Annotated in this window: 44 protein-coding genes and 1 riboswitch (1 of these 45 only partly in view); of the genes, 19 read left to right on the forward strand and 25 right to left on the reverse strand. The window is 70.3% G+C overall.

Going from position 1 to position 57,671, the window contains the following annotated elements; genetic code table 11:
* The 5 genes from ACFXMF_RS06265 to ACFXMF_RS06285 all read right to left on the reverse strand — a co-directional run.
* Nucleotides 1–1,130 carry the 5' portion of an ABC transporter substrate-binding protein gene (locus ACFXMF_RS06265; protein ID WP_360317298.1) on the reverse strand. It extends 640 nt beyond the left edge of the window, so 1,130 of the gene's 1,770 nt are visible here — the first part of the coding sequence; its start codon is at nucleotides 1,128–1,130; the stop codon falls past the left edge of the window.
* Nucleotides 1,131–1,167: 37 nt separating this feature from the next.
* The gene (locus tag ACFXMF_RS06270) at nucleotides 1,168–2,163 is read right to left on the reverse strand and encodes an ABC transporter permease (RefSeq protein WP_360317296.1); all 996 of its coding nucleotides are present in this window, start codon (nucleotides 2,161–2,163) and stop codon (nucleotides 1,168–1,170) included.
* Nucleotides 2,164–2,471: 308 nt separating this feature from the next.
* Nucleotides 2,472–3,200 carry an enhanced serine sensitivity protein SseB C-terminal domain-containing protein gene (locus ACFXMF_RS06275; protein WP_360317294.1) on the reverse strand — a complete coding sequence of 243 codons (729 nt, stop codon included), beginning with the start codon at nucleotides 3,198–3,200 and terminating at the stop codon, nucleotides 2,472–2,474.
* 78 nt (nucleotides 3,201–3,278) lie between these two features.
* Nucleotides 3,279–3,995, reverse strand: coding sequence for an enhanced serine sensitivity protein SseB (locus ACFXMF_RS06280; protein WP_360317292.1), 717 nt, complete (start codon nucleotides 3,993–3,995; stop codon nucleotides 3,279–3,281).
* Nucleotides 3,996–4,024: 29 nt separating this feature from the next.
* A complete protein-coding gene (locus ACFXMF_RS06285; protein WP_379988366.1) occupies nucleotides 4,025–4,756 on the reverse strand; it encodes an AAA family ATPase in 732 nt (243 codons plus the stop codon).
* Between the two features lie 225 nt (nucleotides 4,757–4,981).
* Nucleotides 4,982–5,075: riboswitch (glycine riboswitch) on the forward strand.
* Between the two features lie 358 nt (nucleotides 5,076–5,433).
* On the opposite strand from ACFXMF_RS06285, the gene gcvT reads away from it, so the two are divergent.
* The 3 genes from gcvT (at nucleotide 5,434) to glyA (ending at nucleotide 8,319) form a co-directional block, all read left to right on the forward strand.
* A complete protein-coding gene (gcvT, locus tag ACFXMF_RS06290; RefSeq protein WP_360317287.1) occupies nucleotides 5,434–6,534 on the forward strand; it encodes a glycine cleavage system aminomethyltransferase GcvT in 1,101 nt (366 codons plus the stop codon).
* Between the two features lie 109 nt (nucleotides 6,535–6,643).
* Nucleotides 6,644–7,018 (forward strand): glycine cleavage system protein GcvH, encoded by a 375-nt coding sequence (gene gcvH, locus ACFXMF_RS06295; RefSeq protein WP_360317285.1) that lies wholly within the window; start codon nucleotides 6,644–6,646, stop codon nucleotides 7,016–7,018.
* Entirely contained in the window at nucleotides 7,015–8,319 is a 1,305-nt protein-coding gene (gene glyA / locus ACFXMF_RS06300) for a serine hydroxymethyltransferase (protein ID WP_379988365.1), read from the forward strand. The genes gcvH and glyA overlap by 4 nt, the downstream gene beginning before the upstream one ends.
* A 96-nt stretch (nucleotides 8,320–8,415) precedes the next feature.
* Here the strand turns inward: glyA and ACFXMF_RS06305 are convergent, their stop codons facing one another.
* From ACFXMF_RS06305 to ACFXMF_RS06315, 3 genes are all read right to left on the reverse strand, one after another.
* Nucleotides 8,416–9,189: an enoyl-CoA hydratase-related protein gene (locus ACFXMF_RS06305; RefSeq protein WP_360317283.1), complete on the reverse strand. Its 774-nt coding sequence runs from the start codon at nucleotides 9,187–9,189 to the stop codon at nucleotides 8,416–8,418.
* A 109-nt stretch (nucleotides 9,190–9,298) separates the two neighbouring features.
* A complete protein-coding gene (locus tag ACFXMF_RS06310) occupies nucleotides 9,299–10,576 on the reverse strand; it encodes an Ig-like domain-containing protein (RefSeq protein WP_360317281.1) in 1,278 nt (425 codons plus the stop codon).
* Nucleotides 10,577–10,772: 196 nt separating this feature from the next.
* Entirely contained in the window at nucleotides 10,773–11,237 is a 465-nt protein-coding gene (locus ACFXMF_RS06315) for an NAD(P)H-binding protein (RefSeq protein WP_379988364.1), read from the reverse strand.
* A 434-nt stretch (nucleotides 11,238–11,671) separates the two neighbouring features.
* Here ACFXMF_RS06315 and ACFXMF_RS06320 point away from each other — a divergent pair, with 434 nt between their 5' ends.
* From ACFXMF_RS06320 to ACFXMF_RS06330, 3 genes are all read left to right on the forward strand, one after another.
* Nucleotides 11,672–12,001 (forward strand): hypothetical protein, encoded by a 330-nt coding sequence (locus ACFXMF_RS06320; RefSeq protein WP_379988363.1) that lies wholly within the window; start codon nucleotides 11,672–11,674, stop codon nucleotides 11,999–12,001.
* Nucleotides 12,002–12,179: 178 nt separating this feature from the next.
* Nucleotides 12,180–14,411, forward strand: coding sequence for a glycogen debranching protein GlgX (gene glgX, locus ACFXMF_RS06325; RefSeq protein WP_379988362.1), 2,232 nt, complete (start codon nucleotides 12,180–12,182; stop codon nucleotides 14,409–14,411).
* Between the two features lie 218 nt (nucleotides 14,412–14,629).
* Entirely contained in the window at nucleotides 14,630–15,409 is a 780-nt protein-coding gene (locus tag ACFXMF_RS06330) for a tyrosine-protein phosphatase (protein ID WP_360317275.1), read from the forward strand.
* 67 nt (nucleotides 15,410–15,476) lie between these two features.
* On the opposite strand, the gene ACFXMF_RS06335 is transcribed toward ACFXMF_RS06330, so the two are convergent.
* The 6 genes from ACFXMF_RS06335 to ACFXMF_RS06360 form a co-directional block, all read right to left on the reverse strand.
* Nucleotides 15,477–16,484, reverse strand: a complete 1,008-nt coding sequence (locus ACFXMF_RS06335) for a hypothetical protein (protein ID WP_360317273.1) — start codon at nucleotides 16,482–16,484, stop codon at nucleotides 15,477–15,479.
* 54 nt (nucleotides 16,485–16,538) lie between these two features.
* Nucleotides 16,539–16,943 carry a type II toxin-antitoxin system death-on-curing family toxin gene (locus tag ACFXMF_RS06340; RefSeq protein ID WP_360317271.1) on the reverse strand — a complete coding sequence of 135 codons (405 nt, stop codon included), beginning with the start codon at nucleotides 16,941–16,943 and terminating at the stop codon, nucleotides 16,539–16,541.
* A gap of 185 nt (nucleotides 16,944–17,128) precedes the next feature.
* Nucleotides 17,129–17,731: a hypothetical protein gene (locus ACFXMF_RS06345; RefSeq protein ID WP_379988360.1), complete on the reverse strand. Its 603-nt coding sequence runs from the start codon at nucleotides 17,729–17,731 to the stop codon at nucleotides 17,129–17,131.
* A gap of 93 nt (nucleotides 17,732–17,824) precedes the next feature.
* Nucleotides 17,825–18,241, reverse strand: coding sequence for a hypothetical protein (locus tag ACFXMF_RS06350; protein ID WP_379988359.1), 417 nt, complete (start codon nucleotides 18,239–18,241; stop codon nucleotides 17,825–17,827).
* Between the two features lie 246 nt (nucleotides 18,242–18,487).
* Nucleotides 18,488–19,168, reverse strand: a complete 681-nt coding sequence (locus ACFXMF_RS06355; RefSeq protein WP_360317262.1) for a response regulator transcription factor — start codon at nucleotides 19,166–19,168, stop codon at nucleotides 18,488–18,490.
* A complete protein-coding gene (locus tag ACFXMF_RS06360; RefSeq protein WP_379988358.1) occupies nucleotides 19,125–20,339 on the reverse strand; it encodes a sensor histidine kinase in 1,215 nt (404 codons plus the stop codon). Before ACFXMF_RS06360 ends, ACFXMF_RS06355 begins: the two co-directional genes overlap by 44 nt.
* Before the next feature lie 298 nt (nucleotides 20,340–20,637).
* Between ACFXMF_RS06360 and ACFXMF_RS06365 the strand changes: the two genes are divergently transcribed.
* Nucleotides 20,638–22,947: an MMPL family transporter gene (locus ACFXMF_RS06365; protein ID WP_379988357.1), complete on the forward strand. Its 2,310-nt coding sequence runs from the start codon at nucleotides 20,638–20,640 to the stop codon at nucleotides 22,945–22,947.
* 124 nt (nucleotides 22,948–23,071) lie between these two features.
* On the opposite strand, the gene ACFXMF_RS06370 is transcribed toward ACFXMF_RS06365, so the two are convergent.
* Together ACFXMF_RS06370 and glgP are read right to left on the reverse strand one after the other, a co-directional pair.
* On the reverse strand, nucleotides 23,072–24,271 hold the full coding sequence (locus ACFXMF_RS06370; RefSeq protein ID WP_360317256.1) for an Ig-like domain-containing protein: 1,200 nt from the start codon (nucleotides 24,269–24,271) through the stop codon (nucleotides 23,072–23,074).
* Nucleotides 24,272–24,639: 368 nt separating this feature from the next.
* Nucleotides 24,640–27,252 (reverse strand): alpha-glucan family phosphorylase, encoded by a 2,613-nt coding sequence (glgP, locus tag ACFXMF_RS06375; RefSeq protein WP_360317253.1) that lies wholly within the window; start codon nucleotides 27,250–27,252, stop codon nucleotides 24,640–24,642.
* 419 nt (nucleotides 27,253–27,671) lie between these two features.
* On the opposite strand from glgP, the gene ACFXMF_RS06380 reads away from it, so the two are divergent.
* From ACFXMF_RS06380 to ACFXMF_RS06425, 10 genes are all read left to right on the forward strand, one after another.
* The gene (locus tag ACFXMF_RS06380) at nucleotides 27,672–29,948 is read left to right on the forward strand and encodes an alpha-1,4-glucan--maltose-1-phosphate maltosyltransferase (RefSeq protein ID WP_360317250.1); all 2,277 of its coding nucleotides are present in this window, start codon (nucleotides 27,672–27,674) and stop codon (nucleotides 29,946–29,948) included.
* Nucleotides 29,945–31,639, forward strand: coding sequence for a maltose alpha-D-glucosyltransferase (treS, locus tag ACFXMF_RS06385; RefSeq protein ID WP_360317247.1), 1,695 nt, complete (start codon nucleotides 29,945–29,947; stop codon nucleotides 31,637–31,639). The genes ACFXMF_RS06380 and treS overlap by 4 nt, the downstream gene beginning before the upstream one ends.
* Nucleotides 31,636–33,087, forward strand: a complete 1,452-nt coding sequence (locus tag ACFXMF_RS06390; protein WP_379988696.1) for a maltokinase — start codon at nucleotides 31,636–31,638, stop codon at nucleotides 33,085–33,087. The genes treS and ACFXMF_RS06390 overlap by 4 nt, the downstream gene beginning before the upstream one ends.
* A 48-nt stretch (nucleotides 33,088–33,135) precedes the next feature.
* Nucleotides 33,136–35,415: a 1,4-alpha-glucan branching protein GlgB gene (gene glgB / locus ACFXMF_RS06395; protein ID WP_379988695.1), complete on the forward strand. Its 2,280-nt coding sequence runs from the start codon at nucleotides 33,136–33,138 to the stop codon at nucleotides 35,413–35,415.
* Nucleotides 35,416–35,594: 179 nt separating this feature from the next.
* Nucleotides 35,595–35,921, forward strand: a complete 327-nt coding sequence (locus ACFXMF_RS06400; RefSeq protein ID WP_360317238.1) for a hypothetical protein — start codon at nucleotides 35,595–35,597, stop codon at nucleotides 35,919–35,921.
* Nucleotides 35,921–43,516: a toxin glutamine deamidase domain-containing protein gene (locus ACFXMF_RS06405; RefSeq protein ID WP_379988694.1), complete on the forward strand. Its 7,596-nt coding sequence runs from the start codon at nucleotides 35,921–35,923 to the stop codon at nucleotides 43,514–43,516. The genes ACFXMF_RS06400 and ACFXMF_RS06405 overlap by 1 nt, the downstream gene beginning before the upstream one ends.
* Nucleotides 43,513–44,001 carry an SMI1/KNR4 family protein gene (locus ACFXMF_RS06410; RefSeq protein ID WP_360317234.1) on the forward strand — a complete coding sequence of 163 codons (489 nt, stop codon included), beginning with the start codon at nucleotides 43,513–43,515 and terminating at the stop codon, nucleotides 43,999–44,001. Before ACFXMF_RS06405 ends, ACFXMF_RS06410 begins: the two co-directional genes overlap by 4 nt.
* Nucleotides 44,002–44,070: 69 nt before the next feature.
* Entirely contained in the window at nucleotides 44,071–45,078 is a 1,008-nt protein-coding gene (locus ACFXMF_RS06415) for an SMI1/KNR4 family protein (RefSeq protein ID WP_379988693.1), read from the forward strand.
* 32 nt (nucleotides 45,079–45,110) lie between these two features.
* A complete protein-coding gene (locus tag ACFXMF_RS06420) occupies nucleotides 45,111–45,533 on the forward strand; it encodes a YwqJ-related putative deaminase (RefSeq protein ID WP_360317228.1) in 423 nt (140 codons plus the stop codon).
* Nucleotides 45,530–46,273, forward strand: a complete 744-nt coding sequence (locus ACFXMF_RS06425) for an SUKH-3 domain-containing protein (RefSeq protein ID WP_360317226.1) — start codon at nucleotides 45,530–45,532, stop codon at nucleotides 46,271–46,273. Before ACFXMF_RS06420 ends, ACFXMF_RS06425 begins: the two co-directional genes overlap by 4 nt.
* A 79-nt stretch (nucleotides 46,274–46,352) precedes the next feature.
* Here the strand turns inward: ACFXMF_RS06425 and ACFXMF_RS06430 are convergent, their stop codons facing one another.
* The 3 genes from ACFXMF_RS06430 to ACFXMF_RS06440 all read right to left on the reverse strand — a co-directional run bounded on the left by ACFXMF_RS06430 (nucleotide 46,353) and on the right by ACFXMF_RS06440 (nucleotide 50,218).
* The gene (locus ACFXMF_RS06430; protein WP_379988692.1) at nucleotides 46,353–48,104 is read right to left on the reverse strand and encodes a DUF6114 domain-containing protein; all 1,752 of its coding nucleotides are present in this window, start codon (nucleotides 48,102–48,104) and stop codon (nucleotides 46,353–46,355) included.
* A 76-nt stretch (nucleotides 48,105–48,180) separates the two neighbouring features.
* Complete coding sequence (locus tag ACFXMF_RS06435) at nucleotides 48,181–48,807, reverse strand: DUF6230 family protein (protein ID WP_360317220.1); 627 nt, start codon at nucleotides 48,805–48,807, stop codon at nucleotides 48,181–48,183.
* Between the two features lie 457 nt (nucleotides 48,808–49,264).
* A complete protein-coding gene (locus tag ACFXMF_RS06440) occupies nucleotides 49,265–50,218 on the reverse strand; it encodes a tetratricopeptide repeat protein (RefSeq protein WP_360317218.1) in 954 nt (317 codons plus the stop codon).
* 294 nt (nucleotides 50,219–50,512) lie between these two features.
* Here ACFXMF_RS06440 and ACFXMF_RS06445 point away from each other — a divergent pair, with 294 nt between their 5' ends.
* Complete coding sequence (locus tag ACFXMF_RS06445) at nucleotides 50,513–51,160, forward strand: TetR/AcrR family transcriptional regulator (RefSeq protein ID WP_360317215.1); 648 nt, start codon at nucleotides 50,513–50,515, stop codon at nucleotides 51,158–51,160.
* Between the two features lie 99 nt (nucleotides 51,161–51,259).
* On the opposite strand, the gene ACFXMF_RS06450 is transcribed toward ACFXMF_RS06445, so the two are convergent.
* The 4 genes from ACFXMF_RS06450 to ACFXMF_RS06465 form a co-directional block, all read right to left on the reverse strand.
* The gene (locus ACFXMF_RS06450; RefSeq protein WP_380020545.1) at nucleotides 51,260–52,876 is read right to left on the reverse strand and encodes a methylmalonyl-CoA mutase; all 1,617 of its coding nucleotides are present in this window, start codon (nucleotides 52,874–52,876) and stop codon (nucleotides 51,260–51,262) included.
* Nucleotides 52,877–53,150: 274 nt separating this feature from the next.
* The gene (locus ACFXMF_RS06455; protein WP_360317211.1) at nucleotides 53,151–53,468 is read right to left on the reverse strand and encodes a DUF3817 domain-containing protein; all 318 of its coding nucleotides are present in this window, start codon (nucleotides 53,466–53,468) and stop codon (nucleotides 53,151–53,153) included.
* 54 nt (nucleotides 53,469–53,522) lie between these two features.
* Nucleotides 53,523–53,849: a DUF3817 domain-containing protein gene (locus ACFXMF_RS06460; RefSeq protein ID WP_360317208.1), complete on the reverse strand. Its 327-nt coding sequence runs from the start codon at nucleotides 53,847–53,849 to the stop codon at nucleotides 53,523–53,525.
* Nucleotides 53,850–53,919: 70 nt separating this feature from the next.
* A complete protein-coding gene (locus tag ACFXMF_RS06465; protein ID WP_360317205.1) occupies nucleotides 53,920–54,504 on the reverse strand; it encodes a MarR family transcriptional regulator in 585 nt (194 codons plus the stop codon).
* A gap of 171 nt (nucleotides 54,505–54,675) precedes the next feature.
* On the opposite strand from ACFXMF_RS06465, the gene ACFXMF_RS06470 reads away from it, so the two are divergent.
* Complete coding sequence (locus ACFXMF_RS06470; RefSeq protein ID WP_360317203.1) at nucleotides 54,676–55,194, forward strand: MarR family transcriptional regulator; 519 nt, start codon at nucleotides 54,676–54,678, stop codon at nucleotides 55,192–55,194.
* A 54-nt stretch (nucleotides 55,195–55,248) separates the two neighbouring features.
* Here ACFXMF_RS06470 and meaB read toward each other — a convergent pair whose 3' ends face one another.
* Both meaB and ACFXMF_RS06480 read right to left on the reverse strand, forming a co-directional pair.
* Nucleotides 55,249–56,208 (reverse strand): methylmalonyl Co-A mutase-associated GTPase MeaB, encoded by a 960-nt coding sequence (gene meaB / locus ACFXMF_RS06475; RefSeq protein ID WP_360317201.1) that lies wholly within the window; start codon nucleotides 56,206–56,208, stop codon nucleotides 55,249–55,251.
* Nucleotides 56,209–56,409: 201 nt separating this feature from the next.
* Nucleotides 56,410–57,597 (reverse strand): acetyl-CoA C-acetyltransferase, encoded by a 1,188-nt coding sequence (locus tag ACFXMF_RS06480; protein WP_360317199.1) that lies wholly within the window; start codon nucleotides 57,595–57,597, stop codon nucleotides 56,410–56,412.
* Between the last annotated feature and the right edge of the window lie 74 nt (nucleotides 57,598–57,671).

Genomic DNA, 57,671 nt, shown 5'->3' on the forward strand with positions numbered 1-57,671 from the left:
GTCGCGATGTCGGCGCCGACCTCACCGCCGACCGCGCGCTGCATCTGCGCCTTGTTCACCGCGTACTGCACGGCGCGCCGGCAGTGCACGTTGTCGAACGGCGGGGTCTTCGAGCTGATCGCGAGGTACGCGAGCGCTCCGGAGACCGCGTCGTCCGAGTTCCCGGCCAGCTTCTCGTCGGTCAGGATCTTGTTCTGGGCGGCGGCCTGGACCCCGGTGCCGACCACGTCGAGCTGCGCCGTGCCGGCGAAGAGCCGGTTGTCGACGTCGTTCGCGTCCTGCTTCTCCAGGAGTTCGATCCGGTCCGGCAGCGCCTTGCGCAGCGGGTCGGTGCTCGGGTCCCAGTGCGGGTTGCGGACCAGGTTGACCGCCTTGCCGGGCTCGTACTGGCCGTCGACCATGTACGCGCCGGTGGCGAGGGGGTGCTTGACGTACTCCTTGCCGGTGTCCTTGGCGGGCGGGACCGGCGCGGTCTGCGGGAGCGCGGCGAGGTAGTTGAAGTCCGCGAACGGTTCCTTCATCTTGAAGACGATGGTGTAGTCGTCCGGCGTCTCGATCGCCTTCAGGCCCAGCTTGTCCGGCGCGGAGTCCTTGTACGGGCCCTTGTAGGTGCTGTCCGGGTCGAGGTACTGGGCGAAGTAGCCCGGGCCGTTGGGCAGGATCTCCTTGTCGAAGGTCCGCTCGACCGCGTACTTGACGTCCGAGGCCTTGACCTCGGTGCCGTCCTCGTACTTGACGCCCTTGCGCAGGTGGTACGTCCAGGTCTTGCCGCCGTCGTCGGTCTTGCCCACGTCGGTGGCCAGGTCCGGCGCGAACTCGTAGCTCGCGTTGCCCGGTGCGGGCTTGAACGTCAGCAGCGGACGGGCCATCAGCCGGGAGAAGTTCCAGGCCGAGGCGTAGTACATGTCGCCCGGGTCGAGCGAGTCGAACTTGTCCGAGCTGACCAGCTTGAGCGTCCCGCCCTTCTTGGACGACTGGTTGACGACCTCGGTGATGGCCTTGTTGCTCGGCGAGTACTTCTTCTTCGAGCCGCCGCTGCCACCGCCACACGCGGTTGCGGTCAGCGCGGTGACCGCAACGATGCCGATCAGCGCCTGGGCCCTGCGCCTGCGAGTTACCGGGTGTTTCATCGCTGGTCGTGCCTCCTCGTGGGGACTTGCGGGATATTCAGCGGCTGCGTGGGTCGAGGGCGTCTCGAAGGCCGTCGCCGAGCAGGTTGAACGCGAGCACGGTGATGAAGATGGTGACTCCGGGGACGACCATGAACATCGGTGCGTCCTCGTACCGGGGAGTGGCGCGCGCGAGCATGCCACCCCACGAGGCGGTGGGTTCCTGCACGCCGACGCCCAGGTAGGAAAGGGCGGCCTCGAACAGGATGTTGGTCGGGATCAGCAGCGTGGAATACACCAGGATCGGACCGACCAGGTTGGGCAGCAGCTCCTTGAAGATGATGTGCCGATCGGTGGCCCCGAGGCTGCGGGCGGCGTCCACGAACTCCCGCTCGCGCAGCGACAATGTCTGGCCGCGCACGATGCGGGCTATGTAGGGCCAACTGAAGAAGCCGATCACGAAGATCAGCACGGTGACCCGGAGCGTGTCGCCCTTGAGGCCGAACGCCTCGCCCTGCAGGCTGCTGCCGATCGCGATCGCGAACAGGAGCAGCGGGAAGGCCAGGAAGACGTCCATCGCGCGGCTGATCAGCGCGTCGATCCAGCCGCCGAAGTAGCCCGCCACGGTGCCCAGTACGACGCCGAGGACCACCGACAGCAGGGTGGCGAGGAAGGCCACGAGCATCGAGATGCGGGCGCCGTAGACGATGCGCGAGAAGATGTCCCGGCCGTTGACCGGCTCCAGACCCAGTGGATGGTCCCAACTGGCGCCGCCGAAGCTGCCGTTGGGGATGTTCAACACCGGGTCGAGCAGATCGTCGTGGTACTCGGTGGGATCGCCGCCGATGAAGGAGGTGATCACCGGGGCGAAGATCGCCACGAGTACCATGAAGATGATCACCACGCCACCGGCCATCGCGACCTTGTCGCGACGGAATCGGGCCCACGCGATCTGGCCGAGGGAACGACCCTCGATGCGGACGCCGGCGGACTCGGCGATCGCTTCGGGGTGCGCCTCTCGGGCCACACCGGTGGTCTCGATCGGTGCCGTCATGGATCGACCCTCCCCGCTCACGGATGCGACGGCGGCTCGGGATCGCCGATCCCGTCGCCATACCCGGCATTGCGATCCCGATGATCTTCGGGATCTGTCGTCCGGGTGAGACTCCTCCGTGACGGGGGTCACCAACAGGGGTCGCGGAATACCTTTACTGAACCGTGATTACGAAGCGCCGATTCGCTGGTTGATCCGCGTAGATCGGTCACGAAATCACAACAAGGCAGCGTTTGATGACGTGACGTCAGTTTTTTGGGGGCATCAGTGTCTGTTGCCCGATGTCGCCACTGTGTGCCGATCTTCGCTCACTGCGTGTTGCGGGCCGCCTCGTCGAGCATGTCGATGCCGATGAACGGCCGGGTGTGTTCGCGCATCCACGCGGCCACCGGGTCGAACGGGTCGTCCAGGGCGACCGAGGACAACGTCAGGCCGGCCGGCGCGGCGGCCGAGGCACGTTCCATCGCATCCCGCATGCGCTGCATCGTCGCGGGCTGATTGTCCGTCAGGCGCAGGCCGATGACGAGGCGTTCGGGTCCGACGGTGGGTCGCACCCAGGCCCGGTGCGCGGCTCGCACCACCTGGGTCTGGAACAGTTGGCCGCCGAGCACGGCATAGAACGCCGGGTCCCACAGGGTCGGTTCGCCCACCTCCAGGGGGCCCGCCAGCAACCGGTCCAGGCCGCCGACGATCCGCCGCAGGTCCAGGTGGGGCACGCCGACGCCGCCGCCCTGGACGTGCGGATTCAGCCACAGGCCCCAGTGGTCGGTGTACAGCGAGGAGGCGATCTCGGTGACCGGACAGATTTCGAACGAGCGATCCCAGCCACTGAGACGAAGCTGTTCCTCGGACGTGAACGCCGGGGCGTAGCGCCACCCGGCCACGTCCATGTTCCCGTACTGCGCGTCGGGACTGCCCGGTTGCCCCTGCCACAACAGCATCCACACCCGGGCGCCGGTGAGCGCTTCGAGCAACCGCTCGTAGGCGTCGTAGCGCCCGGGCGCCACCTGGCTCAAGGCCTGCTCGACCTGGTTCACGACGTCCTCCCCGAACCCGAATGATGTACCGATGAGCGGATCTCGACGAATGGGCGCACGGCGGTGCCGGACGCCGGCTCAGCGCTGGTCGGCCCGCAGGTAGAACGGCTCGGTCCGCTCCAGCATCCAGTCCCCCACAGGATCCTGCGCAACGTCCAGAAGCACCACGTTCACCGGCCACGGGCAGGCGGCCCGGCCGAGCGCGCGCTCCAGGGCGCCGACCGCGATCAGGCGGTCCTCCTCCTGCCAGCGGTCCAGTTCGACCCCGATGAACAGGCACGGCGGGTCCGACTCGATCTCGCCCAGGCCGCGTCGCGCGCTCAGGATCACCGGCGCGTGGGTGAACTCGGCGGCGGCGGCGATCAGGAACTCCATCGGCTCCTCGTCCGGCTCGTACAGCCGCACTCGCGCGCCGCGCGGGCCCCCGCCGGGCAGCCGGGCCAGCTCCAGTACGCCCGGCGGCGGAATCGGGATGCCCACCTCGCCGCCCGGGTTGATCGCGATGCCCACGTGCGGCGGCAGCCCGCGGGCGAACTCGCGCAGCGGCGCGACCGTGCACGCCATCGGGCCCGCGACCCGCCGGAACTCCTCCTCCGAGGAGAACACCGGCACATACGGCCGGCCGTCGATCTCGGTGGTCGGCAGCGTCAGTTCGCTGTCGGCCGGGTTGCCGCCCTCGGGCAGCGGCACCCACACGTCCGCCTCGGCCAGGGCCTCGAAGAGAGCCTCGGCCCGGGACGGGTCGTGCATCGCCGCGACGAGCGCGCTCTCCACGGGATTGGCCGGGAACGGCATGGTGGTGCTCCTCTGGTGTCCGCCGCAGTTTACGACTCGGTCGACAGCCGCCGTCGGGACTGTCCGGGTACGGGGTCTGCGAAAACGATCCGGCTGAGTGTTCGGGCGGCCGGGCGGTCGAGCAATACGCACGAGGTGAAGCCGCCCGGGGCGGACGCCAGGGCGGGGCCCGCGTCCAGCCACGGCGTCAGTCGGGCGAGCAGTTCGCGCCACTCGCGGTGATGTCGGGCGAACACCGGTGTGGAGACCCCGCGCCCGCGCGCGCGTTGGCCGGAAAGCGCCTGATGGGCGGTCACGTCCAACAACAGGGCGTGCGCCGAACTGCCGCGCCGACGGGCGGCGAACACCAACACCCGACGCAGGATCGGATTTCGGCCACTGTCGTGCACGACCACCGCGCCGGGCCCGCGCAACGCCCGGGCCACCTCGCCGTAGTGCGAGAGCCGCACCAGCGGCCGATAGGCCCGGTACGGAATGCGCCCGGCGCGCACCGCCCAGCGAGCCCGGACCAGGTCGGCGTCCAGCACGGCCACGGTCGGCCCCGGGGTGACCACCCGGGCGAGCAACGTGCTCTTGCCGGCCCCGGGCAGGCCGGTCACCACGAGCACGCACGAGGCCGGATAGGCCAGTACGTCCACCACCCGGTCGCCGATCCGCTCCCCCGGGCGATCGCGCTCCTCCCGGAGGTCGTGCACGGACCGGGGCATCAACACGCCGCCCTTCGCGGCGCCGGTATGCGCCCCCGCCGAGTCCGTCTCCACGAGCCCTCCCTTGTCCCGAACCGTCCTGCCCTGCGCATGGTGTCGCACCCGCGCGCGCGAGCGCGTCGTGGCCATCCCTCGAAAACGGCGGCCCGCGAAGCCGGCAGTCCTCGAAATCGGCGGCCCCGAAGTCGCGACCCGCGGACTCGACGGGTCCCGGCCCCGGCCCCGGCGGGGGATTGACGACACGCGCTAGCATGCCGGGCACAACCTCATATCGGCCGTCGACCCCACGCGGAAGAGTCCTCGCCCACGAGCGGGGCGCCGAAGGAGCAACTCCTCCCCGGAATCTCTCAGGCACCGATACCGCATGGGTCAGGCACTTCTGGAAAGCAATCGCACCGCTGGTGCGGTTCACCCACGGTGCAAATCACTGTTTCGCGCGGATGCGCTCGGCAGCGATGAAGCTCTCAGGTTCCGATGACAGAAGGGGAGGGCACCCCACTTTTCGACCGATCTTGGTCGAAAAGGGCTGTAAGCCATGGCAGGGAGCCCCCTTTGTTGTCGTATTCGCCGCACCGCTCGACCCCTTTCGCCGCCCTCCGCGCCGACACCCGCCTCCGGCCCGCGCGCCGCGCCTCGTGCGCGCCGACCGGACCCGCGGCCGTTCGCCATGCCCCCGACCGGCCCGCGCCCCTCGGGTGTTCCCGCCGGCGCCCCCTCGAAGGAGCCCTCGCATGACCACCGACCGCCGGACCCCGCTCGACGCCGTGCACGACGCGCTCGGGGCCACGATGACCGACTTCGCCGGTTGGCGGATGCCGCTCCGGTACGGAAGCGAGCGCGACGAGCACGCCGCGGTGCGCACCACGGCCGGCCTGTTCGACCTCACCCACATGGGCGAGATCGAGGTCACCGGCCCGGACGCCGCCCGTGCGCTGGACCACGCCCTGGTCGGTTTCGTCTCGAAGATCGGGATCGACCGCGCCCGGTACACGATGATCTGCACCGAAGAGGGCGGCATCGTCGACGACCTGATCGTCTACCGGCTGGGCGACGAGCACTTCGTGGTGGTGGCCAACGCGTCCAACGCGGACGTGGTCGCGGGCAGCCTGAAGTACCGCTCGGAGAACTTCGACGCCGCCGTGCGCGACGCCTCCGAGGAGTACACGCTGCTCGCCGTGCAGGGTCCCGCGTCCACCGCGATCGTCGGCTCGCTCACCGACGCCGACCTGCCCGCGCTCAAGTACTACGCGATCCTGCGCACCGAGGTCGCCGGCGTCCCGGTGCTGCTCGCCCGCACCGGCTACACCGGCGAGGACGGCTTCGAGTTGTTCGCCGCGCCCGGCGACGCGGTCGCGCTGTGGGAGGCGCTGCTCGCGGCCGGCAAGCCGCACGGCCTGGTGCCGGCCGGGCTGTCCTGCCGGGACACGCTGCGCCTGGAGGCGGGCATGCCGCTGTACGGCCACGAGCTGACCCGGGAGACCACGCCGTACGAGGCCAACCTGGGTCGGGTGGTCCGGTTGGACAAGCCCGAGGACTTCGTAGGCCGCGACGCGCTGGCCGCCGCGCAGGAGGATGTGCGCCGCACGCTGGTCGGGCTGACCTCGCCGGGCAAGCGGGTCCCGCGCGCGGGCTACCCGGTGGTGGACGCGGAGACCGGCGAGCGGGTCGGCGAGGTCACCTCCGGCGCGCCCTCGCCGACGCTGGGCGTGCCGATCGCGATGGCGTACGTGGCCGTCGAGCGGGCCGAACCGGGCACCCGTCTGGCCGTGGACATCCGCGGCAAGGCGGAGCCGGTCGAGGTGGTCGCACTGCCGTTCTACAAGCGGGCCTGACCCTCGACCGACGGCGCCCTCCACCCACACGGGCGCACGGCCGGCGGCACAAACCATTACAAACCCACCTGCGGAACAGACTCACCTCATTCGAATGGAGAATGGACCCGTGCACGCACCCCAGCACCTGCGCTACAGCAAGGAACACGAGTGGCTCGACGAGGCGGCCTCCCCCGCCCTCGTGGGCATCACCCAGCACGCGGCCGACGCGCTCGGCGACGTGGTGTTCGTCCAGCTTCCCGAGGTCGGCCAACAGGTCGTCGCCGGCGAGCCGTGCGGCGAGTTGGAGTCCACCAAGTCGGTCAGCGACATGTACGCGCCCGTCTCCGGCGAGATCGTCGAGATAAACGACGCGGTCGCCGAGGACCCCGCTCTGGTGAACTCCGACCCCTTCGGGACGGGCTGGCTGTTCAAGGTGCGCATCGACGGCGAGGCCGAGGGCCTGCTGTCGGCCGACGAGTACGCCGCGTTCTGCGGCGAATGATCGAGATCGACCCGATCGAGGAGCTGACAACCGTGACGATCCTGGACCGTCCGCTGAGCGAGGTGGACCCGCAGGTCGCCGCCGCCCTCACCGACGAGCTGCACCGCCAGCAGAACACCCTGGAGATGATCGCCTCCGAGAACTTCGCCCCCGTGGCGGTGTTGGAGGCGCAGGGTTCCGTCCTGACCAACAAGTACGCCGAGGGCTACCCGGGCCGGCGCTACTACGGCGGCTGCGAGCACGTCGACGTGGTCGAGCAGCTCGCCATCGACCGGGTCAAGGACCTGTTCGGCGCCGAGGCCGCCAACGTGCAGCCGCACTCGGGCGCGTCCGCGAACGCCGCCGCGATGTTCGCGCTGCTCACGCCCGGCGACACGATCCTCGGCCTGGACCTGGCCCACGGTGGCCACCTCACCCACGGCATGAAGATCAACTTCTCCGGCAAGCTCTACAACGTGGTCGCCTACCACGTCGACGAGAAGACCCACCGGGTCGACATGGAGGAGGTCGAGCGCCTGGCCAAGGAGCACCGGCCCAAGCTGATCATCGCCGGCTGGTCGGCCTACCCGCGGCAGCTCGACTTCGCCGAGTTCCGCCGGATCGCCGACGAGGTCGGCGCGTACTTCATGGTGGACATGGCGCACTTCGCGGGCCTGGTCGCCGCGGGTCTGCACCCCAGCCCCGTGCCGTACGCGGACGTGGTCACCACCACGACGCACAAGACCCTGGGCGGCCCGCGCGGCGGCGTCATCCTGTCCAAGGCGGAGTACGCCAAGAAGATCAACTCGGCGGTCTTCCCGGGCCAGCAGGGTGGCCCCCTGGAGCACGTGATCGCGGCCAAGGCGGTGGCCTTCAAGGTCGCCGCGTCCGACGACTTCAAGGACCGCCAGCGGCGCACCCTGGAGGGCTCGGTCGTCCTGGCCGAGCGGCTCACCCGCAAGGACGTCACCGACGCGGGCATCACCGTGCTCACCGGCGGCACCGACGTGCACCTGGTCCTGGTCGACCTGCGCGACTCGGAGCTCAACGGTCAGCAGGGCGAGGACCGGCTGCACGAGATCGGCATCACGGTCAACCGCAACGCGGTCCCGTTCGACCCGCGCCCGGCCATGGTCACCTCCGGCCTGCGGATCGGCACGCCGGCGCTGGCCACCCGCGGCTTCGACAAGGCCGACTTCGAGGAGGTCTCCGACATCATCGCCGAGGCCCTCCTCCCCGGCTTCGACGACGCCCGCAAGGCGGCCCTGGCCACGCGCGTCACGGCTCTGGCGCAGAAGCACCCGCTGTACCCGAACATCTGATCCCATCGCGCGGATCCACGTTCACACCGACGGCCGCGGGGCACTCGCCCCGCGGCCCCGCGGCCGTTTCGCGCCGGCCGCGCCGGGCGCCCGGGATCAGCGACCGGTGAACTTCGGCTTCTCCTTGGCCACGAAGGCGCGCATGCCGGTGGAGCGGTCCTCGGTCGCGAACAGCGCGGTGAACTGCAGGCGTTCGATCTCCAGGCCGGTGTCCAGGTCGACGTCGAGGCCGCGGTCGATCGCCTCCTTGGCCGCCCGCAGTGCGTAGACCGGGCCGTTGGCGAACTGCGTGGCCCACTTCACCGCCTCGGCGTAGACCTCCTCGGCCGGCACCACCCGGTCCACCAGGCCGATCGCGAGCGCCTCGGCGGCGGCCACGAAGCGGCCGGTGAAGATCAGGTCCTTGGCCTTGGCGGGGCCGATCAGCCGGGGCAGCCGCTGGGTGCCGCCGGCGCCCGGGATGATGCCCAGGGTGATCTCCGGCTGGCCCAGCTTCGCGGTGTCGGCGCACACCCGTACGTCCGCGCACAGCGCGAGTTCGCAACCGCCGCCGAGCGCGAAGCCGGTGATCGCGGCAACGACCGGCTTGGGGATCTCGGCGACCGCGGTGAACGCGGACTGCAGCGCGGCCCCCCGGTCGACCATGTCGACGTAGGTCATGTCGGCCATCTCCTTGATGTCCGCACCCGCCGCGAACACCTTCTCACCGCCGTAGAGCACGACCGCGCGCACGTCGGCCCGCTCGCCCGCCTCGTGCGCCGCCGCCCGCAACTCCTCCTGGAGTTGCCGGTTCAGCGCGTTCATCGGCGGCCGGCTCAGCCGGATGGTGCCGACGCCGTCGGCCACTTCCAGGTTGACGAATTCGCCCATGACGCTCTCCTTTGGTCAGCCCTGATGTACCGGATCCGACCTTAGGCGCCGGCCCCCCGCGCAGCCGAGACGGGGCCGCGGTGCGTCGGCGCGTCAGGACGTCGATGCGTCAGTGCGTGGGTGTCGTGGTCGTCGGCGCGCCGCCGCCCGGCGTACCGCTCGCGATCCACTTGTCCCACGGCACGTTCCAGTCGCCGAAGCCGTTGTCCGGGTCCACGGTGCGCTCGTCGGAGCCGGAGATGTCCACGACGTCGCCCGGAATCACCCGGTCGTACAGCCACTTGGCGTTCTCCTTCGTCATCGAGACGCAGCCGTGGCTGGTGTTCTCGCTGCCGAAGACACTCGGATCGGCCCAGTAGTTGCCGTGCACGAAGGTGCCCGACGTGGTGATCCGCATCGCGAACGGCACGTCGTCGATGTCGTACTCGCTGCCCAGGCCCACGGTCTGCGAGTTCATCCGGGTCTTCTCGAACTTCTCGGTGATCGCCATCTTGCCGTTCCAGGTGCTGTACTTCGGCGACTTGCCGGCCGTGATCGGGATGGTCTTGATCAATTGGTCGTTCTCGTAGACCTTCATCGTGTGCGCCTGCACGTCCACCATGGCGATGCGCTTGGTGGCGGCCACCTTGAAGCTGTAACTCTTGAACTGGTTGGCGATCGCGCCGTCGCCGACGTCGACGCCGCGCAGGTTCAGGTTGACCTTCACGTTCGTGCCGGGCGCCCAGTAGTCCCTGGGCCGGTAGTCCACCCGGGTGTTGTCGAACCAGTGCCAGGCACCCTCGACCTTGGGCTCCACCTCGACGGACAACGCCTTCTCCACCGCGGCCCGATTGCGGACCGGGTAGTCGAAGGTCAGCGACACCGGGAAGCCGACACCGACGGTCGCGCCGTCCTCGGGGCTGAACCTCGCGGTGACCTTCTTGTCGCCGGACACGGTGCCGAACGTCGCGCGGGCGGTGGTGGGCGTGTTGTCGGCGTTGGTCGCGGTCGCGCTGACCGTGTACCTGCCGCCGAGGGTGAAGGCGACCTTGGGCTTCCAGGTCTTGCCGTCCGGGTCGAGTGCGCCGTCGACGGGTTCGTTCTGCGCGTTGACGACCTTGACCTCGCCGAGCTTTCCGCCGTTGACCGCGATGGTGATCGGCGCCTGCGGATCGATCGCGGTCGCGCCGTCCGCCGGGGTCAGCGTGATCGCGGCCGGATCGGCGCCCTTCTTCCGATCACCCTTGGCCGTGGAGGTGTTCCCTCCCTCGGCCTTCCGGCCCGAGTCCTTGCCGTCGTCGGAGCTGCAACCCGACACGAGCAGGAGCGCGCCGAGCATCAGTGCGGGCACCACACGCCATCGGGCCGGCGACCGCTTCGACGAGAGCGACTTCGATCCTGCTGACATGAACGGGTAGTCCCTTCATCCGGAGCCGAGCCGTGACCCGGCCTGGGCCGAGAACCACATCTCACATCCCATGTGACGAATCGAACATCCAACGCGGTTCCGAAGTCCCGGGCACTCGCGGGCAAATGCGGTGATCCGTGCCATCCTCTGGGACAACGGGCGTTCGTTCACCGCGAGCGCGCCGCGCACACGCGCCTCACCGGGCCCGCCGATCGGCCGCCACCAGTTCGTGGACCAGCGCCGGATCCGGGTATCCCGGCCGATCGGCCCCGCCGGGGGGCAACTGACGGATGATCAATTCGTACTCCCGTTCGCCCGCTCGGGGCAGGGGAAGGGTCGGGGGCTGTGGCAGGACCGTGATGATCCGCTGGAGATCCGTACCCTCCGCGGCCTCCAGCAACCACTCCCACGTGTCACCCGGCGAACCGTCCCCGCCGGCGCCGCGATCGAGGTGCAACACGGTGTGCGCGCCTTCGAGTACCGCGCCCAGTCGTCCCGGGTCGCACAGGTCGCTCACCGCGACCCGAATGCCGGCCGCGCGCAACGCGCCGACCGCGCCGCGATCGCGGACGGTGGCCCGCACCTCCCCCGCCGAGTCCGCGAGTTCGAGCGCGACGGCACGACCGAGGGGCTGATCGGCTCCGGTGACCACGACGGGCATGACGGCAACCTAACCCAAACCCGGCCTTCGCAAAGCTCGCGTGCGGACGGAAGCAGGCGCCGTCCGACGGGGGCTCGCGAAGCGACTTGAGGCGCTTGCCCGCGCTCCGCCGGCAGGGAACACGGCCATGGTCACTCACCGTTCATCGATAAAGCCATGAAATCCGGCCACAATGGCCGAAACCATTGAGCCGGTAGGCGGAAATCCGACCTCGGCCACAACCCTGCGTATCGGCGCTCGTTGGATGTTCAGGGCTCCCATGTCACTCTCCCGGGGGAAGCCGGGCCGGACGACTGGATTTGTTGTCACTGTTTGCGACAGCTTGTTCACACGAAGTCGCCTCGGGGTCCGGATCGTTCGCCCCCCGCGGTGACCCGTGCACCTGATGGGATGCCCCGGGCCCCGCCCGGATCCGCAACACACGGAGGATCCAGATGAACCGCAAGCTCGGTACCCTCGCCGTCGCCCCCCTGGCCGCCGGCCTGCTCTTCCTGGGCGCCGGCGCCGCCTCCGCCGACGGCGGCAACGGAACCGTGGGCGACAACGGCTCGACCGCCTCGACCACGACCTCCACCACCAGCAACAGTGGCAGCGGGAACGTGCTCGGCGGCGTGGACGGCAACTACAACGCCACCCAGCAGAGCGCGACCGGCGCGGGTGCCTCGAATCAGAACAACACCGCGGGCGTCAACGGCAACTCGGGCGTAGTGGTGATCGACCAGGGCAACGCCGGCGGCGCCCACCACTGGCACCCCTGGTTCTGAGCAGACCCGATCGGCCGCACCGACCCGGCCGATCGTCACTCCGCTGCGGCGGCCTCCCCCGGGGGATGCCGCCGCAGCGGCGTATCGGGGCGGGGCCGGCGCGGGCGGATCCGGGCGCGGGCGTGTAGGCGTGGGGCCCCGGCGGGAACATCCTGGGGACCGGGACGGGAGGCGGGCCTTGACGCTCGAGTGGGAATCGACGGACCCCGAGGTCGACACGCGTGGCGTGCTCGGCCGATCGGCCGCGGCCAACGGCCATGTGCCGCCGCCCTGGCCGGGCCGCCGACTGCCGCTAGGTGCGCGCTTCGACGGCGCGGGCACCAACTTCGCGCTGTGGGCCGGCGACGCGGAGGCGGTCGACCTGTGCCTGTTCGAGGACGGGCCCGACGGGACGCTGCGGGAGAGCCGGTTGCCGCTGCGCGAGCAGACCTTTCGGGTCTGGCACGGCTACGTGCCGGGCGTACGACCCGGGCAGCGATACGGCTACCGCGTGCACGGGCGCTGGGATCCGGCGCGCGGTGCCCGCTGGAACCCGGCCAAGCTGCTGCTGGACCCCTACGCGCGGGCCGTGGACGGCGATTTCGTGCTGCACGACGCGGTGTTCGGGCACGTGCGCGGCCGGGACGACACGGTGCGCGACGATCGCGACTCGGCGGCGTACGTGCCCAAGTCGGTGGTCGTGGCGGACGACGCCGACTGGTCGCAGGACCGGCGGCCGAAGATCCCGTGGGCCGAGAGCGTCATCTACGAGTTGCACGTCAAGGGCTTCACCGCACGCCACCCGCGCATCCCGGACCACCTGCGCGGCACCTACGCGGGCCTGGCCCATCCGGCGGCGATCGACCATCTGGTCCGGCTCGGGGTGACCGCGGTCGAGTTGCTGCCGGTGCATCAGTTCGTGTCCGAGGAACACCTGTTGCGCGGCGCCCGGACCAACCACTGGGGCTACAACACGGTCGGCTTCTTCGCGCCGCACGCCGGCTACAGTTCGGCGGGCGGGCGCGGCGCCCAGGTGCACGAATTCCGGGACATGGTGCACACGCTGCACGCGGCCGGGCTGGAAGTGATCCTGGACGTGGTCTACAACCACACCGGCGAGGGCGGCCCGGCCGGACCGACGTTGTGCTTTCGCGGCATCGACAACGGCGGCTACTACCGCCTGGCCGACGGGGGTCGGCACTACACCGACTTCACCGGCTGCGGGAACACGCTCAACGTGGTCCAGCCGCACGTGCTCCGGTTGATCACCGACTCGCTGCGCTACTGGGTGATCGAGATGGGCGTGGACGGCTTCCGGTTCGACCTGGCGGCGGCGCTGACCCGGTCGACGCACGACGTGGACAAGCTGTCCTCGTTCCTGACCGTGATCGCGCAGGATCCGGTGCTGTCCCGGGTCAAGCTGATCGCCGAGCCGTGGGACCTGGGCGCCGACGGTTATCAGGTGGGCGCGTTCCCGCCGCTGTGGACCGAGTGGAACGACCAGTATCGGGACGCGGTCCGCGACTTCTGGCGCGGTGCCCGCCCGGACGTGCGCGGGCTGGCCTACCGGCTGTCCGGCTCGTCCGACCTGTACCAGCGCGACGGGCGCAACCCGTACGCCTCGATCAACTTCGTCACCGCGCACGACGGCTTCACCATGCGCGACCTGGTCACCTACGAGCGCAAGCGCAACGAGGCGAACGGCGAGGACAACCGGGACGGCACCGACAACAACCGGTCGTGGAACCACGGGTACGAGGGCGAGACGTCGGATTCCAACGTGGTCTCGCTGCGCAAGCGGCAGATCCGCAATCTGATGACCACCCTGCTGCTGTCCACGGGGGTCCCGATGATCACTTCGGGCGACGAGATGGGCCGCACCCAGGCGGGCAACAACAACGCCTACTGCCAGGACAACGAGCTGTCCTGGCTGGACTGGTCGGCGCTGGACTCGCCGCAGTGGCGACCGCTGCTCGATCTGACCGCGCGGCTGATCCGACTGCGGCGGGCGCATCCGGTGTTGTGCCGACGGGCGTTCTACTCGGGCCGCCCGGTGGCACCGGACGGGTTGCGCGATCTGGCCTGGTTCACACCCGGCGGGCGCGAGATGACCCGCAAGGACTGGTTCGCACCGACCGCGACGCTGGGCATGTACCTGTCCGGCCTGGACATCGACCGCCGGGGCCCGCGCGGCGAGCGCATCGTGGACGACAGCTTTCTGTTCATCCTGCACGCGTCCTCGCAGCCGATGCGCTTCACGCTGCCGGACGAGCCGTGGGCGCACAGCTACGAGGTGGTCCTGGACACGGCGCTGGAGGGCGACCCGATGGCGCGGTACAGCGAGCCGGTCGCGGGTGGCAGCGGACTGCGGCTGGCCGGGCGCTCGGCGATGTTGTTACGGGTCGAGCACGCGGTGTGGGCGCCCACCTAGCTTTTCGGCCCGGTCCCGCGGCGGTGCGCGGTCGGTGTGGGGCGCCGGGATGGCCGGGAACGAACGTCCCGATGACCGGGTGTGAACGCCGGGATCGACGCGCGCGGGCAGCGCCGACCCGGGCCGTACGCTCGCGTAGGGTGGAGGTATTCACCCCGGCAGCCGCCCGTCCGGCATCCGCTCGCCCGGCATCTCCTCGCAGCGAAGGACCGCGCACCATGACGTCCCCGACGCCGATCCTGGTCACCGCCCCGAACTTCCGTGACGCGGGTGGGCACGCCACCGCCGACGGCCGCAAGGTGCGCACCGGCCTCGTGTACCGCTCCGACGGCCTGGGCGAGGTGGATGCCGCGGACGCCGCGACGCTGCTGCGGCTGGGTATCGGCCTGGTGATCGACCTGCGTTCGGACACCGAGCGCGACCGCGAGCCGGACCGGGTGCCGGCGGGCGCCGAGCTGTTGATCGCGGACGTGATGGGGCGGCAGAACGACGAGCTGTTCGGCGAGGTGTTCGCCGACCCCGACCGGGCGGGCGAACTGCTCGGCGGCACCGCCGGGCGCGACCTGATGTGCGAGGTGTACCGGCGCTTCGTGACCACCGAGGGCGCCCGGGCCGCCTACCGCGAGGTGTTCGCGCGGATGGCGGCCGTCGAAGTGCCGACGGTCTTCCACTGTTCGCAGGGCAAGGACCGGACCGGGTGGACCTCGGCGGTGCTGCTGACCCTGCTCGGGGTGCCGCGGGCGACCATCGTCGAGGACTACCTGGCCAGCGCGAAGCACCTGGAGGGCAAGAACGGCGAGATCCTCCGGCACATCGCCGAGCGCGGCTTCGACCCGGCGCACCTCAAGCCGGTCTTCGACGTGCACGAGGACTACCTGAACACGGCGTTCGCGGCGGCGGAGGAACGGTACGGGTCGGTCGAGGGCTATGTGCGCGAGGGCCTGGGGCTGACCGACGCGGAGGTCGCACGGTTGCGGGACCGGTTGTCGACGCACTGACACGCTCGTCGCCGTGCGCCGGGGGTGGGCCGGATCGGGCCGGTGCCCCCGGCGGTGCGCGATTGCATCAGCCGCGCGGCGGGCCCCAGGGCGGCGGGGGCCGGTGGTGGCCGGACGGTGGCCGCTGCCAGGCCGGGTGTTGTTGCGGATCGGGCGCCCGGTACGGCGGAGCCGGCGCGCCGGGCAAGCCGGGCGGGAAGAATCCCTGCGGGGGCTGCGGCTGCCACGGGGCGGCCTGGTTCGGGAACAGCGGCATCGGCGGCGGGACCGGCTCCGGCCGGCGGGTCGGATGCGGTCCGCCGCGGAAGGTGACGCCGTAGCGGCTGCGCACCCGGCGGATCTCCCACAGCGACATCACGGTGATGGTGACCGGGCCGCCGAGCGTGCCGATCAGCCGTACCCCGGTCGGCAACGCGCCCTTGCCGCCGCCGTCGCCGAGGTCGACCAGCGCGCCGCACCAGGAGAGCCAGGGCGCGATCACCGCGGGCAACAACGGGTGTCCGTCCACGGCGCGGAACAGGTGCTGCGGAATCGCCCGGACCGCGAGGAACCAGAAGCGCAACACCCACACGGACACGGCCAGGCCGAGCACCGTCAGGAAGAACGAACCCACGTCGGCACCCGCGTTGATCTGTTGGGAGCCGTACGCCAGCGCGGTCAGGCCGCCGAGCGTGGCCACCGAGACGACCACGAACAGGCCGAGCGAACGCAGCGGCAACATCAGGCTCTTGCGCGTCTGGGCCCGCACGTCCGAGCGGGTCAGCCCGACGATGATCGCCACCGCGATCGGGCACGCGATGATCGCCACGAACACGGACGCGACGAAACTCGCCATCCAGCCCTGGGCGGCGTCCTCGCCGCCACCGTAGGTCACCGCGATCCAGACCAGTACGCCGAGACCCAGCCAGGACCGGATCGCGCGCACCCGCTCCAGGGTCACGTCCCGCCCGATCAGCCGATAGTCCGGCACGAAGTAACGCTCGGCGACTCGCTTCGGCAGCGGAATCCAGCCGAAGGCGAACATCGCCTTGCGTTCGACTCCGGCGGATCCGGGCGGATGGAACGACTGCGTCACAAGCACGCCTTCCTCGACGACGCGCCCCCGTACAGGCGCCGACTCGCCCCGATGCTAGGGGGTGTCGTCGTCGGCTCGGCCGCCGAGCGCGACCCGCAACGCGTCCGCGATCGGCCGGATTTCGCTCAGCGAACCATCCGCCACGGCGATGATCAGGTCGAACACCGCGTCCTCGTCGAGGAGTCCGACCTCGACGCCGTTGTATTCGAGGAACACCGCGGCGGCCACCAACCCGGTGCGCTTGTTGCCGTCCAGGAACGGGTGATTGGCCACGATCGAGTGCAACAACGCGGCGGCCTTGGCCCACGGATCGGGATAGGCATCGACCCCGAACGCACTCGCCCCGGGCCGGGCCACCCCCGACTCGATCAACCCGACGTCACGAATCCCGGGATTCCCGGTCGTCTCCTCGGCCACGGCGATCGCATCGGCGGCAGTCAGCAAATACACGTCGCTCACGCCTCCTTCAGCCGGCGCAACAACTCCGGATGCCGCTCGGCGAACCGCCGAGCCAAGTCGCGAACCCGCGCGGCCGCCTGCGACTGCTGCTCCTGCTCACCCATGCGCGCACCCTACGACCCCACCACCCGCCGCACGAAGCCGTTTTCCGCACGCCGGGCGTGCCGGGGACGCGCCGGGGGTCCTCACTTCTTCGACCACTTCCGCTGCGGGAGTTCGGTACGGCCCTGCGGGGTGTCGGGGTTGGCGCGGAGCAGGATCGCGATGGGGAAGACGTCCTTGGGGATGTCGAACCACAGGTCTTCGACCAGGGTGTCGGAGGCACCGAGGGTGAACTCGCGGAGTTGGCGCTTGATCTCCATCGACTCCAGGTCCATGCCCGGGCGGCTGCCGTCCGGCAGGACCAGGCGCTGCTCCAGGTTGGCGATCTGCACGGTGGCCAGCGAGCGGTTGGCGATGGAAACCTTGACCCGGCACAGGCGGCCCTGGGCGAAGTGCTCGGCGTGAGTGCCGGTGATCCACTCGATACCGCAGGTCAGGCCCTGCACGGTGAACGTCGCGGGCCCACTGAGCACGTCCGGGGCCTTGACCGGTATCTCCCACTCGCGCATGGTCATCTTCAGCGGCTTGTCCTTCTCCGGCCAGTACAGCGCCGCAGCGCCCGCGGCCAGCCCCGCGCCGATCAGCAGCCCGAGCACGAACCCGATCGCGATCCACTGCCGAATCCGCCGCCGGCACCGGAGTTGCCCGACCACCTCGCCGCGTAACTCCCCTACCTTGCGCCCCACCACGCCCATCCGTCGCCCCCGTCCGCGCGTCCAGGGCCGCATCGTATGGGCGCGCTCCCACCCTTGACGAGAGATATCCGCGCCGAGCCCGATTCACTCCTTCGGGGCGCGGCCGTGCTCGATCAGGGTGGCCGCCGCGCGGATGATGGCGGTGTCGAGCGGGGCGAGCGGGGTGGGAATCGCGTTTTCGGTGGGCGGGACGAACCAGACCAGGGACCCGGTCTCACCGCACGGCGGCGGGAAGGTGACCCACGCCCCCAGGCCGTGCCGACTGGGGCCGCGGTGGTCGCGCTGACGCGTGCGGGCAGGCGAGGTGACCGGGACCAGGAAGCCCATCTTGGCGCAGCGCCGGTCGTGGATCACCGGCCCGACCCGAACTCCCGCGGCCCGCAGGTGCTTCACCACCTCCCGCCCCAACCGCGCATCGATCTCGATCACGTCGAAGGTCTGCCCGGCTGCGACCAGGCGCGGAGCGTACGGATTGCCGGCCGAGCCGGCGGAGTCGGTCATGGCACTGCACACCTTCATCGGGTCGTGGCGGACCCCCGCGAACTCCATCCCAACCCGTCGGACCCGACCGTGGGTGCCACACTCACGAGTTGATGCACTTGCGTCACCTGTTCGGCCCATCCGAAACCGCAAGGCCCACCGAGACCCGTCGGTTCGGGTACGGCTCGCGGTAGGGATCGACCCGGTTCCGCCGACGAAGCGCACGCGGGCGACCGGGAGTCGTCGGCGGGCCGGCGATGGGCCGGGCTACGGCGTGCGGCCTGCCTGGACCAGGCCCGATTCGTAGGCGAAGACGACCGCCTGGGCCCGGTCGCGGACGCCGAGTTTGGCGAAGAGGCCGGTGGCGTGGTTCTTGACGGTCTGCACGCCGATGCTCATCGCCTGGGCGATCTCGGCGTTGTCCAGGCCCGCCGCGATCGACCGCAGCACCTCCACCTCGCGCGGGGTCAGGTCGCGCAACGCGGTCGTCGAGGGTTGCGGGGCCGAAGGGGCCTTGACGAAGGACTCGATCAGCCGGGTCAACAACCTCGGCGCGACCGCGGCCTCGCCCAGGTGCACGGTGTAGACCGCCGCGATCAGGTCCTCGGGCGAGACGTCCTTGGGCAGGAAGCCGATCGCGCCCGCACGCAGCGCGCCGATCACGTACTCGTCCATGTCGAACGTGCTCAGCGCGAGCACCCGGCACTCGGGCAGTTCCTCGGTCAGCCGCGCGGTGGCCTTGACGCCGTCCAGCACCGGCATCCGGATGTCCATCAGGATCACGTTCGGGCGCAGCCGGTGCGCCTCCTCGATCGCCTGGGCGCCGTCGCCCACCTCGCCGATCACCTCGATGCCGGGGTCGGAGCGCAGGATCAGGGCCAGCCCCCGACGTACGAGCGGTTGATCATCCGCGAGCAGCACGGTGATCGGGGATGCGTCCACGCTCATCTGGGTTCCGGTCCTCTCCTGGTTCCATCGGCGGCAGCGGCACGAGCGCGACCACGCGGTACCCGCCGCCGGGTCGCCTGCCCGCCTCCAGCGTGCCGCCATGTACGGCGACGCGCTCGCGCATACCCAGGAGACCGTACCCGCCGCCGGGCATCGTCGGCGCACCGCCGTCGCCGTCGTCGCAGATCTCCGCCACGACCCGGTCCGATCCGTACTCCAGCCGCACGAAGGCGCGCGCGTCGCCCGCGTGTTTGCGCGCGTTGGTCAGCGCCTCCTGCACGATCCGGTACAACGTGAGCGCGGTGGCCGGCGGCAGCGCCCGCGGCTCGCCGAGTTCCTCGTACTCGACGGGCAGACCGGCCGCGCGCGACTCGGTGATCAACCGGTCGATCTGTTCGATGCCGGGCTGCGGCTCCGCGGGCGCCTCCTCGGCGACGTCCGTGCCGCGCAGCACGCACAACAACTGGCGCATCTCGTGCAGCGCCGTGCGGCCGGACGACTCCAGCGTGACCAGCGCACCCCGGGCGGTCTGCGGATCGTGGGCCAGGGTGGCCCGCGCGCCGCCGGAGAGCAGATACATCGTGGTGATGTGGTGCGCCACGATGTCGTGCAGTTCGCGGGCGATCCGCCGGCGCTCCTCGGTCACCGCCCGGTCCGCCAACAGTTGTCGGTTCTGCTCCACCTGGTCCCGCCACCGGCGCACGCCGATACCGGCCGCGCTCGCGACACAGATCGCGAGCAGATAGGTGAGCATCGCCGTCGGCAGCGACCAGCCGATCCGAACGCTGCCCGCCACCTGACTCGCCCACGTCGCCGCACCGGCGACGGCGACCACCCGCGGGGGTCGGTAGCGGGCCACCGAGTACAGCCCGACCGTGATCGACAGGCCGAAGTTGTACGTGGTCGGCGGGACCGTGACGACCAGCGCCAGGTACGACGCGGCCACCGCGAGCAGCACCTGCACCGGATACCGGCGGCGCCCGATCGTCGCCGCGCCGCCCGCCACGAGCAGCAGCAGCGCGAGCACGATCGCCCGCGGCCCGCGGTCGTGATCGGCCGCCAGGAACGAGGCGACGTCGGCCGCGGCGCAGCCGAGCGCGATCAGCAGGTCGTCGCGCCGCCGCGGGAAGACCCGGCGCCCGTCCGCCGCACCGCGATGGTCGACGCCCATCCGCAGACCTCCTTCGTGGTTCCGCATGGTTCGTATCGACCCATTCCATCCTCTGCGCCCCCTTTCCTGAACCTCATCGAAGACGATCCCCGGCCCCGGACCCCAGTCCTGGTTGCGCGGTACTCCCGGACCGAGGTCCCGGTCCACAGCCGTTCCCGCGGTCGATGTCCGCAGGGGGGTGCGCGTGATGACCTTGAGTCAATCCGGAGTTCCCGTATCGAGCTCCCGCGTTTCGACCCGCCGGCGGAGAAGGAAAATGATCCGTAGAACAACCGCGTTCGCCACTCGTCATCGATGGATGACCATTATCGTCTGGGCGGTATTCGGTCTCGCCCTGACCGCCGTCGGGCAACCATTGATGAACAGCGTCACCGATTCTTCGACCGGCGACTTCCTGCCGAAGAAATACGACTCGGCAGCGGCTCTCCAGATCGCCGAGAAGAAGTTCGACGAAAAGCCGGACCCGAATATGGTGACCGTGCTGGTGGCCCGTGCGGACGGCGCCAAGATCGGCCCGGCGGACCAGAAGAAGGTCGCCGACACCGCGGCGGCGCTGGCCGGGAAGAAGATCGAGGCGGAGCCGGAGCAGTTCGCCAAGGACTTCTCGCAGACCCCGCGCTACACCCCCGGGGTGGTGGCTCCGGACGGGACGTTCCAGCTCGTCTCGATGTCCTTGAGCGGCAATATGAACGACGTCGGTCTCCAGGACGTCTATCGGGATGCCCGTGATCTGGCGAAGACCGATTACGAGGCCGCCGGATTCCGGATCGGATTCACCGGTGGTCTCGCGACCACGATCGACAACATGGACGAGACGGAGGACACCGAGGCCCTCGTCGGCATGTTGACGATGGGTCTGATCATCCTGCTGAACGTGGTGGTTTTCCGCAGTGTCCTGGCCGCTCTGTTGCCGCTGCTCGCGGTGACGATGATCGGCGGTGTGGCCACCGGCGCGGTGGCCGGCAGCGCGAAGCTGTTGGACATCAAGCTGGACCCGTCCGTGCCGTCGCTGATCACCGTGGTGCTCCTGGGTATCGGCATCGACTACTTCCTGTTCCTGATGTTCCGCTTCCGCGAGCAACTGCGCGCCAACCCCGATCAGGACAAGCGCGAGGCCGCCAGGATCACCGCCGGCAAGGTGGGCAACGCGATCACCTGCGCGGCGCTGACCATCGTGGCGGCGTTCGCCACCCTGGGCATCGCCAGCTTCGGTCAGTTCAAGGTGCTCGGCCCGGCCATCGCGGTCTCGGTGCTGGTGGCCCTGCTCGGCAGCCTGACCCTGATGCCCGCGCTGCTCGCGGTCACCGGTCGTGGGATGTTCTGGCCGGCCCGGGCCTGGAAGAAGGAGCGCCCGGCGGGCTTCGCCGCCCGACTGGGTGAGCAGGTCAGCGCCCGTCCGGTGCGCTGCCTGGTCGGCAGCCTGGTCCTGCTGGGCGCGCTCGGCGCCGGTGTGGTCGGCGTCAAGATGAGCTACGACCAGGAGGGGCAGCCCACCACCAACGCGACCAGGACCGCCGACGAGATCTCCCGCTCGCTCCCGGCGGGCGTGTCCGACCCGCACACCGTCTACGTGCAGACCAAGGCCGGCGGCAAGCTCGACGCCCGCTCGCTGACCGGGCTGACCGGTGCGCTGGGCAAGGTCGAGGGTGTCGGCCAGGTCGCCAAGCCGATCCTCAACCCGGACGGTTCGGCCGCTCGGATCGATGTGTTCCTGGCCGCGAAGGCCGACTCGCAGAAGGCGCGTGACCTGATCACCGGCCCGGTCCGGGGCACCATCGCGAAGAACACCCCGACCGGCGCCGAGGCGCACATCACCGGAACGGCGGCGATCTTCGCCGACGTGTCGGCCTCGGTGAACAAGGACCTCAAGCTGGTCTTCCCGGTGGCTGCGATCCTGATCGCGCTGATCCTGTTCCTGTTGCTGCGCTCGCTGCTGGCGCCGCTCGTGCTGATGCTCGCGGTCGGATTGGGCTTCGTGGCCACCCTGGGCGCCGGCACGCTGGTCTTCCAGCACATGGTCGGCCGGCCCGGTGTCTCCTTCACCCTGCCGCTGGTGTTGTTCCTGTTCGTGGTCGCGCTGGGCACCGACTACAACATCCTGATGAGCGACCGGCTCCGTGAGGAGATGGACAAGCCCATCCCGGCCCGCAAGGCGGTGGCCAAGGCGGTCGAGCACACCGCGCCCGCGATCGCCACGGCCGGACTCGTCCTGGCCGGCTCGTTCGCCAGCCTGGCGGCCAGCCCCGCGACCGCCGAGATCGGCTTCGCCACCGCGGTGGGCATCCTGCTCTCCTCGATGTTGCTCTCCGTCGTCCTGGTGCCCTCGATCGCCGCGATCCTGGGCCGGGGCCTGTGGTGGCCGCGCCGAGGCGGCAAGACCAAAGGGCACGGCGGCGGGACGGGCACGCCCGAGGCGTACGACCACCAGGACCGCACGCTGGTGACCGAGCCGCAGATGGCCGGCGGCTACGGGCCCACGCCGTACCAGGGACAGCAGAACTACCAGGCGCAGCAGCCCTACCCCGGGCAGCAGCCGTACCCGGGACAGCAGCCCTACCCCGGGCAGCCGTACCCGCAGCACTACCGCCCGGACCAGCCGCACGGCTGACCGAGCCGCGGGCTCGCCCCCGCAACGCGACACCCGACCCGAAGGGGGCGGCGCCGGTGACCCGGCACCGCCCCCTTCGGGCGTACACGTCCCGCGATGCGGGGCGAAGGAACGATCGAGCCGATCAGCTCGCCGCCGTCCAGCCCGCCCAGTCCATCGACCAACCGCTCCAGCCGTTGTCGGCGGCGATCACCTTGTCGGGCGAGTTGACCACCTCGACCACGTCGCCGATCAGGGATTCCTTGTAGAACCACGCGGCGGCCATGTTCGGGTCGCCGCCGCCCTTGACGTCCTGCAGGCTCACGCAGCCGTGGCTGGTGTTCTCCTTGCCGAACGGTGGCGGGTCACGCCAGTAGTTGCCGTGCACGTAGGTGCCGCTGACGCTCAGCCGCATGCCGTGCGGCACGTCCTTGATGTCGTACACGCCCTTGCCCAGGCCCACCGTCTGGGAGTCCATGTGCACGGTGGCTTCCTTGGACATGATGGTCATCTTGCCGTTGTACGTGGTGTTCTCCGGGTCGCCCAGGCTGGCCGGCAGCTTCTTGAGCAGCGCGCCGTCCCGGGTGACGGTCAGCGTGTGCGCGCTGTTGTCGGCGACGCTGGTCTGCGCCCGGCCGACGGTGAAGGAGACCTCCTTCTTCTGCTTGCCGTAGACGCCCGGCGAGGTCTGCTTGCCGTCCAGGTCCAGGTGCAGGGTCACCTTCGTGCCGGGCTTCCAGTACTGCTCCGGGCGGAAGTCCAGCCGCTGGTTGCCGAACCAGTGCCCCTTGACCTCGACCGCGGGCTCCGCGGTGACGGTGACGGACCGGTTCACCACCGCCTTGTCCTTGACCGGCTTGGTGAACTCCAGCGAGACGATCATGCCGACGCCGTACGTCTCGTTCGCGTCGATGTTGAACACGCCGTAGTTGGTGTTCTCCGGGGTCAACGTGGTGAACGAGGACTGCAGCGCGGAGACCAGCCCGGCGGCGTCGGTCGCGGTCGCGGACACCGCGTACTTGGTGCCGGTCTGCAGCGCCGCCGAAGGCGCCCAACTGCTCCCGTCCGGCGAGATGACGCCCTCGACCGGCTTGCCGCCCTCGGAGCCGGTCACGGTGACGGCGGTCAGCTTCCCGGCACTGGCACTCACCTTCAGCACGCCGTCGGTGGCCACCGCGGTCGCGCCGTCCTTGGGGACGATGGTCACCACGGCCTGAGAGGTCTTCGGCGCGCCGTCACCGGTGGGCGCCTTGGTCTGGGCGACCGACTCGACCTTGTCGTCCTTCTTGTCCTTCTTCGCGTCCCCGCCGCCGCACGCCCCCGCGCCCAGAAGCGCGACACACACCGCGAGCGCCGGCAGGGCCCTGCGTATCCGTCGTCGCGAGCGAGGTCTCCGTGCACCCGAACCGGATGTCGCCCCTGCTGCCGTGCTGGGCATCGATCTCCCTAAGTCGCTGCTTTACCAGAGGAGATGACGATATTTCCCACCCCCGCCGTTACGAGCCGGCGGTATGAGCTGGATCACCCTCCCCGGTGCGAAACCGTACCCGCGAATCGACCGTCCACGAGTCGACCGTCCGCGAGCCGGATCCCGACGAGCGGACTCGGCGCGCGGATGCCCCGGCCCCCGCCTCACCGCGCCCACGGCCCTGTGACGCGCCTCGGGCCCCGTCGTCCCGAAGGACGGCGGGGCCCGAGGGCGTGGTCACCGCGTCAGCGCAGCGGCATGCCCTCCGGGAAGCCCTCGCTCTCCGGCGGTGCCGCGATCAGGCCGAGTTCGGCCGGGCTCGCGAGCAGCGCGTGGGTCGGCATCACCCGGACGGTGTAGCCGAACGGGCCGGTGCGATCCAGGGCCAGGGAGCCCTCGTAGAACCAGCGGCCGTGCTCGTCCCGCCGACCCGCCTTCAGCGGCGCGACCGTCGCCTCCACGATCCGGTCCGAGTCGTCGACCCGACCGTGCACGACCTGGACCTCGACGTCGACGGGCGCGAGTTCGCCCAGCGAGACGAAGACCCGCAGGTTCAGCGTGTTGCCGACCTCGGGGGCGTCCCCTATCCCGCCCGACTCCACGTGATCGACCCGTACGCCGGCCCAGGACCGCCGCACGTGTGCCTTCCACTCGGCCAACTCCCGCGCGGCCGACCCGATGATCGCCCGGCCGGCGGACGCCGCCGGCGCGTACAGCACGTCGACGTAGTCCTTGACCATCCTGTCCGCGAGCACCTTCGGGCCGAGCGTGGACAGCGTGTGGCGGACCATTTCCAGCCATCGGGTCGGCAGGCCCTCGGGCCCCCGATCGTAGAACCGGGCCGCGACCGAGTTCTCGATCAGGTCGTACAGCGCCGCCGCCTCCAGGTCGTCCCGACGGTCGACGTCGGTGATCCCGTCGGCGGTCGGGATCGCCCACCCGTTCGAGCCGTCGTACCACTCGTCCCACCACCCGTCCAGGATGGACAGGTTCAGGCAGCCGTTCAGCGCGGCCTTCATCCCGGAGGTGCCGCACGCCTCCAGCGGACGCAGCGGGTTGTTCAGCCACACGTCGCACCCGGGGTACAGGTGCTGGGCCATCGCGATGTCGTAGTCCGGCAGGAACACGATCCGGTGCCGCACGTCCTCGCGGTCGGCGAACCGCACCAGCTCCTGGATCAGCCGTTTGCCACCCTCGTCGGCCGGGTGCGCCTTGCCCGCGATCACGATCTGCACCGGCCGCTCGGGGTGCAGCAACATCCCGCGCAGTCTGGCCGGATCCCGCAACATCAGGGTGAGTCGTTTGTACGACGGCACCCGCCGGGCGAACCCGATGGTCAGCACGTCCGGATCGAGCACCTGCTCGATCCAGCCCAATTCCGCGTCGCCCGCGCCACGTTGCTTCCAGGACGCGTGCAGCCGCAGGCGGGCCTCGGTGACCAGCTTCGCGCGCAGCGCCCGGCGCAGCTCCCAGAGCGAGCCCGGCGACAACCGGTCGATCGCCGCCCAGGCCGAGGGATCCTCGGTGAGTTCGACGCCGGTTTCGCGGGCCGCCAGGTCGAGCACGTCGGCATCCACCCACGTGGGCGCGTGTACGCCGTTCGTGATCGAGGTAATCGGTACCTCGGTGGTGTCGAAGCCCGGCCACAGGCCGTCGAACATGCCCCGGCTGACCCGTCCGTGCAACTTGCTCACGCCATTGGCCCGTTGGGCGAGCCGCAGCCCCATCACGGCCATGTTGAACACGCCCGGATCGCCGTCCGGGTAGGTCTCCGCGCCCAGCGCGAGGACCCGATCCACCGGAACCCCCGGACAAGCGAGGTCGCCGCCGAAATGTCGCTGGATCTGGTCGCGTCCGAACCGGTCGATGCCGGCCGGAACGGGCGTGTGCGTGGTGAACACCGTGCCCGCCCGGACGGCTTCCAGGGCCGCGTCGAAGTCCGACCCCTCGGCCTGGGTGAACTCGCGGATCCGCTCGATGCCCAGGAAGCCGGCGTGGCCCTCGTTGGTGTGGAAGACCTCGGGTGCCGGATGACCGGTGATCTCGCAAAAAGCCCGCAAAGCCCGCACCCCGCCGATGCCCAGCAGCATCTCCTGATGCAAGCGATGTTCGCTCGTGCCGCCGTACAGCCGGTCGGTCACCTCGCGTTCGGCGGGCTCGTTCTCCTCGATGTCCGAGTCCAACAGGAGCAGTGGCACCCGACCGACCTGGGCCTTCCAGATCCGCGCGTGCAACTCACCCGTCGGGAGTCCGATGACCACCCGTGCGGGTGCACCGTCGGCACCCCGAAGGAGGGTCAGTGGCAACTCGTTGGGGTCCAGCAGGGGATAGCGCTCCTGCTGCCAACCGTCCCGGGAGAGGGACTGCCGGAAGTACCCGTGGCGGTACATCAGGCCGACACCCACGATCGGCACACCCAGGTCGCTGGCGGCCTTGAGGTGGTCTCCCGCGAGGATGCCCAAACCGCCGCTGTACTGCGGAAGTGCCGCGGTGATGCCGTACTCCGGCGAGAAGTACGCGATCGCCGCCGGCGGCGCATCCGCACTTGTACCGGGCTCCGACAGGGTTTGGTACCAACGAGGTCCGGTCAGGTATTCGTGCAGGTCTTCGGCCGCCACCCGCAGTCGGGCGAGGAAGCGGCGGTCGTCGGCGAGGGCGCCGAGTTTGTCGTTCGGCACGGTGCCGAGCAGGCGGACGGGGTCTCGGCCGACCGAGGCCCAGGTGTCCGGATCGATCGACTCGAACAGGTCGCGGGTCTCCGCGTGCCAGGACCAGCGGAGGTTCATCGCCAGTTCACCCAGTGGCTCCAGCGGAGCGGGCAGAACCGTACGCACGGTGAATCTGCGGATTGCTCTCACGCTGCGACCCTAGCCGGAAGGCGGCAGAACTTGCGACAGTGGATGCAGTGCGCTTGCAAAGCCGGCAAGATCTTGCGGATGGGTCTGGGGGCGTTTTTACACCATATGGACCGTGCCCCGAGCGACTCGATGATCGTTGAACAGCCGGGTCCTTCCGTCCCGCCGTACCGCGGACACACCAGACATCCACCGTCCACGGTCGCGGGCCGGGCCCCACCCGGTCCCCGCCTGGTGGTCGCGTCACGAGCAATGGCCGCCGCGCAGCGGTGAGAGGTGGACCCGAGCGATCCCACCGGTCGCCGCCGGGTCGGTTTTCCGCCACTCCCGGGTCCGGCAATCGGGGAATCGAGTGGGTTTCCGTACGGGTGTATCGCGCGCGATGCGCACGGGATGCCCGTCCGTGGGTACAGGAGTTCGGCATGACCAGTTCGGCTGAGAAGGACCCCGGGGGCGCCCGCGCACCCCGGGCGGGACAGGTCGCGGCCGGCAAGGCCGCGGCACGGAAGACGACCGCCGGGAAGCCGCGGGCCGCCGGGCCCGCGACCACGCCGGCCGCCACATCGGCCGCCCGCACACCGGCGGCCGGCCCGGCCACGACCGAGGCGGGCCCGGTGCGGCCGGAGCAGGCGAACCGCACCACCGCGACCACGGCCGGCACCAAGTCGGCGACCCGGGCCGGGAGATCGGCCAAACCGGTGACGCCGCGCATCGGGCGCATCCCGATCCTCGACGTCGAACCGGCCGTCGACGGCGGCACCCGACCGGCCCGGGCGGTCCCGGGGGAGACATTCCACGTGGGCGCCACGGTCTTTCGCGAGGGGCACGACGCGGTGGCCGCGAACGTCGTCCTGCGCGACCCGCGCGGGCGGCCGGGCCCGCTCACCCCGATGCTCCCGGGCGCGCCCGGGACCGACCGGGTGCACGCGAGCGTCACGCCGACCACCGAGGGCCTGTGGTCCTACGCGGTCGAGGCGTGGGGCGACCCGATCGCCACGTGGCGGCATGCGGCCGGCATCAAGATCCCGGCCGGCCTGGAGGTCGAGCTGATGCTGGAGGAGGGCGCGCAGTTGCTGGAGCGGGCCGCCGCCGGCGTGCCCAAGAAGGACGGCCTGCGGGCGATCGTGCTGGCCGCGGTGGACGCGGTCCGAGACGACACGCGCAGCCCCGCCGCGCGGTTGGCCGCGGCCCGTTCCGCCGCGCTGGACGAGGTGTTGGGCAGTCATCCGCTGCGCGAGTTGCTCACCACGTCGGCCCGCTATCCGCTGCGTGTCGAGCGCGAGCGCGCGCTGTACGGCGCGTGGTACGAGTTCTTCCCGCGCTCCGAGGGCGCGGTGGTGGACCCGACCGGCAAGCACCCGCCGCGCAGCGGCACCTTCCGGACCGCGATGGAACGCCTGCCGCAGATCGCCGCAATGGGCTTCGACGTGGTCTACCTGCCACCGATTCACCCGATCGGGGACGCGTTCCGCAAGGGGCCCAACAACACGCTCGAAGCCGGTGAGCACGATCCCGGCTCGCCGTGGGCGATCGGCTCGCCCGCGGGCGGTCACGACGCGATCCACCCCGAACTGGGCACGATCGAGGACTTCGACGCGTTCGTGGCCCGGGCGGGCGAACTGCGGATGGAGGTCGCGCTGGACTTCGCGCTCCAGGTCTCCCCCGACCACCCGTGGGTCGCCAAGCACCCGGAGTGGTTCCGGCACCGCGCCGACGGCACCATCGCCTACGCGGAGAACCCGCCCAAGAAGTACCAGGACATCTACCCGATCGACTTCGACACCGACTTCGAGGGTCTGGTCGCCGAGACGTTGCGGGTGTTGCGGCACTGGATGGCGCACGGCGTGCGGATCTTCCGGGTGGACAACCCGCACACCAAGCCGGTGGCGTTCTGGGAACAGGTGATCGCCACGATCAACGCGAGCGATCCGGACGTGCTCTTCCTGGCCGAGGCGTTCACCCGACCGGCGATGATGCGCACCCTGGCCAAGGTCGGCTTCCAGCAGTCCTACACGTACTTCACCTGGCGCAACGGCAAGGACGAACTTCAGGAGTACCTCACCGAGTTGACCACCGGCGAGGCGTCCGCCTACATGCGGCCGAACTTCTTCGTGAACACGCCCGACATCCTGCACGCCTACCTTCAGTACGGCGGGCCGGCCGCGTTTCGGATCCGGGCCCTGCTGGCCGCCACGCTGTCCCCGTCGTGGGGGGTCTATGCGGGCTTCGAGCTGTACGAGGACCTGGCGGTCAAGGCCGGCAGCGAGGAGTACCACGACTCGGAGAAGTACCAGTTGCGCCCGCGCGACTGGGCCGGCGCCGAACGCGAGGGCCGCTCGCTGGCGCCGTACCTGACCACGCTGAACCGGATGCGCCGACGCCACCCGAGTCTGCAACATCTGCGAAACCTGACCTTCCATCATGTGGACGACGATGCGGTCATGGCCTACTCCAAGCGCACCCGTGTGGGTGACGTCGACGACCTGGTCCTGGTCGTGGTGAACCTGGATCCGCACCACACGCACGAGGCGACCGTCGCGCTGGACCTGCCCGCCCTGGGGCTGGACTGGCAGGACACCTTCGCGGTGCAGGACGAGTTCACCGGAGCCGGTTATCGCTGGGGTCGGCACAACTACGTGCGGCTGGATCCCGCGCACGAGCCCGCGCATCTCTTCTCGGTCCGGAGGAACAGCCCGTGATCGTCAACGAACCCGTCCGCGACACCTTCGACGACACCCCGTCGCGGGATCGCGATCCCCTGTGGTTCAAGCGAGCCGTCTTCTACGAGGTTCTCGTGCGGTCCTTCCAGGACAGCAACGGGGACGGGGTGGGCGACCTGAAGGGCCTGACCCAGAAGCTGGACTACCTCCAGTGGCTGGGCGTCGACTGCCTGTGGTTGCCGCCGTTCTTCGCCTCGCCGCTGCGCGACGGCGGCTACGACGTGGCGGACTACACGGCGGTGCTGCCCGAGTTCGGCGACCTCGCCGACTTCGTCGAGTTCGTCGACTCGGCGCACAAGCGCGGCATGCGGGTGGTGATCGACTTCGTGATGAACCATACGAGCGATCAACACATGTGGTTCCAGGAGTCGCGGAACAACCCGGACGGGCCCTACGGCGACTACTACATGTGGGCCGACGACGACAAGGCGTACGGCGACGCCCGGATCATCTTCGTCGACACCGAGTCGTCCAACTGGACCTACGACCCGGTGCGCAAGCAGTACTTCTTCCACCGCTTCTTCGGCCACCAGCCCGATCTCAACTACGAGAACCCGCGGGTACAGGAGGAGATGCTCGCCGGGCTGCGGTTCTGGCTGGACCTGGGCATCGACGGGTTCCGGCTGGACGCGGTGCCGTACCTGTTCGCGCAGGAGGGCACCAACTGCGAGAACCTGCCCGCCACCCACGAGTTCCTCAAGCGGGTGCGCAAGGAGATCGACGACAAGTATCCGGACACCGTGCTCCTGGCCGAGGCCAACCAGTGGCCCGAGGACGTGGTGGACTACTTCGGCGACGGCGACGAATGCCACATGGCGTTCCACTTCCCGGTGATGCCGCGCATCTTCATGGCGGTGCGCCGCGAATCTCGCTACCCGGTCTCGGAGATCCTGGCCGGCACGCCGTCCATCCCGAACAACTGCCAATGGGGCATCTTCCTCCGCAACCACGACGAGCTCACCCTCGAAATGGTCACGGACGAGGAACGCGACTACATGTACAAGGAGTACGCGAAGGACCCGCGCATGCGGGCCAACGTGGGCATCCGCCGTCGGCTCGCGCCGTTGCTGGACAACGACCGCAACCAGATCGAGCTGTTCACGGCGCTGCTGCTGTCGCTGCCGGGCTCGCCCGTCCTGTACTACGGCGACGAGATCGGCATGGGGGACAACATCTGGCTCGGCGACCGGGACGGTGTGCGCACGCCGATGCAGTGGACCCCGGATCGCAACGCGGGCTTCTCCACGTGCGACCCGGGTCGGCTGTACCTGCCGAACATCATGGACCCGGTCTACGGCTACCAGGTCACCAACGTCGAGGCACAGATGTCCAACGCCTCGTCGCTGCTGCACTGGACCCGCCGGATGATCGAGGTCCGCAAGCAGAACCCGGCCTTCGGGCTCGGTGTGTACAACGAGCTGACCTCGTCCAATCCCAGCGTGCTGGCGTTCCTTCGCGAATACGAGGACGACATCGTGCTGTGTGTTCACAACTTCTCGCGCTTCGCCCAGCCCACCGAGTTGGACCTGCGGCAGTTCGAGACGTACGAACCGGTCGAGCTGCTCGGGGGGGTGACGTTCCCGGCGATCGGTGAGCTGCCGTATCTGCTCACCCTCGCGGGGCACGGTTTCTATTGGTTCCGCCTCACCCGTGGAGAAATGACGCTGTGACGGATTCCACCCGACCCCACGATCCGACTGCCTCCGCCGTGATCGCTCTGCTGCGCGACTGGCTGCCGCAGCAGAGATGGTTCGCCGGCAAGGGCCGGCCTCTTCGTGGGGCCGGCGTGGTCCACAGCCTCGAAGTGGTCTCCGGCGATCCCGCGCTGCACCACATGTTGCTGCGGGTCGACCACGGCGGCACGCCCGAGCACTACCAACTCCTGCTGGGGGTCCGCGAGACCCTACCGGGCCGACTCACGCACGCGGTGATCGGCCGGCTGCCCAACGGCAACAGCCTCTACGACGCGGTGCACGACGCGGAACTGACCCGGTGGTTGCCGGAACGGTTCGTCGCGGCGGACACCGCAGGCCCACTGGGCTTCCACCGCCCCGGCGCGCAGGCCCCCGACCCCGAGCATGTCGGGCTGGTGATCGGCGCCGAGCAGTCGAACACGTCGATCATCTTCGGCGACGACGTGATCCTCAAGCTGTTCCGCCGCGTGGTGCCCGGGGTCAACCCGGACCTGGAGGTCTCGCTCGCGCTGGCGGGCGCGGGTTCGCGGCGGATCCCCGCGCCGATCGCGTGGTTCGACATGCCGTTCCCGGACGCGGACGCCGAGCCGACCACGCTCGGCCTGCTCCAGGAATACCTGCGCACCGGCACCGACGGATGGGAGCTGGCCAAGACCTCGGTACGCGACCTGTACGCCGGCCAGGAGGTGCGCGGCGCCGGTCCGCACGCACACGAGACCGGTGGCGACTTCGCCGGCGAGTCCTTCCGGCTCGGCGCGGCCACCGCCGAGGTGCACGCCGACCTGGCCCGCTCGCTGCCCACGGCGGTGGCGGGCGAAGCGGAGCTGGCCGCGATCGCCCGGGACATGGAGCGCCGGTTGCACGCGGCGGCCGAGGCGGTGCCGGAGCTGGCGCCGTTCACCGACCGGCTGCGCGAGGCGTACCGGGATCTGGAGACGCTGGGCCGGGACGGGCATCCGGTCCCGTTGCAGCGCATCCACGGCGACTTCCACCTCGGCCAGGTGATGCGCACCGCCACCCGGTGGGTGTTGCTCGACTTCGAGGGCGAACCGGCCCGGCCGTTGAGCGAACGGCGCTCGCTGCACTCGCCGCTGCGCGACATCGCGGCGATGTTGCGCTCGTTCGACTACGCGGCCCGGCATCTGCTGGCCGGTGGCAACGGGTTCTGGGGGCGCGGGGCGCCCGCGCCGCACCTGGTGCACCGTGCGGAGGAATGGGCCACCCGCAACCGGGAAGCCTTCTGTGCGGGGTACGCCGACGCGGGCTCGCTCGACCCCCATTCCGAGCCCGTGCTGTTGCGGGCCTTCGAGACCGACAAGGCCGTGTACGAGGTCATGTACGAGTCGGGCAACCGACCCTCGTGGCTACCGGTTCCGATGTCGGCGATCCGGCGCCTGGCCGAGCGTGCGCCGCAGCCGCACTGACGAACCGTCGATTCCCGTTCAGCACCAACGTCTCAGGAGGTCCCATCCGTGACGGCCCGTCAGGACTTCAGCGCGTCACCCGAGGGCGGCGGGGTCACCGGCCGCCCCACCCGGAGTCGGGACAAGCGCCCCCGAATCCGCCCGACCGGCACCCCCGTCGTACCGCCGACCGCCGGCGAGGAGTTGCGCCGCCTGGTGGACGGCGCTCACCACGATCCGCACGCACTGCTCGGCCCGCACCCGAACGTGCCCGGCGTCGACGGCGTGGTGGTGCGGGTGCTGCGGCCGTGGGCCCGCGAGGTGTTCGTGGTCACCGGCGAGCGCCGGGTCGAGCTGACCCACGAGGCGGAGGGCCTGTTCAGCGGCGTCGTGCCGGGTGATCAGGTGCCCGACTATCGGCTGGAGATCCGTTACGAGGGCACCGAACTGCACACGGACGACCCGTACCGGTTCCTGCCCACCCTGGGCGAGTTCGACATACACCTCATCTCCGAGGGCCGGCACGAGCGGCTGTGGGAGGTGCTCGGCTCGCACGTGCGCTCGTACGAGACCCCGAACGGGCCCGTCGCCGGCACCTCGTTCGCGGTCTGGGCCCCGAACGCGCAGGGCGTGCGGGTGGTGGGCGACTTCAACTACTGGGACGGCATCGGGCACCCGATGCGTTCGCTCGGCTCGTCCGGGGTGTGGGAGTTGTTCGTCCCCGACGTCGGCGACGGCACCAAGTACAAGTACGAGATCCTCGGTCGGGACGGGGTGTCCCGGCAAAAGGCCGACCCGCTGGCCTTCGCGACCGAACTGCCGCCCTCGACCGCGTCGGTCGTGCACACCTCGGCCTACTCGTGGTCGGACAAGGAGTGGTTGGAAAAGCGGGCCGAGGTGACCCACCACACCTCGGCGATGAGTGTGTACGAGATCCATCTCGGCTCGTGGCGGCCGGGCCTGAGTTACCTGCAACTCGCCGAGCAGTTGCCCGCCTACGTCACCGAGATGGGCTTCACGCACGTCGAACTGCTGCCGGTGGCCGAACACCCGTACGGGCCGTCCTGGGGCTACCAGGTGTCCTCGTACTACGCGCCCACGTCGCGGTTCGGCAGTCCCGACGAGTTCCGTCACCTGGTCGACGCGCTGCACCGCGCGGGCATCGGCGTGCTGGTGGACTGGGTGCCGGCGCACTTCCCCAAGGACGACTGGGCGCTGGCCCGGTTCGACGGGACGCCGCTGTACGAGCACCCTGATCCGCGTCGGGGCGAACATCCCGACTGGGGCACGCTGGTCTTCGACTACGGCCGCAACGAGGTGCGCAACTTCCTGGTCGCCAACGCGGTCTACTGGTGCGAGGAGTTCCACATCGACGGGCTGCGGGTGGACGCGGTCGCCTCGATGCTCTACCTGGACTACTCGCGCGAACACGGCCAGTGGGCGCCCAACCAACACGGCGGCCGGGAGAACCTGGACGCGGTGGCCTTCCTCCAGGAGATGAACGCGACGCTGTACCGGCGGGTGCCGGGCGTGCTCACCATCGCCGAGGAGTCCACCGCGTGGGACGGGGTGACCCGCTCCACCGACGGCGGCGGGCTCGGCTTCGGCTTCAAGTGGAACATGGGCTGGATGCACGACTCGCTGGAGTACATCCAGAAGGAGCCGATCCACCGGCAACATCACCACAACGAGATCACCTTCTCGCTGATGTACGCGTGGAGCGAGAACTACATCCTGCCGATCAGCCACGACGAGGTGGTGCACGGCAAACGCTCGCTGGTGGACAAGATGCCGGGCGACCGCTGGCAGCAGATGGCGAACGTGCGCGCCTACCTGGCCTTCATGTGGGCCCATCCGGGCAAGCAGTTGTTGTTCATGGGCTCGGAATTCGGCCACGGCGCCGAGTGGTCGGAGGCACGCGGCCTGGACTGGTGGTTGCTGGACCACGAGGAGCACCGGGGCATCCAGCGGCTGGTCCGCGACCTCAACACCACGTATCGGGGCAGGTCCGCGCTGTGGACGCAGGACACCCGCCCGGAGGGCTTCTCCTGGATCGACGGCGGGGACGCGGCGTCCAATGTGTTGTCCTTCATCCGACTCGGTGCGGCCGGTGAGCAGTTGCTCTGCGTGTGCAATTTCTCCCCGGTGGTCCGGGAGGACTTCCGGGTGGGTCTGCCGCACGCGGGTCGCTGGCGTGAGGTGCTCAACACCGATGCCGACGGCTACGGCGGCGCGAACGTGGGCAATCAAGGCGAGATCCTGGCCGTCGACGGGGAATGGCAGGGTCGACCGGCCTCCGCGACGATGACGCTGCCCCCACTGGCCACTGTCTGGTTTGTCCCTGAATAACACGTGAAGTACCTTCCGGGGGTCGATGTTCGATCCGGAACGTCGACCCCCGGAAACGTGACACTCCGGCGAATCGTGAATTAGTGTCTTGCCTTCATGCCCCCGGAAGACGTCCTGTCCGGAACCTGCCGGGGACCGTGCGACAGCCAGAGAGACACGGAACACGGGGGTGTTCTCACATGACGGCGGACGCGGGTACGGGATACAAGGCCCTTCCCTCGGACTTCAAGACGGCGGGCAAGGCTTTCACGGACGCGGGAAGGCGCGTCGGTGAGATACGGGCGACGCTCAAGACGTCCATCGAGGGTCTCGGCGAATGCTGGGGCGACGACGATCTCGGCAACGGGTTCGCGAAGGAGTACAAGCCGGCCCGGGACAAGGTGCTCGAAGCGCTCGAAGCGCTCGCCAAGGGTCTCGGCGAGATCGGCAAGGGCTTGGACACGTCCGCCGGCAACTACCAGAAGACCGAGGACCACAACCGCGAGAGCTTCGGTGGCAAGGCCTGATGGCGGTCGAAGCGGGGGAAATCGTCGAGAAGGTCCTCGAACTGCTGGTCGGTGTCGACTGGCCGGAGGGCGACGAGGACAAGTGTGAGGCGCTGGGCAACGCGTGGGAACACGCCGCCGGCGAACTCGCCAAGGTCGCGGGGGACCTGGCCGCGGCGGTCAACAAGCTCAACGCCGCCAACGAGGGCAAGGGCATGGAAGCCTTCCTTCGGATGTGGGACAAGCTGAGCAAGGGCGAGAAGGCGTTCTTCCCGGCCCTGGAAGGGGCTTCCAAGGCACTCGGCGGCGCGGCGGACGACACGAGTGACACGATCTACGCCACCAAGATCGAGTTCGTCACGATGGCGACCATCCAGGGCGCGGCCATCCTGGCCCAGATCGCGGCGGCTCCGATCACCCTGGGCATCACCGCCGGAACCGCCGCGGCCTCGACCGCCGCGCTGCGCTTCTCGTTCATGCAGGTGCTGCGCCGGATGCTGGGGCGGATCGAGGCGTCCATGGTGCGCCGACTGCTCAAGAACGTCGCCCTCGAGGCACTCTCCGAGGTGCGCGACGACATCATCTCCCAGTTCATCCACATGACCTGGGGTTCGCAGGACGGCTACTCGATCAAGCAGACCGCGCTGGCCGCGGGCGGCGGCGCGGCCGGCGGCCTGGCCGCGATCGGCGTGAACGGCCTCGGCAAGAAGGTCTTCGGCGAGGGCGCCGACGTGGGCATCAAGGGCGTCACCACCTCGCTGACCTCCAATGTGAGCGCCGAGGTCGCCGGCACGCTGGCCACCGGCGGTCCGGTGAACTGGGAGACCTTCGCCAGTGGTGGCCTGGGCGGTGCGACCGACCACGGCGCGTCCAAGCTCGGCGACCGGGTCAGCGGCGCGTTCAACACCCCCGGCCTCGACCCTTCGGGCCTCGGCGGGCCGAACCTGGGCGGCAACAACGGGCCGGTGACCGGCGGCAACAGAATCGATTCGACGCTCAACCCGGACGGCGGGGGCGGCGGGAACTCCGGGAACGGCGGCGGGGGCGGCGGGTCGAACGGCTCGGGCGGGTCCAACGGAGGCGGCGGCGGGTCCAACGGCTCGTCGGGCGGATCGAACGGGGGCGGGGGCGGCAACGGCGGGTCGACCGGGAACGGTGGCCAGAACGGCGGGTCGCACCATTCGTCCGGGAACTCGGGAGACTCCGGGAACTCGGGTGGGAATTCCGGGGGGAACTCCGGGAACTCCGGGAATTCCGGGGGGAACTCGGGCGGGAACTCCGGTCAGCACGGGAACTCGGGTGGCAACTCCGGTAGCTCCGGCGGGAATCCCGGCAACTCCGGTGGCGGTGGCGGCAACACGGGCGGGGACTACCGGCCCTCGCACACCCCCGTCGCGACCCAGAACGCCTCGGCCGCGGCGCCGCCGGTGACGGACGCGCCGGCGGGAGTGACCGGCCACAGCAGCGACGCGCCGCGCGGCGTACCGGGCCACGACGGCAGCTCCTCGCAGAACAACTCGTATGTACAGGCGCCGCCGAGCGGCGGTCAGCAGCCGGGTGGCATGCCCGCCGGCGGTACGCCGGGCGGTGGCAACGCGTCGCCGATGGGCGGCTCGGCGACCGTGACCGGCTCCGCCGCCCCGAGTGGTGGTTCGCCGTCCATGGGCGGCGGGCCGACGGGCGGCGGGCCTTCCGGCGGCGGCGTGCAGACCACGACGGCGTCCACGAGCACCGCGTCCACCTCGAGCGGTTCGTCCTCGATCGGCTCGCCGTCCTCGTCCACGACGCCGTCGACGTCCGGTCCGAGCACGACGACCAACGTGTCGACGACGAGCACGACGGCTGCGACGACCGCGGCGGCGAGCACGGGTGCGGCCACGGCCACGAGTGCGGGTACCGGGACGGGTACCAACCCGGGTACCGGCGCCGGTACGACGTCCAACTCCGGTGCCAGCAACGACACTTCGGCCACAACGAACTCCACCGGTACGCCGACCGCGACCCGACCGACGGGCGCCGCGACGCCGACCACCGGCGGCCCGACCGGCCCGACCACTCCGAACTCGGCTTCCTCGAACGGCACTTCGCCGACCACCGGGACGACACCGAGCAACACCTCGCCGGACACGAGCCGCATTCCCGGCCAACGCCAGGACGGCTCGGCCGGCAACACCCCCAACCACGCGACTGGCCCGAACGGAACCACGCCGGACCGGACGCCGGGATCGACGACGGACCCGAACACGGACCCGACGCCGGACCACGACGCGAACCCGACGCCGGAAGGCCACACGGATCCGAACCGGGACGCCCGACCGGACCCGACCGCCGACCCGAAGTCCGACCCGACGCCGGAGAACCGGTCGGACCCGACGCCCGACGCGACCCCGGAGACCCGGCCGGAATCCCGGCCCGAGTCGACGCCCGACCCGACGTCGGACCCGACGACCGACCGGACCTCCGACCCGACGCCCGAGCCCACCTCGGACGCCCGACAGGACCCGACCGGCGACACCACGCCGGAACACCGACAGGATGCCGAGCCGGACCCGGCCGCGGACCCGACGCCGGACACCCGCCAGGATCCGAACCACGGCCCGAACCAGGATCCGAACCAGGATCCGAACCGGGACACCAACCTCACCGCCGAGCCGACGATCGCCGGCCCCACCACCGACCCCGCGCGGGACTCCGCGCCGCGTTCGGAGCAGGACGGCACACCGACCCGGGACGGCGGCGGTGTCGGCATCCTGAACCTGACACCGGCCGGCAACCCGACGGGCCCCCGCCCCGGCACACCGGGCAACCCGGATCCGAGCGGTCGGGTCGACAACGCGGTGGGCGGACTCGGCGACCGGATCCGCAACCTCTTCGGCCGAGGCCCGAACACCTCGCCGACCGTCGATCCGAGCACCCGACCGGAGCCGAACACCACCTACGACTCGACTCCGTACGCGAACTCGCCGGCCACGACCGACGCGAACCCGCGGCCCGACCGGCCGGACGCACCACGGAATCCGACCAGTCCGATCGCCGGTCGTCCGCAGCTCAACGACGGCCGCCCGCTGTACGAGCCCGGCGGCCTGATGCCGCCGAGCGTGAGCGACCAGTCCGTGCTGAACGTCGCCGTGCCACGCAACGCCGACGGTACGCCGCAGGTGCACCCGGACCCGCGCGACGGCCACTGGTTCGGGCTCCAGAACGACGGCGGCACCCAGGTGCCCGGCCGCGACAACAACTGCGTCGATGCCGTACTGGCCTTCGGCAACACCTGGTTCGGCCGACCGGAGGTGGCCGCGCCGCGCATCCCCGGTGAAACGACCGGTGAGGTCGGCGCCCCGGAGCGGGCCCAGCGCGAGCTCGGCACGAACTGGACCCCGCTCGCCCGGCGCCCGGACGGCAGCACCGACACCGCCGGCGCGTACGGCGACATCGAGGCACGGCTGCGTGACGCGGGGCCGGGCGCGATGACGTACATCGTCACGTCCAGGCCGACCGAGCCGAAGGTGAATCCGGACGGCACCATCGAGACCGGCCAGGTCTCGCACGCGTGGGCCGCGATCAACGTGGACGGCGAAGTCCTGTGGGTCGACCCGCAGTCGGGCGAGGTCATGCCCGAGCCGTATCCGGACCAGAATCGGGTCTGGGCGATCGCGGTGGACGCGAACGCGCAGCCGATCGACATGTCGCTGCCGCCGACCACGCAGTCCGCCGACCCGACCGCGCAACCTGCCCCGCAGTCGAACTCGCAGCAGCCGGAGACCGATTCGGCGCCGCAAACGACGCCCGACCGGGACGCCGGCACGCCCGATCCGTCGGCGCCGGACGGCACACCCGACCCGTCGGCGCCGGACGGCACACCCGACACGACCGCCGACCCGACGACCGACCCGGCAGCCGAGCCGACCACCGACCGGGCGACCGAGCCGACCGCCGACTCGCACCGGGACCCGGCCGGCGACACCACGTCGGACGCCACTCCCGACCCGACGTCGGACCCGACGTCGGACCCGGCGCCGGAGACGACACCGCGCACCGACCCGAATGCCGCCGCGGACCCGACGCCGGATCCGACCTCGGATTCCGACCTCGACCCCGCCCGGGACCCGGCTCCGGACCAGGACGCGAGCCCGACGCCGGATGGGCACACCGATGCCACGCCGGACCCGACGCACCCGAACACCACCCCCGACCAAACGGTCGACCGGACGCCGGAGCAGACCGCCGACCCGACGCCGGACGGACACATCGATCCGACCTCGGACCGGGACAGCTCCCCCAACCCCGACCCGACCTCGGACCAGGACACCTCCCCCAACCCCGACCCCGCCGGGCAGCCGGACCTGGCCTCGCATCCGACCCCGGACGCGACACCCACCCCGGCTCGGGACGGCAACGGCGACACCACCGTCGACCCGACCCCGCAGCCGGGCGGACCGGTCACCACTACGACGCCCGGCGCGGCGGTGCGGCCGAATCAGGCCGGCCCGTTCCGCAACACGATCCAGCGTCTCGGCGACCGGATGCGCGGCCTGGTCGGTCGCGGCCCGAACGTCCCGACCGGCCCGAACCACACCGGTCCGACGGCTCCCCCGCCGCACCAGCCCGGCCCGTACAACCAGAACCACAACGGGCCGTCCCCCTACAACGGGACGCCGTACGGCAACGCGCCGGTCGCGAACAACCCGTACGCGCAGCCGATGCCGCACCACGCCCCACCGGCCGCCCCGGCCAGTCCGATCGCGAACCGCCCACCGCTGTCCGCGGGGCGACCGTTCCACCAGCCCGGCGGCCTGCTTCCGCCCAACTGGAGCGACGCCGCAGCGCTGAACAACGCGGTGCCGCGCAACCCGGACGGCACCCCGGTCGTGCACCCGGACCCGCGCAACGGTCGCTGGTTCCGGCTGCAGAACGACGGCGGGATCCAGGTACCCGGCCGCAACATCAACTGCCTGGACGGTGTCCTGGCGTTCGGCCGCACCTGGTTCGGGCGACCGGAGGTGTCCGCGGCCCGCATGCCGGGCGAGAACACCGGTGAAACCGACGGCATGGCGCGCGCCGGGCAGGAGACGAACGCGCCGTGGAGCCGACTGGGCGTCAACCCGGACGGCTCGAACAACCCGGCCGCCGGTTTCGCCGAGTTGGAGGCGGCGTTGCGGGCCTCGGGCCCCGGCTCGATCTCCTACATCGTCACCGAGTGGCCGGACCGCAACGAGGTCCAGCCGGACGGCTCGGTCAAGGTCGTGCGGAGTTCGCATGCCTGGGCCGCGGTCAACATCGGCGGCCACGTCCTCTACGTCGACCCGCAGACGGGCCAGACCAGCGACTTCCCGCAGCCGAACGCGACCAGCGTCTACGCCATCACGCTGGACCCGAACGCCCAGCCGATCTCGATGACGGCCCCGCCGGTCACCCAGCCCGTCGCACCGCCACCTCCGCCGGCACCTCCGCTGCCGCACCACCAGCAGCAGCAACCCCCGGTCAACCCGTACAACCAGCACCCGGTGCAGCCCAACCCGTACCAGCAGCAGCCCCCGGTCCAGCCGAGCCCGTACACCCAGCAGCAGCCGGGCCCGTACGCACAGCCGCACCACCAGCAGCCGGTGCAAACGAACCCCTACAACCAGCAACCGGTGCAGCCGACCCCGTACACCCAGCACCAGCAGCAACAACCGGGGCCGTACAACCAGCAACCGCACCAGCCTGCCCCCCACCAGCAGACCCCGGTACAGCCGAACCCGTACACCCAGCAGCAACAGCCGGGCCCGTACGCACAACCGCACCACCAGCAGCCGGTCCAAACGAACCCGTACAACCAGCAGCCGGTGCAGCCGACCCCGTACAACCAGCCGCACCAGCCCGCGCCCCACCAGCAGGCCCCGGTACAGCCGAACCCGTACAACCAGCAGCAACAACCGGGCCCGTACAACCAACAACCGCACCAGCCCGCCCCCCACCAGCAGGCCCCGGTGCAGCCGAACCCGTACAACCAGCCGCCCCAGCAACCGGGGCCCGACAACCAACCCGGCCCGCACCAGCAGCAGCCGGTCCAGAACAACCCGTACAACCAGCAACCGGTCCACCCGGCCCCGCACAACCCACCACCGGTGCAGCCCGCGCCGCACCAGCAACAACCGTTCCAGACCGGCCCGGTCCACCCGGCCCCGCACAACCCACCGCCGGTCCAGCCCGCGCCGCACCAGCAACAGCCCTTCCAGACCGGCCCGGTCCACCCGGCCCCGCACAACCCACCGCCGGTCCAGCCCGCGCCGCACCAGCAACAACCGTTCCAAACCGGCCCGGTCCACCCCGCGCCCGGCGATCTGCCGACGAACGTCACGGGGCCGATGCCGGGTTCGCTGCCGAACCCGACCGGGCCCGGCAACAACCCGAATCCGGCGACGAACCCGGCCGCGACGCCGGCCACCCCGCCGCCGCCGAGGCACGCCCAGAACAACCCGCCGGCTCCGATCGACACCACGCCACCGCTGGTGTCGCCGATGCGCCCCAACCCGAGGCCGCTCGGCGAGCCCGCGACCACGGCGAGCCCGACCGGCGACCGGCCGACCACGCACGACGGTCGGCGCGACGACATCGAGCGCGAGGTCGCGGCCTTCATGGCGACCCGGCCGGCGGCGGAGAGCTTCGACCCCAACGCCGCGGCGAACCCCAACCCCACACCGGCTCCGAGCAACGGCACGCCCCCGAGCAATCCGAACCCGCCGAAGCCCGACGACGTCCGCGGCGGCCAGTCGCCGTACGACCTCGCCGCCCCGCGCGATCCGTCCTTCATGGCGGACCGCGCGGACCTGACCTGGGACACCCATCGTGGTGACGCCGAGTTCGAGATGCCGCAGAGCGTGCGCTCGGACAACCCGCACCCGGACACCGGCGCACCGCCGCGGACCAACCTCAACCGGGCCAAGCTCCTGCGCATGTTCGACGGCAACGGCATCGACGCGTTGGTCAACCACCCGACGCCCGAGGACCTCACCAGTGCCGAGCGGCAGGCCCGGGACGAGTTCGACCGGCTGTTGCGCGGGGACAACGGGGAGCTGCTGACCGGAGCCGACCTGGACGCGCGCCGTGCCGAGTTGGCGACGCGTGGCCGGGTCATGACCGGCGCACCTCGCTACCCGATCAACTCGGGGTACGCGGGCCAGATCGTGCACTTCGCAAGCCCGACGCTGGCCAACCACTTCCCCGACGGCGTCTATATCAATCTCCAGGGTTATCCGGACTTCACCCCCTACGCGGTGCGCACGATCAATCTTCCGCACACCGTCGTCACTCCGCCCGAGCGCAGCAGTTTCCCGCCCGGCCCGGACGGCACCAAGAAATTCAAGGAAGCCCGCGCGGAAGCGAACGACGAACAGCGCAAGCTGGATATTCGCCAGGGCAATGCGGAGTTCCGGAACGATCCGATGTGGAACGGCGTGCGATCCGGCCGCACCGCGCCGGGTTACGTCTGGCACCACGTCGAGGGCACACGAACCATGATGCTCATACCGTTCGCAGTACACTACGCGGTGAAACATCACGGCGGGATCGCCAGTGCCATGGCCCCCACCCCCTCGACCAATACCTCGACCGGCAACCCTGGAGCACAACCGTGACCGTCGAATTGACGCCGCGAGGAACACTCTCGGAAGAAGCCCTGCGCGAACTCGAAGCAAAACTCGGGTTCGCCCTGCCGGCCGAGTATCGGGCCTGGCTGGCCGCGACCAACGGCGCCGATTTCCCGGTCGCCGCCCAGCTCATGCCGCGCGGCCTGGACCCCGAGGACGACCTCTACGGCTATCGGACCGGCGGTGACCCGCACACCGAGTTGCTCTACGCGCACGGCTATTGCCGGGACGTACTCACCCTGGATTATCTGCCGGTCACCCGACTCACCACCGGAATGGTGGCGATCAAGGTCACCGAGCCGGAATCCGGCTCCCTCTGGTATTGGAGCGAATCGACGCTCGACACCGACGAGGAATACACCCCGGAATACATCTCGGCCAACAATCTGCGCAAGGTGGCCGATACGTTCGCCCAATTCCTGGAGCTGTGGGAGATCGATCCGACCTCCCCGTTCCTGGATCCCGAATTCTGAGGTGGGAGCGATGACACCCGACCCCGCCTCGACGGAATACCGGACGGACACGAAGGAGAGGACTGCGGCATGACCGACACCGGCACCGAGCACGGCGGCTCTCCGGCCGCTGAATTCGCGGGTTCGATCGTCGATTTCGGCCGCACGTCGCGCAGCCGGGTATACCCGGACGGTATCTTCGTCGACCTGTACGGATTCCCGGACTTCCTGCCGTACGCGCGAGCGGTGATCGAGACCGGCCCGGTACCGCCGGGCCTGGGCATCGACGAGGCCCGGGTCACCGACGTGATCGCCGCCAATCTCGCGACGGCCGGCGCCGGCGACCCGCTGTACGCCGACCTGGTCGAGACCGCGACCCCGCGCGGGTGGACCTGGCACCACGCGCCGCACGCACGCCGGCTCCACCTGGTCCCGGTCGACGTCGCGAACGCGATCCTGCACCACGGCGGCGTGGCCACGATGACCGTGGACCGGGAACGCACCGGCCTGTGGAGCCCGGTCGAGCAGGCCCAGGTGCCGGCCCGCCTCCAGGTGGGTCGGCCGCTCACCGACGGCGACCTGAGCCACCTGGAGCACAAGTACCTCAAGTACCGACTCCCCGATGCCTACCGGGCGTTGCTGATCGACAACGGCGGCGGCCCACCGGCGCGGCCGGCCGTGCACCTGCGCCACGGGTTCGTGCTGGACCAGCAGTTCCTCAACCTCTACGGCGAATACGACCCCTACGACCTGCTCGACGTCGCGGCCCGATTCACCGATCGGCTGACCGCCGATTTCCTGGCCGTCGCGTGGGTCCAGGGCGGTGCCTTGGTACTCAAGACGCAAGGGGAGGACGCCGGTTCGGTCTGGTACTGGGACAACGACGACCGGTACGCCCGGCAGGGCGACACCCCGGGGGCGACCGTCGCCCTGATGTCCCGACTGGCCGGCGACCTCACCACGCTGCTGGCCGACGAACTGGTGCAAGTGCCCGACGAACTCGACGAGATCGCCCGCACGGCGGTCGCGGGCGGGCACTACCGACCGGTCGTCGACAACCGAGCGGGCACGGGTCTGCCCGCCGACCTGCGTCCCTGACGCGGCATCACGAAGGGAACGGACGAAGACCGATGTTCGACAATCTGCTGCCTCCCGGCGTCGGTGCGGCGTTGCAACGCCCCGGCCTGGAACCGATGACGGCGGTGAGCGCACACACCACGATCGTGGACCTGCACCCGGCCGTGGCCGCGCTGCTCGACCGCACCGAACCCGCGATGCGCTCGGTGTTCCACGGGCGTTGCCCCGACGCCCTGTTGTTGTCCCAGGTCGCGGTCGAGGCGGAAGCCTCGTTGGCCGCCGAGGGCAGCCACGATCCCGATCACGAGGTCGTGCTCGACCGGATGCGCCGGCTGCTCGACGGCGCGGCGCTGGCCGCGATCCTGCTGCGCGAGCCGAACGACCCCGCGCACGAACGGCCGATCCCGCCCTGCTCGTCCTGCGCACCGGCGCTGGCGGACCTGGGGGTCACCATCCTGGAGGTGCCCGCGTCATGAGCGATCGTTTCCCCGAGGCCGTGGTCCAGGCCCTCACGGCCACCGGTTGGCAACCCGGCATCCACATCCCGGAAGAGGAACTGCTGCGCTGGTACCGCGCGTTGGGCACGGCCGGGATCGACGTCCCGCCGAGCGCGATCAAGGCGCTGTGGGAGTTCGGCGGGATGACGGTGCATCAGTACGGCCCCGGCGTGGACATGTCCCGAATGCCGTTCCGGATCGACCCGCTGGTCGGGCTGTACGCGGGCGACCTGCTCGCCGCGTACGGCGCGGCGCTGGGCCGCCCGCTCACCCCGGTCGGCGAATACGACCTGGGTCGCGGTCGGTTGGCGATGGATCCGCGCGGCGCGGTGTACCTGTGGTGGGGCGATCTGTGGCACGTCGCCGACACCTTCGACGGCGCGCTGATCGCGTTGATCGAGGGCCGCCGGCCGACCCGGCTGAACCTGACACCGGCCGACGCACCGCTGCCGCCGCGGCCGATCGACGAGCGCGAGGCCCGGGACAAGGCCCGCCGGCACGTGGTCGGCGGCGGTCCGAACGCGCCGAGTGACTTCGTGATGACCGAGTTCGAGTACGGCTGGCTGGTCCAGGCGATCTACCCGAACCCGGACCCGATGGCCAACGTCGGCGCCGGCCAGTGGATCGTGGACCGCCGCAACGGCCGCGTGACCCTGTGGCCGAGCCTGCCGACCGCCAACGTGCTGGCCATGTTCCGCGAACGCTACGTGGACGCGTAGGGCCGCCCGAACGGGCCACCGAACGTGAACGCGCCCCGGAACCGCGTGGGTTCCGGGGCGCATCGGCCCGACGGGTCGGCTACTTCACGTTGGTCTTGTTGATCCCGTAGCCGGGGATGTGCAACTTGCCGCCCAATTGGGCGTACATCGCGCTCTCGACGTTCGTGAAGAACACGATCGGAACGTTGATCGGCGGCGGACTCTCGGGCGTGAACGTGATCGGGATGATCCCGAAGATGTTGCCCTTGAGGTACTTCACGTACATCGTCGTCGGAATGTCCGCGTCCATCCAGGACTTGCTGCCCTCGTCGGACGAGATGACGACGTCCTTGCCGCCCGCCTCCTTCACCGTCATCGACATGTTCCAGATGTCGATGCCCTTGGACACGGTGAACTTGAGCGCGTTCTCCTCACCGCCCGCGAGGGTCTCGACCTTCACCACGCCCTCATAGTTCAGGCCGGCCATCGCCAACAGGCTGGACTTCAGCACCAACGGGTCGACCGCGACCGGCGGGAGTCCCCCGCCGCTCTTGGCGTTCACGGGTCCCTGCACCGGGCACGGAAAGGGTGTCCTGCCGTCCTTCGGCACCGCCGAGGACGACGTGGCCGACGTGGCCGACGGTTTGGCCGACGTCGTCGAGGGCTTCGCCGACGGTTTGCCGGATGTCGTCGCGGGAGGCGTCGACGCCGGCGCCGAGGGGGTGCGACCGGCCGCGGCCGCCGGCGGTGCCGCCGATGCCGGGGCCGCCGGCGGTGCCGACGCCGGAACGGGCGGCGCCGTCGAGGGCCGGTCGGCCCCCGGCAGTCCGAGCCCGGGCAGGCCGGGCAACTTCAGTTCCGGCAGCTTGAGTTCCGGCAGCTTCAGCTCGGGCAGCCGAAACTCGGGCGCCTTGCTCGTCGGCGCCGTAGTCTGCGCCGCCGTGCCCTGTGGTGCCTTCGGCGCCACCACCCGACCGTCGGCCGCCGCAGTCGGGTCCGTCGAGGGTCGGCTGCCCGCCTTGCCGGCGGCGGTCGAACCCGCCGACTTGGTGGCCGTCGTGCTCGGCGCCGCGCTCGACGTGCTCGGCGCGGCCGAGGCGCTCGACGAGGTCGTGGGACTCGCCGAGACGCAGGGGCCGTCCGAGTACGGGTTGTCGGGCAACGGATCGCTGGGCGACGCGTGCGCGATCCCGACGACGCCCACCACCCCGACCATCGCCGTCGCGATCACCGTGAGCGCCGTCCGCGGCGAGACGCTCCCTCGGGCACTGTCACCGGGTCGGTTCGTCACCGACCCGGTCGGTGCTTCCCCCGAGGCATCGGCGTCCTTCCCGTTCATCGCCTGGACCAGGAAACCGTCCTCCACGAGCGTGTCGTCCGGCGCACCCCGATCCCCGTCGCCGCCCTCGCCGCCCTCGCCGCCCTCGTCGTCGTCGACGTGCTCGTCGTCCGGCGCGTCCGGTGGCAGATAGACCCAGGAGACCGCGAGCGTGCCGCCGATCAGGCCGAACAACATGCCGACGCCGAATCCGCCGAACGTGGCGACGATGAACGACACGAGCGACACCAGGATCACGAAGACCCCGAGGTAGACCCGGGCTTGCGGGTTGAACCAGATCGCGATGCCGCACATGATCAGGATGGCGCCGATGAACAGCGCCGAGACCCCGCCGAACTGCTGGAGTTGCACGGTCACGTCACCGGCGTTGAGTGCCGCGTAGGGCGCGTACAGAATCGGCCCGGCGGCCAGGATGCTGAATACTCCGGCCCAGAACGGACGGGCTCGCCGCCAGGTCCGAAACGCCTGCCACCCGCGCCCGATCGCGTTCGGGTGCGGCTGTTCTTCGGTCACGAATTACTCCCTGGAGTGGTGCTCCGCGTTGGCCGAACGGCCGCGGGCGGGAAGCCCGCCTGCGGCCGACGACAGGTCAGAAGCACTCCTTGCTGCCGCCCCCGACCGTGAGGTGCAGGTCCTTCAGATAGAACTGACCGGCCTGGACCAGCCACGCGGTCTGCTTGACCTTGGTGAACTTCGCGTGGTCGGCCTGCTGGCCGAACATCGTCGGTGCGCCGTTGCCGCCCACCTTGGGGCCCTTGGCCCAGTCGGACGAACCCTGGGCCATCGTCGAGGCGTCGACACCGATGTCGATGTTGGTGAACTCGGCGTCACCGTCGAGTCCGTCCATCGACAGCCGCATGTCCTTCGCCGTGGCGGGCGTACCGTTGCCGCCGGCCTCGATGCGCAGCACGACGCCGAACGCGTTCACCGACTGACACAGCTTGGTGATCTTGGCGTCGCCGATCGCCGCGGTGGCCACCGGCACGATCCTGCCGTTCTTGGTCTCGTAGTGCCCGCCGTACTGGGAGAACTGGTTGGCGTCCAGTTCGTCGGCGGAGACCTTGAAGCTGCCGCCGGAGACGGTGATGTTGACCGGGACGGCACCGCTGGCGACGCCCGCGAACATGCCGACGGTGAGCGCCGCGACCGGGATGAGGGTGATACCGAACCGCTTCCAGCGGGTCTTGCCGCTACCCGCCTGAACCTTCTTGTCCATGGTCCTCCTCGGGACAGAGTCCCCGCCTCATGCGGACCAGGGCCGCACGTGGCGGGGCATGGAGGGAGGGCCTGCCTGTCCTGGGACGGACCGGCACGGCCTGGATGGGGAGGTCCGCGTCCGAGCCACCGACCGGCTGCCGGAGCTGAGGGGACACGGATCGAGCGGCCCGATCATCTTTCACGACCGGGTCGGCACACAAGAGGTTCGTTACCGGCGAGTAACGCCGCCCTTCGGACGGCACCCGCCACCGCATCACAGCGCGACGTCGACACCCCCACCAAGTGCTCCATTTTTCCCGGATATGTCCGTTAAAGAATCACTCGGAGGTCACCAAATGCCACGCAGGGCCAGGGAAATGGCCCTTGGTCAAAGATGCGTAAAGACGAAGCCCCGCCCGCTCTCGGAAACGAGAACGACCGGGGCTTCGTCGACAGGATCAGCGCCTGACGCAGGATCAGAAGAGCACGCCCGCAAGCGCCATCCGCGCCTTGGGCACCCTCGGGTCGTCCGCGCCGACGATCTCGAACAGGTCGAGCAGGTGCAGTCGCGCGGTGTTCCGGTCCTCGCCCGAGGTGCGCCGCACGGTCTCCACGAGTCGAGCGAACGCCTCGTCCGCTCGGCCGTCCAGGATGTCCAGGTCGGCCGCGAGCGTCTGCGCCGCGACGTCGTCCGCCCGCTCGGCGGCATCCGCGCGCGCCTTGTCCGCGTCCACGCCCTGCGTGCGCAGCAGGAGTTCGGTGTTGATCAGGCCCAGCTTGGCCTCGGCGTGTGCCGGGTGGTCGGAGAGCACGTTGCGGAACGCCTGGGCCGCACCGTCCAAATCGCCGGTCTCCAGCGCCTCGTCGGCGGCCGCGAGCAGCGGGTCGCCGGCGGGCTCCTCGTCCTCGTCCTCGACCGGGGCGGCCGGTTCGCCGTCGACCACGACGCCGGTCAGACCGAAGCGCTCCTCGCCGAGCTGGACGAGCTGGTCCAGCACCTGCCGAGCCTGCTGCTCGGGCACCACGCCCTGGAACAGCGGCGCGAGTTGACCGCCCAGGACGGCCATCACGGCGGGGATGCCCTGGATGCCGAACTCCTGGGCGAGACGCGGGTTGGCGTCGACATCGATCTTGGCGAGCACGAACCGGCCGGCGTATTCCTCGGCCAGGCGCTCCAGCAGCGGGCTGAGCTGTTTGCACGGCTGGCACCACTCGGCCCAGAAGTCGATCACGACGGGGGCCTGTTGGGAAAGCGCGAGTACTTCGGTCTCGAAGGTGGCCTCGGTGACGTCGATGACGACCCGTTGGCCACCGGACGCGGCGGCGGGCTTCCCGGCCGGCGCGGCCGCACGTTTGGCGGCGTTGTCGGCGGCGGCCTTGACCGCACCGAGGTCGACTACTCCGCGCATGGACATGTTCCGTGGCTGCATGTAGACATCTTCCCCCGAGAGCAAGCCGAACGATGCACGGGGCGAACCACCGGCGCACGTTCTCGAAGCCTCGTCGCGTCCCGGTCCCCGCAGGATGCGGGCCCCGGGACGGACGACGACCCTTGACGGGCCGTCAGTCGCGATCGTGTGCTCGAATCCCCATCCAGGCACCGCGATTCGCTACGGCTCGTAGCGTAAGGGGCCCGCCCGGGGGAATGCGACCGTAGGATCCGCAATGACGGATGTGAGTTGCACCACCGCCGGGCACCATACCTGCCGGTAACATGACCGCCCGTGTACGACGAATCGGCGGAAGACGGTGCGGACGGCCCACCCATACAGCGCAAGGGACGCCCGCGCAGCGCCACCGCGGACGACGCGATCCTGGACGCGGCCCGCTCGTTGCTGGCCGACGGCGGATGGGCCGGGCTGACCATGGGCGACGTCGCCGCGCGGGCGGGCGTGGCCAAGACCACGCTCTACCGCCGGTGGCACTCCAAGCACGACCTGGCCATCGCCGCGGTCGCCGAGATGCTCGGCACGCTCCGACTGTCCGATCGGGGCCCGGATCTACGCGCGGACATCGAAGACGTGGTCCGCCGCTTCGCCGCACTCCTGGGCCGCCCGGAGATGCGCACGGCCCTGATGGGCCTGGTCGCCGACTCCACCAGCGACCCGGCCCTACGCCGACGCATCCGCGAAGAGGTCGTCGACCCGCAAAAACGCCTCGTCGTCGAAGGCCGCGCCCGAGCCCACGCCCGCGGCGAAATCACCACCCCGGCCGCCCTCGACGTCGACCTGATCTTCGACATCATCGCCGGCACGGTCGTCCACCACATCCTGCTGACCGCCGAACCCGCCACGGACACCTGGGTCCAACACTTCACCACCTTCGTCGTAACCGGCCTACTCCCCCACCCGCCCACCCCCACAGGCACCTGAGACAAATCAGCCCCGCCAGCGCATGAGGCGAACCCAGCCCGGCCGGCGCATGAGGCGAATCAGCCCCGCCGGCGTTTGAGGCGAACCCAGCGCAGGACCTCAGAACCGCGCCGGCTCCGTGTACGTACCCCACTCTTCCCGAAGGACATCGCAGATCTCCCCGAGCGTCGCCTCCACCCGAGCCGCCGCCAACATCGGCGGCACCAGATTCACCGCCCCCCGCGCAGCAACCCGCATCTCCGCCAACGCCGCGGCAACGGCCGCCCCGTCCCGCCCCTCCCGCCGCCCCGCAAGCACCTTCACCTGGTCCCGCTCGACCTCGTGGCTGACCCGCATGATCTCCAGATCGCCCGTCACCGAGCCCTCGTGGCAGTTGACCCCCACCACCCGCTTGTCGCCCTTCTCCACCGCCCGCTGATAGCGGAACGCCGACTCGGCGATCTCCCCGGTGAACCACCCGTCCTCGATGCCGCGCAGGATGCCCGACGTCATCGGCCCGATCGGGTGCGGCGACGTCTCACCCAGCTCGCGGATCCGCGCGAACGTGGCCTCCGCCTCGGCCTCCAGCCGATCCGTGAGCGCCTCGACGTACCAGGACCCGCCCAGCGGGTCGGCCACCGCCGCGACCCCGGTCTCCTCCATCAGCACCTGCTGGGTGCGCAGCGCGATCTCCGCCGCCTGCGCACTGGGCAGCGCCAACGTCTCGTCCAGCGCGTTCGTGTGCAGCGAGTTGGTCCCGCCGAGCACCGCCGCGAGCGCCTCGACCGCCGTGCGCACCACGTTGTTGTACGGCTGCTGCGCGGTCAGCGAGACGCCGGCCGTCTGGGTGTGGAAGCGCAACCACTGCGCCTTCGCGGTCTTGGCGCCGTACACGTCGCGCATCCACCGCGCCCAGATCCGCCGCGCCGCGCGGAACTTGGCGATCTCCTCGAAGAAGTCCACGTGCGCGTCGAAGAAGAACGACAACCCCGGCGCGAACACGTCCACGTCCATGCCGCGCGACAGCCCCAGCTCGACGTACCCGAAGCCGTTGGCCAGCGTGTAGGCCAGCTCCTGCGCGGCCGTCGACCCGGCCTCGCGGATGTGGTAGCCGGAGACCGAGAGCGGCTTGTACGCCGGGATTTCCGCGGCGCAGTACTCCATCAGGTCGCCGATCAGCCGCAGATGCGGCTCGGGAGCGAACAGCCACTCCTTCTGGGCGATGTACTCCTTGAAGATGTCGGTCTGCAGCGTGCCGTTGAGCGTGCCGATGTCCACGCCCTGCCGCTCGGCCGCGACCAGGTACATGCAGAACGCCGGCACCGCCGGGCCCGAGATGGTCATCGACGTGGTCACGTCGCCGAGCGGGATGTCGCGGAAGAGCACGTCCATGTCGGCCGCCGAGTCCACCGCGACGCCGCAGTGCCCGACCTCGCCGAGCGAGCGTTCGTCGTCGCTGTCGCGGCCCATCAGCGTCGGCATGTCGAACGCGACCGACAGGCCGCCGCCGCCGTTGGCCAGGATCATCCGGTAGCGCTCGTTGGTCTGCTCGGCGTTGCCGAACCCGGCGAACTGCCGGATGGTCCAGGCCCGGCCGCGATAGCCGGTCGGGTACAGCCCGCGGGTGTAGGGAAATTCGCCCGGCCAGCCGATCCGCTCGAAGCCCTCGTAGGGCTGATCGGCGGGCGGCCCGTAGACCGGCTCCACCTCGAGTTCGGACAAGGTGGTGCGTCGCATGCCCTCGTTGCGGACCTTGTCGTACCGGTCCTGCCAGCGTTGCCGACCCGCTTCGATGTCCTCGGTGTTCACGTGGCTCCTGTCCGCTGCCGTCGTCGTAGGACCCATTCCCGCGCGGCACAAGAAAATTACTAGGACGTCCTAGTAAATGTCCACGATCGCTCCCCCGACACCGACCGGGAACAGGTCCGGAAAACGCCGAAGCCCCCGACCACACGTCGGAGGCTTCGCAAACACGAACGACCGGGACACCGGGCCCGGCGGCGCAAACCGCTCAGGCGGCGGCCGGCGCGGCGGTCGGCTCGACCAGCTTGTGCTTCATCTTGTAGTCGAAGACGAACGGGCCGAACGGCGGAATCGCCGCGACGAAGGCGAGCAGCGTGGTCTTGTTGTCCCACGACAGCTTGGTGCGCACGTCCAGCATGGCCAGCAGGTACAGGATGAACATGACCGCGTGCAGCAGGCCCAGCGGCATGACCAGGTTGATGTCCGAGATCCGGCTCAGCAGCGAGCCGAAGACGAGCAGCAGCAGGAACGAACAGCCCTCGGCGATCGAGATCACCTTGAAGCGGCCGACAGCGGTGGAAAGCATGGGGGGATCCTCGGGGGAAGCGGAGAGGGAACGGGCGGACTGCGAGCCGATGACTCAGGCGGTGGCGGCGGCCGTTTCCAGACCGCGCTCGCGGACCGCCTCGACGGCCTTGCGCTCGGCGAAGAACGACGCGAGCGGGATCGTGCCGGCGACCATCATCAGCAGCATGCGCTCGAACTTCCACTTCATCTTGCTGCTGAGGTCGAAGGTGACGACCAGGTAGATCATGAAGAACAGGCCGTGTGCCTGGCTGACGTAGAGCGTCGCCTTCTCGCCGGTGTCGAACCCGTACTTGAGGACCATGCACAGGGACAGGACCAGGAGCATGCACCCGGTGATCCAGGCCATCACCCGGTAACGGGTCAATACGACAGGCTTCACGGCGGCACCTTCGGTAACGGCGGCTTCTTCGACGACCTCGTCGACCGCTTTTCACAATGGCGCATGCAGCTTACGTCGCCACCACCGGGGTCCCCGAATCCACCCCCTCGTCACCGTTATGTGCCGGCGCCGGCACCGCCGCCTCCTCCTCGATCCGGAAGTCGCCCGCGTCCACCCGCAGCACCCGCAGCAGGTCGAACAGTTGCGCGCACTGCTCCGGGGTGTACGCGCCGAGCCCGAACTCGCGCGCGGTCAGATCCCGGGTGGCCCGCTCGGTGACGTCGCGGCCCTTGTCGGTGATCACCGCGAGCACCCCCCGCCCGTCGCGCGGGTTCGGCCGGCGGGCGACCAGCTCGGCCTGCTCCAGCCGGTCGATCGTGTTGGTCACACTCGTCGGGTGGACCATCAGCCGCTCGCCGATCCGGGACAGCGGCAACGAGCCGGTCCGGCTGAAGGTGAGCAGTACCAGTGCCTCGTAGCGGGCGAAGGTCAGCCCGTACGGCTTGAGCACCGCGTCGGCGCCCGCGAGCAGGATCTGCTGGGCGCGCATGATCGAGGTGATGGCGACCATCGGCGGGCACTCCCCCCAGTGCTCTCGCCAGTGCTCGTCGGCACGCGTGATCGGATCGAAGGGGAGATTCAGTGGCTTCGGCACGGGCCGAGCGTAGTGGAGGTTACCGAGCGGTCACGTGGCCGTCTCACTCCTCGCGCATACCCCCGCACGTATGCCGGACGGCCGCCGCGACGGAGGGCGCCGGGCGCGTCGGCGGCCCGACATGACCAATAGGTCATTCAAGCTTCAACTATTTTCGGTATTCTGTGGTACATGACGGAAGCCGAGCCCAGGTGGCTGAGTGATGAAGACCAGTGCGTCTGGCGCCAGATCATCGCCGTGATCAACATGCTGCCGCCCCGACTGGAGCGCGAACTCCAGCGCGCGCACGGGTTGTCCCTGCACGACTACCAGATCCTGGTCCAGCTCTCCGAGCATCCGGATCGGGAGGTACGGCTGAGCGATCTGGCCGAGGCAACCCAGCAGTCCAAGAGCCGACTCTCGCACCAGATGACCCGGATGGAGAACGCCGGTCTGGTGGCCCGCCGCAACTGTCCCACCGATCGGCGCGGTGCCTACGCGGTGCTTACCGAGGAGGGTTGGCGAGTGCTGGAGGCCGCGGCGCCCACGCATGTGGAAAGCGTGCGCGAGCACCTGATGGACGTGATGACGCCGGCCCAGAAGCAGGTCGTCGGCGCGGCCTTCGGCGCGGTGGCCGACAAACTCCGCCCGGCCGCCCGCAGCACGGTCTGCCCCTCCCTGAAACAGCCCGTCGACCCGTCCGGCGTCTGACGACGAACCGAAGTCGGCCCACCCACGACCGGGCAGGCCGACTCGGGCCGACTCCTAGGCCCCCGAGGCCCCGAGGCCGGCGATCAGCTCGTCCGCGGCCGTGTACGGATCCAGATCGCCCGTGAGCACCCGCTCGGCCAGCGCGTCGAGCCGCCGGCCGCCGCGCAGGTCGCCGATCCGGGCACGCAGCGCGGTGACCGCGATCGCCTCGACCTCGTCGGCCACCCGGCGCCGGCGTCGCCGGGTCAGCTCGCCGCCGGCCTCCATCCAGGCCCGGTGCTTCTCCAGCGCCTCGACCACCTCGTCGACACCCTCGCCGCGCGAGGCCACCGTCTTGACGATCGGCGGACGCCAGTCCCCCGGCCCGCGCGCCTCGCCCAGCGAGAGCATGTGCCCCAGCTCGCGCGCGGTGGTCGCCGCGCCGTCCCGGTCCGCCTTGTTGACCACGTACAGGTCGCCGATCTCCAGGATCCCGGCCTTGGCCGCCTGGATCCCGTCGCCCATCCCGGGCGCGAGCAGCACCACCGTGCTGTCCGCCATCGAGGCGATCTCCACCTCGGACTGACCCACCCCGACCGTCTCCACGATCACCACGTCGCAGCCCGCCGCGTCCAACACCCGCAACGCCTGCGGAGTGGACCAGGACAGCCCGCCCAGATGCCCGCGCGAGGCCATCGAGCGGATGTACACCCCGGGGTCGGTCGCGTGGTCCTGCATCCGCACCCGGTCACCGAGCAGCGCGCCGCCGGAGAACGGCGAGGACGGGTCCACCGCGAGCACGCCCACCCGTCGGCCCAGCCTGCGATAGGCGCTCACCAGCGCGGTGGTGGACGTCGACTTGCCCACGCCGGGCGATCCGGTCAGCCCGATCACGTACGCGTTGCCGGCCAACGGCGCGAGCGCGGCCATCACCTCGCGCAACTTCGGCGACGCGTCCTCGACCAGTGAGATCAACCGGGCGACCGCCCGGGGCCGACCCTCCCGGGCCTGGGCCACCAACGTCGCGACATCCATCCCCGACCTCATGCGCCACCGCTTCCCTGCTCGGATATGCCGAAACGACCCCGGAGCCGGCGCGGCCGCACACCGCTGTGTGTGCCGCGCGACTCCGAGATCGTTTCAGGTGGGTGTATCACCCGGGAACCGCCCGGTCGGCGACGCCCGCCGGGCCCGTGCCCGTGCCCGAGCCCGTGCGCGTCGCGGCGACCGGTCGGCTCAGTTGCCCGGGACGGTGATGATCAGCGCGTCGCCCTGGCCACCGCCGCCGCACAGCGCCGCCGCGCCGGTGCCGCCGCCGCGCCGCTTGAGTTCGAGCGCCAGGTGCAGCACCACGCGGGCGCCGGACATCCCGATCGGGTGACCCAGCGCGATCGCGCCGCCGTTGACGTTGACCTTGTCGGTGCCCACTCCCAGGTCGCGCATCGACTGCACGGCCACGGCGGCGAACGCCTCGTTGATCTCGATCAGGTCCAGGTCCTCGACGCCCAGGCCCTGCTTGCCCAGCGCGTGCTTGATCGCGTTCGAGGGCTGCGACTGGAGCGAGTTGTCCGGGCCCGCGACGTTGCCGTGCGCACCGATCTCGGCGAGCCACTCCAGGCCCAGCTCCTGCGCCTTGGCCTTGCTCATCACCACGACGGCGGCGGCGCCGTCGGAGATCTGCGAGGCCGACCCCGCGGTGATCGTGCCGTCCTTGGTGAACGCCGGGCGCAACTTGCCCAGCGACTCCGCGGTGGTGTCCGCACGCACGCCCTCGTCGGTCGCGAACACGACCGGCTCGCCGCGTCGCTGCGGAATCTGCACCGGCACGATCTCGGCGTCGAAGACACCGTTCTTCGCCGCGGCGGCGGCCCGCTGGTGGGACAGCGCCGCCACCTCGTCCTGCTCCGCGCGCGAGATGTTCAGCTTGCCGTTGTGGTGCTCGGTCGACTCGCCCATCGGGATGTTCTCGAACGCGTCGGTCAGACCGTCGTAGGCCATCGCGTCGAGCATCTCCACCGCGCCGTATTTGAAGCCCTCACGAGACTTCGGCAGCAGGTGCGGGGCGTTGGTCATGGACTCCATGCCGCCCGCGACCACGATGTCGAACTCGCCCGCGCGGATCAGTTGGTCGGCCAGCGCGATCGCGTCCAGGCCGGAGAGACAGACCTTGTTGATGGTCAGCGAGGGCACGTTCATCGGGATGCCGGCCTTGACCGACGCCTGACGCGCGGGCATCTGCCCGGCGCCGGCCTGGAGCACCTGGCCCATGATCACGTACTGGACCTGGTCCCCGGTGATGCCCGCGCGCTCCAGCGCGGACTTGATCGCGATGGCGCCCAGGTCGGTGCCGGAGAAGCCCTTGAGGGATCCGAGCAGCCGACCCATGGGCGTACGGGCCCCGGCGACGATGACAGAACCGGCCATGAGGGTGGCCTCCACAACTTGAGGGTCGGGGTGCCATCGCCAGGCGGCCCGGGCGACGTGCGGCATCCCCGCGA

The organism is Embleya sp. NPDC059213 (assembly GCF_042754445.1).
Lineage (GTDB): Bacteria > Actinomycetota > Actinomycetes > Streptomycetales > Streptomycetaceae > Embleya.

Excerpts from the sequence above, each read along its gene's own strand:
- ACFXMF_RS06270 (WP_360317296.1), bottom strand. The coding sequence starts at position 2,163 with ATGACGGCACCGATCGAGACCACCGGTGTGGCCCGAGAGGCGCACCCC.
- ACFXMF_RS06280 (WP_360317292.1), bottom strand. The coding sequence starts at position 3,995 with ATGCCGTTCCCGGCCAATCCCGTGGAGAGCGCGCTCGTCGCGGCGATG.
- gcvT (WP_360317287.1), top strand. The coding sequence starts at position 5,434 with ATGACCACCGACCGCCGGACCCCGCTCGACGCCGTGCACGACGCGCTC.
- glyA (WP_379988365.1), top strand. The coding sequence starts at position 7,015 with ATGATCGAGATCGACCCGATCGAGGAGCTGACAACCGTGACGATCCTG.
- ACFXMF_RS06305 (WP_360317283.1), bottom strand. The coding sequence starts at position 9,189 with ATGGGCGAATTCGTCAACCTGGAAGTGGCCGACGGCGTCGGCACCATC.
- ACFXMF_RS06310 (WP_360317281.1), bottom strand. The coding sequence starts at position 10,576 with ATGTCAGCAGGATCGAAGTCGCTCTCGTCGAAGCGGTCGCCGGCCCGA.
- ACFXMF_RS06315 (WP_379988364.1), bottom strand. The coding sequence starts at position 11,237 with ATGCCCGTCGTGGTCACCGGAGCCGATCAGCCCCTCGGTCGTGCCGTC.
- ACFXMF_RS06320 (WP_379988363.1), top strand. The coding sequence starts at position 11,672 with ATGAACCGCAAGCTCGGTACCCTCGCCGTCGCCCCCCTGGCCGCCGGC.
- ACFXMF_RS06330 (WP_360317275.1), top strand. The coding sequence starts at position 14,630 with ATGACGTCCCCGACGCCGATCCTGGTCACCGCCCCGAACTTCCGTGAC.
- ACFXMF_RS06350 (WP_379988359.1), bottom strand. The coding sequence starts at position 18,241 with ATGACCGACTCCGCCGGCTCGGCCGGCAATCCGTACGCTCCGCGCCTG.
- ACFXMF_RS06355 (WP_360317262.1), bottom strand. The coding sequence starts at position 19,168 with ATGAGCGTGGACGCATCCCCGATCACCGTGCTGCTCGCGGATGATCAA.
- ACFXMF_RS06360 (WP_379988358.1), bottom strand. The coding sequence starts at position 20,339 with ATGGGCGTCGACCATCGCGGTGCGGCGGACGGGCGCCGGGTCTTCCCG.
- ACFXMF_RS06365 (WP_379988357.1), top strand. The coding sequence starts at position 20,638 with ATGACCATTATCGTCTGGGCGGTATTCGGTCTCGCCCTGACCGCCGTC.
- ACFXMF_RS06380 (WP_360317250.1), top strand. The coding sequence starts at position 27,672 with ATGACCAGTTCGGCTGAGAAGGACCCCGGGGGCGCCCGCGCACCCCGG.
- ACFXMF_RS06400 (WP_360317238.1), top strand. The coding sequence starts at position 35,595 with ATGACGGCGGACGCGGGTACGGGATACAAGGCCCTTCCCTCGGACTTC.
- ACFXMF_RS06405 (WP_379988694.1), top strand. The coding sequence starts at position 35,921 with ATGGCGGTCGAAGCGGGGGAAATCGTCGAGAAGGTCCTCGAACTGCTG.
- ACFXMF_RS06415 (WP_379988693.1), top strand. The coding sequence starts at position 44,071 with ATGACCGACACCGGCACCGAGCACGGCGGCTCTCCGGCCGCTGAATTC.
- ACFXMF_RS06420 (WP_360317228.1), top strand. The coding sequence starts at position 45,111 with ATGTTCGACAATCTGCTGCCTCCCGGCGTCGGTGCGGCGTTGCAACGC.
- ACFXMF_RS06425 (WP_360317226.1), top strand. The coding sequence starts at position 45,530 with ATGAGCGATCGTTTCCCCGAGGCCGTGGTCCAGGCCCTCACGGCCACC.
- ACFXMF_RS06435 (WP_360317220.1), bottom strand. The coding sequence starts at position 48,807 with ATGGACAAGAAGGTTCAGGCGGGTAGCGGCAAGACCCGCTGGAAGCGG.
- ACFXMF_RS06440 (WP_360317218.1), bottom strand. The coding sequence starts at position 50,218 with ATGCAGCCACGGAACATGTCCATGCGCGGAGTAGTCGACCTCGGTGCG.
- ACFXMF_RS06450 (WP_380020545.1), bottom strand. The coding sequence starts at position 52,876 with ATGCGACGCACCACCTTGTCCGAACTCGAGGTGGAGCCGGTCTACGGG.
- ACFXMF_RS06455 (WP_360317211.1), bottom strand. The coding sequence starts at position 53,468 with ATGCTTTCCACCGCTGTCGGCCGCTTCAAGGTGATCTCGATCGCCGAG.
- ACFXMF_RS06470 (WP_360317203.1), top strand. The coding sequence starts at position 54,676 with ATGACGGAAGCCGAGCCCAGGTGGCTGAGTGATGAAGACCAGTGCGTC.
- meaB (WP_360317201.1), bottom strand. The coding sequence starts at position 56,208 with ATGGATGTCGCGACGTTGGTGGCCCAGGCCCGGGAGGGTCGGCCCCGG.
- ACFXMF_RS06480 (WP_360317199.1), bottom strand. The coding sequence starts at position 57,597 with ATGGCCGGTTCTGTCATCGTCGCCGGGGCCCGTACGCCCATGGGTCGG.